General features: G+C 46.2%; 42 protein-coding genes and 1 pseudogene. 27 read left to right on the top strand and 16 right to left on the bottom strand.

The window, feature by feature from the left end; genetic code table 11:
* A pseudogene (locus QUB39_RS03485) lies at positions 1 to 999 on the bottom strand (alpha-mannosidase); the annotation flags it as partial.
* Between the two features lie 343 nt (positions 1,000 to 1,342).
* On the opposite strand from QUB39_RS03485, the gene QUB39_RS03480 reads away from it, so the two are divergent.
* The 4 genes from QUB39_RS03480 to QUB39_RS03465 all read left to right on the top strand — a co-directional run bounded on the left by QUB39_RS03480 (position 1,343) and on the right by QUB39_RS03465 (position 7,296).
* Entirely contained in the window at positions 1,343 to 3,325 is a 1,983-nt protein-coding gene (locus QUB39_RS03480) for a hypothetical protein (RefSeq protein ID WP_333209695.1), read from the top strand.
* Positions 3,326 to 3,403: 78 nt separating this feature from the next.
* Positions 3,404 to 3,520: a photosystem II reaction center protein I gene (locus QUB39_RS03475; RefSeq protein ID WP_039887172.1), complete on the top strand. Its 117-nt coding sequence runs from the start codon at positions 3,404 to 3,406 to the stop codon at positions 3,518 to 3,520.
* A gap of 443 nt (positions 3,521 to 3,963) precedes the next feature.
* On the top strand, positions 3,964 to 6,492 hold the full coding sequence (locus QUB39_RS03470) for a DUF3769 domain-containing protein (protein ID WP_333209693.1): 2,529 nt from the start codon (positions 3,964 to 3,966) through the stop codon (positions 6,490 to 6,492).
* 132 nt (positions 6,493 to 6,624) lie between these two features.
* The gene (locus tag QUB39_RS03465) at positions 6,625 to 7,296 is read left to right on the top strand and encodes a hypothetical protein (RefSeq protein WP_333209691.1); all 672 of its coding nucleotides are present in this window, start codon (positions 6,625 to 6,627) and stop codon (positions 7,294 to 7,296) included.
* Positions 7,297 to 7,321: 25 nt separating this feature from the next.
* Here the strand turns inward: QUB39_RS03465 and QUB39_RS03460 are convergent, their stop codons facing one another.
* Positions 7,322 to 7,837 (bottom strand): phycobiliprotein lyase, encoded by a 516-nt coding sequence (locus tag QUB39_RS03460; protein WP_333209689.1) that lies wholly within the window; start codon positions 7,835 to 7,837, stop codon positions 7,322 to 7,324.
* Positions 7,838 to 8,540: 703 nt separating this feature from the next.
* On the opposite strand from QUB39_RS03460, the gene QUB39_RS03455 reads away from it, so the two are divergent.
* Positions 8,541 to 10,769, top strand: a complete 2,229-nt coding sequence (locus QUB39_RS03455) for a hypothetical protein (RefSeq protein WP_333053084.1) — start codon at positions 8,541 to 8,543, stop codon at positions 10,767 to 10,769.
* Between the two features lie 77 nt (positions 10,770 to 10,846).
* Here the strand turns inward: QUB39_RS03455 and QUB39_RS03450 are convergent, their stop codons facing one another.
* The 3 genes from QUB39_RS03450 to QUB39_RS03440 all read right to left on the bottom strand — a co-directional run bounded on the left by QUB39_RS03450 (position 10,847) and on the right by QUB39_RS03440 (position 14,950).
* The gene (locus tag QUB39_RS03450; RefSeq protein ID WP_333053086.1) at positions 10,847 to 11,521 is read right to left on the bottom strand and encodes a Uma2 family endonuclease; all 675 of its coding nucleotides are present in this window, start codon (positions 11,519 to 11,521) and stop codon (positions 10,847 to 10,849) included.
* Between the two features lie 226 nt (positions 11,522 to 11,747).
* A complete protein-coding gene (locus QUB39_RS03445) occupies positions 11,748 to 13,157 on the bottom strand; it encodes a heterodisulfide reductase-related iron-sulfur binding cluster (RefSeq protein ID WP_333053088.1) in 1,410 nt (469 codons plus the stop codon).
* A gap of 356 nt (positions 13,158 to 13,513) precedes the next feature.
* Positions 13,514 to 14,950: an FAD-binding oxidoreductase gene (locus QUB39_RS03440; RefSeq protein ID WP_333053089.1), complete on the bottom strand. Its 1,437-nt coding sequence runs from the start codon at positions 14,948 to 14,950 to the stop codon at positions 13,514 to 13,516.
* 97 nt (positions 14,951 to 15,047) lie between these two features.
* Here QUB39_RS03440 and QUB39_RS03435 point away from each other — a divergent pair, with 97 nt between their 5' ends.
* From QUB39_RS03435 to QUB39_RS03420, 4 genes are all read left to right on the top strand, one after another.
* Entirely contained in the window at positions 15,048 to 16,511 is a 1,464-nt protein-coding gene (locus tag QUB39_RS03435; protein WP_333053090.1) for an ATPase domain-containing protein, read from the top strand.
* 415 nt (positions 16,512 to 16,926) lie between these two features.
* Complete coding sequence (locus QUB39_RS03430) at positions 16,927 to 17,298, top strand: response regulator (RefSeq protein WP_333053092.1); 372 nt, start codon at positions 16,927 to 16,929, stop codon at positions 17,296 to 17,298.
* A complete protein-coding gene (locus QUB39_RS03425) occupies positions 17,295 to 18,455 on the top strand; it encodes an ATP-binding protein (RefSeq protein ID WP_333053094.1) in 1,161 nt (386 codons plus the stop codon). The genes QUB39_RS03430 and QUB39_RS03425 overlap by 4 nt, the downstream gene beginning before the upstream one ends.
* A 19-nt stretch (positions 18,456 to 18,474) precedes the next feature.
* Positions 18,475 to 18,696 carry a DUF4079 domain-containing protein gene (locus QUB39_RS03420; protein ID WP_333053095.1) on the top strand — a complete coding sequence of 74 codons (222 nt, stop codon included), beginning with the start codon at positions 18,475 to 18,477 and terminating at the stop codon, positions 18,694 to 18,696.
* Between the two features lie 278 nt (positions 18,697 to 18,974).
* On the opposite strand, the gene QUB39_RS03415 is transcribed toward QUB39_RS03420, so the two are convergent.
* Complete coding sequence (locus QUB39_RS03415) at positions 18,975 to 20,057, bottom strand: DALR anticodon-binding domain-containing protein (RefSeq protein ID WP_333209684.1); 1,083 nt, start codon at positions 20,055 to 20,057, stop codon at positions 18,975 to 18,977.
* Positions 20,058 to 20,412: 355 nt separating this feature from the next.
* Here QUB39_RS03415 and QUB39_RS03410 point away from each other — a divergent pair, with 355 nt between their 5' ends.
* From QUB39_RS03410 to QUB39_RS03390, 5 genes are all read left to right on the top strand, one after another.
* Positions 20,413 to 21,240 (top strand): Crp/Fnr family transcriptional regulator, encoded by an 828-nt coding sequence (locus QUB39_RS03410; protein WP_333209682.1) that lies wholly within the window; start codon positions 20,413 to 20,415, stop codon positions 21,238 to 21,240.
* Positions 21,191 to 22,033: an HAD-IB family phosphatase gene (locus QUB39_RS03405; RefSeq protein ID WP_333240624.1), complete on the top strand. Its 843-nt coding sequence runs from the start codon at positions 21,191 to 21,193 to the stop codon at positions 22,031 to 22,033. Before QUB39_RS03410 ends, QUB39_RS03405 begins: the two co-directional genes overlap by 50 nt.
* A 244-nt stretch (positions 22,034 to 22,277) precedes the next feature.
* Positions 22,278 to 22,907 (top strand): methylthioribulose 1-phosphate dehydratase, encoded by a 630-nt coding sequence (mtnB, locus tag QUB39_RS03400; protein WP_333209678.1) that lies wholly within the window; start codon positions 22,278 to 22,280, stop codon positions 22,905 to 22,907.
* 84 nt (positions 22,908 to 22,991) lie between these two features.
* Complete coding sequence (locus tag QUB39_RS03395) at positions 22,992 to 24,041, top strand: patatin-like phospholipase family protein (protein ID WP_333053100.1); 1,050 nt, start codon at positions 22,992 to 22,994, stop codon at positions 24,039 to 24,041.
* A gap of 210 nt (positions 24,042 to 24,251) precedes the next feature.
* Positions 24,252 to 25,064 carry an MlaE family lipid ABC transporter permease subunit gene (locus tag QUB39_RS03390; protein ID WP_333053101.1) on the top strand — a complete coding sequence of 271 codons (813 nt, stop codon included), beginning with the start codon at positions 24,252 to 24,254 and terminating at the stop codon, positions 25,062 to 25,064.
* Positions 25,065 to 25,226: 162 nt separating this feature from the next.
* Here QUB39_RS03390 and QUB39_RS03385 read toward each other — a convergent pair whose 3' ends face one another.
* Positions 25,227 to 26,741 carry an SGNH/GDSL hydrolase family protein gene (locus QUB39_RS03385; RefSeq protein ID WP_333053103.1) on the bottom strand — a complete coding sequence of 505 codons (1,515 nt, stop codon included), beginning with the start codon at positions 26,739 to 26,741 and terminating at the stop codon, positions 25,227 to 25,229.
* A 208-nt stretch (positions 26,742 to 26,949) separates the two neighbouring features.
* Between QUB39_RS03385 and QUB39_RS03380 the strand changes: the two genes are divergently transcribed.
* The 3 genes from QUB39_RS03380 (at position 26,950) to QUB39_RS03370 (ending at position 28,809) form a co-directional block, all read left to right on the top strand.
* A complete protein-coding gene (locus QUB39_RS03380; RefSeq protein ID WP_333170930.1) occupies positions 26,950 to 27,294 on the top strand; it encodes a Dethiobiotin synthetase in 345 nt (114 codons plus the stop codon).
* Between the two features lie 160 nt (positions 27,295 to 27,454).
* The gene (locus QUB39_RS03375) at positions 27,455 to 27,703 is read left to right on the top strand and encodes a hypothetical protein (protein WP_333053105.1); all 249 of its coding nucleotides are present in this window, start codon (positions 27,455 to 27,457) and stop codon (positions 27,701 to 27,703) included.
* 716 nt (positions 27,704 to 28,419) lie between these two features.
* Positions 28,420 to 28,809 carry a hypothetical protein gene (locus tag QUB39_RS03370; RefSeq protein WP_333209675.1) on the top strand — a complete coding sequence of 130 codons (390 nt, stop codon included), beginning with the start codon at positions 28,420 to 28,422 and terminating at the stop codon, positions 28,807 to 28,809.
* Between the two features lie 321 nt (positions 28,810 to 29,130).
* On the opposite strand, the gene QUB39_RS03365 is transcribed toward QUB39_RS03370, so the two are convergent.
* A complete protein-coding gene (locus QUB39_RS03365; protein ID WP_333053109.1) occupies positions 29,131 to 30,417 on the bottom strand; it encodes a glycoside hydrolase family protein in 1,287 nt (428 codons plus the stop codon).
* A gap of 297 nt (positions 30,418 to 30,714) precedes the next feature.
* Positions 30,715 to 31,374: an NAD(P)H-binding protein gene (locus QUB39_RS03360; protein ID WP_333053110.1), complete on the bottom strand. Its 660-nt coding sequence runs from the start codon at positions 31,372 to 31,374 to the stop codon at positions 30,715 to 30,717.
* A gap of 117 nt (positions 31,375 to 31,491) precedes the next feature.
* Here QUB39_RS03360 and QUB39_RS03355 point away from each other — a divergent pair, with 117 nt between their 5' ends.
* The 4 genes from QUB39_RS03355 (at position 31,492) to QUB39_RS03340 (ending at position 36,151) form a co-directional block, all read left to right on the top strand.
* Positions 31,492 to 32,205: a DUF1997 domain-containing protein gene (locus tag QUB39_RS03355; protein WP_333053111.1), complete on the top strand. Its 714-nt coding sequence runs from the start codon at positions 31,492 to 31,494 to the stop codon at positions 32,203 to 32,205.
* 880 nt (positions 32,206 to 33,085) lie between these two features.
* Positions 33,086 to 35,299, top strand: a complete 2,214-nt coding sequence (locus tag QUB39_RS03350) for an ATP-binding protein (RefSeq protein ID WP_333053112.1) — start codon at positions 33,086 to 33,088, stop codon at positions 35,297 to 35,299.
* Positions 35,300 to 35,463: 164 nt separating this feature from the next.
* Positions 35,464 to 35,763, top strand: coding sequence for a type II toxin-antitoxin system HigB family toxin (locus tag QUB39_RS03345; RefSeq protein ID WP_333053113.1), 300 nt, complete (start codon positions 35,464 to 35,466; stop codon positions 35,761 to 35,763).
* Positions 35,747 to 36,151, top strand: coding sequence for a transcriptional regulator (locus QUB39_RS03340; RefSeq protein ID WP_333053114.1), 405 nt, complete (start codon positions 35,747 to 35,749; stop codon positions 36,149 to 36,151). Before QUB39_RS03345 ends, QUB39_RS03340 begins: the two co-directional genes overlap by 17 nt.
* A 108-nt stretch (positions 36,152 to 36,259) precedes the next feature.
* Here the strand turns inward: QUB39_RS03340 and QUB39_RS03335 are convergent, their stop codons facing one another.
* A complete protein-coding gene (locus QUB39_RS03335; RefSeq protein WP_332990123.1) occupies positions 36,260 to 36,490 on the bottom strand; it encodes a helix-turn-helix domain-containing protein in 231 nt (76 codons plus the stop codon).
* 178 nt (positions 36,491 to 36,668) lie between these two features.
* Between QUB39_RS03335 and QUB39_RS03330 the strand changes: the two genes are divergently transcribed.
* Positions 36,669 to 36,869: a hypothetical protein gene (locus tag QUB39_RS03330; protein WP_333146849.1), complete on the top strand. Its 201-nt coding sequence runs from the start codon at positions 36,669 to 36,671 to the stop codon at positions 36,867 to 36,869.
* Positions 36,870 to 37,465: 596 nt separating this feature from the next.
* A complete protein-coding gene (locus QUB39_RS03325) occupies positions 37,466 to 38,932 on the top strand; it encodes a response regulator (protein ID WP_333209668.1) in 1,467 nt (488 codons plus the stop codon).
* Between the two features lie 356 nt (positions 38,933 to 39,288).
* Here the strand turns inward: QUB39_RS03325 and hisG are convergent, their stop codons facing one another.
* Positions 39,289 to 39,933 carry an ATP phosphoribosyltransferase gene (gene hisG / locus QUB39_RS03320; protein WP_333053122.1) on the bottom strand — a complete coding sequence of 215 codons (645 nt, stop codon included), beginning with the start codon at positions 39,931 to 39,933 and terminating at the stop codon, positions 39,289 to 39,291.
* Between the two features lie 198 nt (positions 39,934 to 40,131).
* On the opposite strand from hisG, the gene QUB39_RS03315 reads away from it, so the two are divergent.
* The 3 genes from QUB39_RS03315 (at position 40,132) to rppA (ending at position 42,403) form a co-directional block, all read left to right on the top strand.
* Entirely contained in the window at positions 40,132 to 40,389 is a 258-nt protein-coding gene (locus tag QUB39_RS03315; RefSeq protein ID WP_333053123.1) for a hypothetical protein, read from the top strand.
* 631 nt (positions 40,390 to 41,020) lie between these two features.
* A complete protein-coding gene (locus QUB39_RS03310) occupies positions 41,021 to 41,671 on the top strand; it encodes a glutathione S-transferase family protein (protein WP_333053124.1) in 651 nt (216 codons plus the stop codon).
* Between the two features lie 45 nt (positions 41,672 to 41,716).
* Positions 41,717 to 42,403, top strand: a complete 687-nt coding sequence (gene rppA, locus QUB39_RS03305) for a two-component system response regulator RppA (RefSeq protein WP_333053126.1) — start codon at positions 41,717 to 41,719, stop codon at positions 42,401 to 42,403.
* A 178-nt stretch (positions 42,404 to 42,581) separates the two neighbouring features.
* Here rppA and QUB39_RS03300 read toward each other — a convergent pair whose 3' ends face one another.
* The 4 genes from QUB39_RS03300 to tmk form a co-directional block, all read right to left on the bottom strand.
* Positions 42,582 to 43,418, bottom strand: a complete 837-nt coding sequence (locus QUB39_RS03300; protein WP_333485006.1) for a metallophosphoesterase — start codon at positions 43,416 to 43,418, stop codon at positions 42,582 to 42,584.
* Between the two features lie 583 nt (positions 43,419 to 44,001).
* Complete coding sequence (msrA, locus tag QUB39_RS03295) at positions 44,002 to 44,487, bottom strand: peptide-methionine (S)-S-oxide reductase MsrA (RefSeq protein ID WP_445299481.1); 486 nt, start codon at positions 44,485 to 44,487, stop codon at positions 44,002 to 44,004.
* A gap of 27 nt (positions 44,488 to 44,514) precedes the next feature.
* Positions 44,515 to 45,477, bottom strand: coding sequence for a DNA polymerase III subunit delta' (locus tag QUB39_RS03290; RefSeq protein ID WP_333272289.1), 963 nt, complete (start codon positions 45,475 to 45,477; stop codon positions 44,515 to 44,517).
* A gap of 373 nt (positions 45,478 to 45,850) precedes the next feature.
* Positions 45,851 to 46,519, bottom strand: coding sequence for a dTMP kinase (gene tmk, locus QUB39_RS03285; protein WP_333053131.1), 669 nt, complete (start codon positions 46,517 to 46,519; stop codon positions 45,851 to 45,853).
* 105 nt (positions 46,520 to 46,624) lie between these two features.
* Here tmk and QUB39_RS03280 point away from each other — a divergent pair, with 105 nt between their 5' ends.
* The gene (locus QUB39_RS03280) at positions 46,625 to 46,972 is read left to right on the top strand and encodes a hypothetical protein (protein WP_190659999.1); all 348 of its coding nucleotides are present in this window, start codon (positions 46,625 to 46,627) and stop codon (positions 46,970 to 46,972) included.
* Between the two features lie 197 nt (positions 46,973 to 47,169).
* On the opposite strand, the gene QUB39_RS03275 is transcribed toward QUB39_RS03280, so the two are convergent.
* Positions 47,170 to 48,055: HAD-IC family P-type ATPase (locus tag QUB39_RS03275; RefSeq protein ID WP_333210478.1), on the bottom strand; the 886-nt coding region annotated here is incomplete at its 5' end.

Below are 48,055 nucleotides of genomic sequence, written 5' to 3'. Positions count from 1 at the left end.
TATATATATAGATGTAGCATCGCTATTGTCTCCAACCTGAGAAACCTCCTCCCTTCTTCCTCCCTCTGCGCCCTCTGCGCCCTCTGCGGTTCCCACATCTAAATTCCCAGAAAAAGATGTCAGCTCACCGCTTTCTCCTATATATATAGATGTAGCATCGCTATTGTCTCCAACCTGAGAAACCTCCTCCCTTCTTCCTCCCTCTGCGCCCTCTGTGTCCTCTGCGGTTCCATCATCTAAATCCCCCAAAAAAGCCCGCAGATATCCCAGTAAATTGTGCCGCAAAACAGACAGCGAGCGATCGAACTTATCGCGATCGCCCACCGCCGCCCAATCAATCAAACCCATAGCCAAATCAATCTCAGATTTCAGCATTTCCCCCTTGACAAACCTGGGGCGATTTGCTATTATTTCGGTGGGGAGGTATTGGGAATTTTTAATTTCTAAATTTCGACTAAGCGAATTTTGCAAAATCTCTAATTCGGCAGCCACAAAACCCGGATCGAAACAAGAAGAGTCAGCAGCTTCGTACAAACAAATCGATCGCACTAAAGCACCGCTATCGTGACCCGGACTTACCAACCGCAAAATTACTAAAAATTCATCTCCGGGATTGGCCGACGAACTCAACAAAACTCGATCGGCAAAATCAAATAAATCTCCCTGTCCGACCAACTCGCCGTTGACAAAAATTTGAGCATCTTCCGCCCACCAAGTCAAGCCCAGTAGCAACCGCAAACCAACCACAGGATAGCCGTGCAAATTGTCAGGAATTACAAATTGCTGACCCAAATACAAAACTTGCTTCCCCGACGGCCAAGTAATATGTCCTTTGCTGTTAAGTTCGACAACAGGACTGTTACAAATATTTACCGAAGAGACAGCAGAGTCAGAATCGCAGTACCTCCAACCAGACTGAACCTCCACTTGGCTGAGGCGGCGCAACTTTTCGACAGTGGCAGAAATATTGTTGCTAGCAGGTGACACAGAAGCGCTCATATTTCGCTAAAATAGGAATTGTGTATTAATCAAAAATCGGATTGAACTCACATCTTGCACTATTCTCAAGAACAGGCAAGATGCCTGTTCCACAAAGAGTGAATTTTCTTGTGGGGAGTAGGGGGTGGGCATCCTGCAGCCAGTAAAAGGCTTATTGACATGGGTGCAATATCTTATATCGAACCGCGAAGACGCGTTCGGCGAAGCCGTTCCCGAAGGGTAGGACGCGAAGAAATAAAGGTTTCAGAGGGTTTGAAGCTTCGATTAAGATATCGCTTTGATTTTACAGCAATATTCAGCAATTCCGGCGCGAATCAAAAATCTGAATTCAAGAATTAAACTTATGTCCAACGGTTACTACGGCCCATACCAAAGCCGACTATTAAATTTTATATCGAAACAGTCCCGCCAAGTCGCTGACAATTGCGATCGAACTTGGCGTCAAATTAAAGAAACAACTCTCACCGCCACCCAAATTCTGCTTTATCCAGCTTATTTGCTGGTGCAAAGTTCCCGAATGCTGGGCCGACAGTTGCGGGCATCAAGTCAAAAAATAGATTTACCGGAACTGCAAGAATTTGGCGGTGACGAAAATGCCGATTTGCCACAAAATTGGTATCAGGGGGAAGTTTCCGAAGAAAGTTCGATCGCCGAAATTTTGCACCTCGCCGAAAATTTACTAACCTCGTCGCAAACCGCGAAAACTTTAGCCAGCTTCCCGCTGTTAATAAATCAGGGAAATGCTGCTAGCGATTTACATCCGGCTATCAATTTTAGCGGACAAACCGCCAAGCATCAAACCACTTCCGTCTTAGAACACCCGCTGGCTAAAACTGAATTAAAACCCCAGCCGAAAGTTGAGGGAATTGCCAGTTTTATACCAGCCCGCACTTTAGTATTGGTGGGAAGAGAAAATCAGATATTAGATATTTTGACACCCGAACAGCAGGAAATGCTTGAAGGTTGCATAACTTGGGAAGTAGCCAACAGCGGGCCGGAACGACGGGAAATTACCCAAAAAGAATTAAAATTTAATCTCGGTTTGGAGTCAGCGGCGAAAAAAGCGCAGTTACCGCCGATGCGTCGTTTTTGGGAATTGATGGCCTGGCTTCAGACGAGTCCGGTTGCCCTCAAAAGAAATCAGTTTGGAGAATCAATCCTCGCAGTTAAAAAATCGATCGACCGCAATGCCATCCTAGTCCAAAAAGCCCGCGCGCAGATCGAAGCAAAAACCGCACAGCAGTCAATTGCGGCATCGAATTCGATCGACCACAATACCCCAAAACTAGAAACTAATTTTAACAGCAAGTTCGATCGACCCCCAACTCCTCTCTCCTTTGTTACATTACTCGATCGCGCCGCCGTCAACATCGAGGAATTAACCCTCCCGCCAGCGGCAAAAACAACCGCCGCACCCACGGAAGCCCCCGGAGTCAAAATTGACACATCCGGCACAGATGCCAATGTAGATTTTTCCGCCCGTGACATCCTCGAAAAATACGCTAGAAACATCGAACAAATGATTTGGTCGTCAGTAGACCACCTTTTGGGCAAAGAAACGGCAGCCAGTGATAATACGGAGAAATCAGTTGCAATTCAGTATTATTTGAAACAGCGAGAACAAGAAAATACCCAAAATAGCCCAGAGGTCGATCGACCGTGGCTCAACTGGCAAGACTTATTCGGAGAAGCAGCACCGCCGCATTTAATCGACGGCAGTTCCCAGCCAGAGGCAGTAGTTCAAACCCTAATATCACAAGCTAACCCAAAAGTCAAGCAGGAAATAGCAGAAGTAGGAGAATTGCCCGAAGGTCGATCGATCGCAGTCTCAATATCCCCTTACCCCGAAGCACTTCACCGCCTGCTAGGGCAGCTAAAACAGAGCTTGCTCACAAAAAGCCCAAATACTCAACCCCAAACAGCATCTGATTTATCAGATTTAGCAGTTACTCAAAAAAATAGCTCTGCACTCGCAGCAGAATCAACCCCAGGGCGCGCGCCGGAAACCCAAGTGCCAAAAAACACCAACCCGAACACCGCACAAAACAACAAATCCCCAGCAGCAATCACCCCGCAAACCAGCAGATACACCGCCCCAACCCGCGCTGCTGCTGAACCAAAAAATCCCAGCGCAGGCGTCCCACCAGAGGGCGAATACTTAGAAACAAAAGCAGAATCGATGGGATACATTAAGCACCCCCTAGAACAAGTGCTCGAATGGCTCGATCGAGTTATGCTGCGGCTAGAAAACATCGCCGAGCAACTCTGGAATTGGGCAAAAATCAACTTGCCAAAAATCCTCAAAAGCAAAGATAAAATTGACTAATCTTTAGCTTATGATAAAAAAGTTGCGGCAACAGCAGCAAATCAGCTCAGTATTAGGCCATCTTTGGAGACTCCCACAGTGCTAACCCTCAAAATCGTAGTTAATGTAGTTGTTTTATTTTTTGTTTCCCTGTTCATATTTGGATTTTTGTCCAATGACCCAGCCCGGAACCCCAACCGCAGAGACATGGAATAAACAACTTATCTCGCCCGCAGAGTAGGGGCGCGTCACCGCAGCCCCTGCAACAGCCGACAAACCCGCAAAAATTAGTCGGACAAAACTTGACAATCCAAGCATCCAGGATACAAGCCCCCTGATTCATCAGTCCAGAAATAAAAAACCTGTATCCGATAAAGGAGCCCCCGAATTGATCCGTGGGGTAAATGCTTCAAATCTAAAATCTAAAATCTAAAATCTAAAATCGATTGACCTCGCACCGCCAGCGAGGTTATCTTGTGGCGGAAGCAAGTTCTGAAAGCAGCCCTATTCCGGCGCGCCAAAGCCACTGCAAATTTTAGATGTCAGATTAATCTCTAAACAGTTACCTTTTAGATGCAAAATTTTCAATAAATTGCACCCTATAAAATCTAAAATCTAAAATCTAAAATCTAAAATCGGATGACTTACCTGTAGTAACTATGCCCTATCCGGTACCGCCGCCAGAACCCCCTGGCATCATCTACATCGCAAAGCCAAAAAAAGTCGCCCTCACTGTCGCGGCCGGCGATGGAGACACCCTCCGCAACCCCGCAGAAATACCGGAACCAAGCCCAGACATCGTTCAGCCAGAACCCACACCAGCCCCAGCAGAACCCGCAGCCACACTCCTCGGCACCACTGCAGCCACCGATGGGCCTCCAGAAATCGCCGACCCCCTAGCGGAAGTCGAAAGCGGCCACGCAGTGGTGGGATTTCAGCGTCAGGCCCCTGTGGAAGAACCCGAAACTGCGGAAACTCCGAAAGATTCCTCGTTTACAGCTTACCAATTGGGTTCGGTAGAAAATGCCATTGCCATTCGGAATCGGGAACGAACCGCAGAGGCGCAGAGAAAACAGGAGAGAAATCTTGCCGGAAAGCAGGAAAGTTGGTATCAGGCCCAAGGCCGACAGTTAGAAGATAACTCTCCCCAACCTGCTGAAATTCCCGTTCCAGAACCCGCCCTAGAACCAGAACCCAGCGGGCAACAGCAGTTCGACATTCCCGCACCAGCAACCACCCCCGCACCCAGAACACCCCCTGCGCCGACACCGAAACCTAAACCAGCCGCGCCGGGAGTCCGCACCGCCCCTTCTCAGCGGACGGTGCCTTTTCCGGTGACTCCGGCCGATATTATTGAAGTTAAGGCCGATAGCCAAGAATTCGACGACAAGCAGCAAATTGTGACGGCGGTTGGTAATGTCGTCGTGCGGTTCCGGCAAACTGTGATTGATGCCGATCGAGCGATTGTCAACTTAGTCACCCGCCAAGTGGTAGCATCCGGCAATGTCGCCTATACCCGCGGGCAACAAGTAGTGCGCGGCCAGCGGATGGAGTTCAATCTCGGCCTCAACAGCGGCGCAGTCGAACAAGCAAGAGGCGAAATATTCCTGCCCGCAGCAGGTAGCGAATTGACTCCCACACTGCCGACAGATATTAGTGCCGGGACGATTCTCGAACAGCCACTGAGCGATCGAATTACCAGCCAGCAGCCCCTGCGCGGAGTCAGATCCCCCGGCGCTGCTACAGTAACTCTCGGTGGGGGTGGACAGCTAGCAGCCCCCCAAGTGGTCGGCGCCGTCAACCGCATCCGCTTTGAAGCAGAACGCATCGAACTGCTGCCAGACGGCGCGAGGGTAGCAACCAACATTCGGCTTACTAACGACCCGTTTTCCCCCCCGGAATTTGAATACAGGGCCCGGACGGCGACGATTAGAAGGATTTCGCCCACGGCAGAGGAATTAGTCACAACGAAACCCCGCTTGGTGTTCGACAACCGAGTGAAAATACCCGTGTATCCCCGCAGGCAAGTGTTTGACAGCAGGCAGCAGAGCGGCCCGTGTTTGACCTTTGGCTACGACGGAGGCGAACGCGGCGGTTTGTATGCCGAGTGCGGTTTTGAGGTGTTGCAAAACGGGCCGGTGCGGCTGACTCTGACGCCCCAAATTTACCTGCAGCGTCTCGTGGCAGAGAACGGCGGCAATCCGTTTTCTCCCGACAGCTACGGGCTGAAAGCGAGGTTGGGCGCTAGTCTGGGCCCGCGTACCAGGCTGGACGGATCGGCAATATTTCTGAGTTTTGAAAATTTCCCGAACTTGCCGGAAGACAGCTTTCGGGGCAATTTGCGCCTGCGACAGTCGATCGGCACTCACACTCTGGCCGCAGAATACAGTTATCGCGATCGACTGTTTAACGGTTCTCTGGGCTTTCAAACCGTGCAGAGCAGCCTGGGGGCAGTCCTGACTTCCCCAGTCATCCCACTCGGAGGCACGGGCATCAATCTCAGCTACCAAGCTGGGTATCAATTTATCAATGCTGACACCGATCGACCAGACTTGCTCGAACCAGTGCGGGAAAACAACCGCATCGATCTGGGCCGTTCCCAAGTTAGCTTTGCCTTGAGTCGCGGCTTCAACCTGTGGGAGGGCGAACCGCTGCCCCGCACTCCCACCCAAGGTTTGAAGTACACGCGGACGCCGGTGGTTCCTTTCTTGCAACTAGCCTTGGGACTCCGGGGAGTTGGTACTTATTACAGCAGTGGCGATCGACAAAATTCCCTCGCCCCCAGCGTCGGCATTCAAGGGCAGTTCGGTCATTTCTCCCGCCCTTTCCTCGATTACACTGGGTTTAACGTGACTTATACCCAAGTGGGGCGCGACGGTGTATCGCCGTTTTTATTCGATCGCCTAGTAGATTTGAGAGTCCTGTCTTTTGGACTTGTCCAGCAAGTTTACGGAGGCTTTCGAGTTGGATTTCAAAGTGCTATTAATTTAGAAAGCGGGGAAACAATCAGTACGAATTACACTCTAGAATACAGCCGCCGCAGCTACGCAATCATTTTGCGTTTTAATCCTGAGCGTCAAGTCGGCAGCCTGACTTTTAGAATTAGCGACTTCAACTGGAATGGGACTCCCCAACCTTTTTCCGGGGACGCGCGAACTGTAGAAGGAGGAGTGCGTTTATCCGATTAATTCAATGGGCTAATTGGTAATTAGTGATTGGGAATTGGTCATTGGGAATTGGTCATTGGGAATTTTGAACCAACCGTCAACAGAAAACAGTCCACAGAAAACAGTCAACAGTCAACAGTCAACAGACAACACATGACAGAAGTGACCGCAATATCTGCACAAGCAGCGGCTCTGCTGGTTCACTACGGTTTTGACCTAGGTGGCAAAAAAGCCGAGAAATTGGCGGGTGAATGGCTGACCAAGTATCCCGGCTATTGGCTGCGTTTAGCAGTGGTTGAAGCGCTTTATCAAGGGCGCTACAAGGCTGTTTCTGTGGGACAGCTATTGAGTATGTGGCATCGGATAGGTCAACCTCTCTATCATTTCAATCGCGAGTTTGAACGCTTGGTATGCAATAATTTTCCTCAAAATTTAACGGGGGAAAGTGCTGCTCAACTGTCACCGGAAGATATACTTTTATCGCACCAGGAACCGGAAGTAAGTGCCGCAGAGTTAGATTTGCGTGGGCCGTCAGAGGCGCAACTGGATGTGGCGCTTCAAGCAGAAGTCCCAAACACAGAGGCCCAGGAAACAGGAAAATTACCTGCTGCCGACGATCGCACCAAAGAAAATACAGAATTTGTAGTATATGAAGATGTGGCTGTTACTGCCCTCGCCGATCGCGCCGAAGCCGAGCACAAATTAGCGGACAAACCTGTGGCAAAATCATTCCCAGTTGTCAAACACACTGATTTTCATACCAAGTTAAAAGCGATTGCCAGAGAAGGCCGAAGAAAGAAGGGAGAAAGCAGAAATAGAGTGTAAACTTTGGGAACTATATAGTTATTTTTCACTTTTCACTTGGGGCACTTACTCCCATCCGAATTTCCGAACAAAAAGAAGCTTGTTCCGTACCGTTAGCTTGCTTAACAACGCTAGTCCGCAGCCGCAAATTGGGCATGAGATACCACAGCCTTTCTTCCGCATGGAGGGTGTCTGATTCTGTAATCAATGTCAGCACGTCATCGCCCATCACGTAGCGACTGTTACCCTTGTCTTGCAACACTTTGCCAACGCTTGGATTGTCGGGATTAGGTACGATCGCTAGTATTGTAGAACCGATTTGTTTAGCTTGGTCGCGATCGGGAATACCGTCCCAACTAATCCGAACGCTAGTTAGCTTAGTTGAAGCCGGGTTAATCGAGTGTTGTTGGCAAAGTTTAACGACTGCTGCATCGCTAGCTGTCAGTATTTCTATTTTGAGGTCGGATTTACCTGCCTGCAATTCCCCAGAATGGAGATTGTGTACGGTACGCTGAGAAAACCATTTACCTGCACTTAACTCGAAAAACTCGATAACATCCATGAAATTTGTCTCTAAAGTCAATACTGCTTTATTTGCGATCGTGACTTGCGCGCTATGGAGTCAGAAACCCGGTTTCTTCCTACGTACCTAGCGGTCAAACCAATGATTTTGTCTAGAAACCCGGTTTAATAGTGCAAGTCCTTTTCTATATTTTAGAGGAAGGGGGCGCACCTGCAAAGCTTTCTGAGAGCTTTAGGTGAAACAGATTGCAGATGCCGCCCTGGTAGCAAACCCAACCAGGGGGACATCTGCCTCCCTGATGTGGCCGACTTGAGAGAAAATTAGAGCATCCGCCATCATGTTTCGTTATAAAAAGTCTTTTTCGCACTTTCAATAGGATTGCGATACCTGAAAATTTTTAGCTTGAGAGTGTTTATTGATCGACCATTGCCCAAAGAGCCGCTATGTTAAGAAAAACAAAGATATATGTCAGCTTTTGTCGCTCAATCGGTAAATTGGGCGTTGCTGAGTTGAATTATATTGGCCGCGATTTATTGTAATCGCACTGCTTGAAAATTCTCAAAGCAGACTTCGACTAAAAAACAAGCAATTCATCGAACCATCACCAAACCGAGGACAGCAAGCCTATAGCACATAGCATTCAAATATGTCATGCTAAGTCTAAGAGAAAAGATTCTCGATCGGCTTTTCGGTAGGGTGCAGCTAGCGATCGTATACATTTAAAGAACACATCCGTAAATTTATGACCGAGTTTAAACAAGGGCTGGATCAAATCCAGCCCGCAGAACAGACGAACTACCTGGGAATATTGCCCAGTCAGCTAGCAGCGACTTCAGACTCCGAAAAATTATACAGCTTACTAACAGATTACAATTTTATTAAAGCCAAGCTGTCAGCATCGGGAGTACAGGCGCTAATAGAAGATTACGATTTAGCAACAAGTCCCGATATTATTTCAGACCAAAAAGCCGAACGACTCAAATTAATCCAAGAAGCAATTCGGCTGTCAGCCCACATTCTAGCCGCAGATAAAAGCCAACTAGCCACCCAACTAATAGCCCGCTTGATGCGCTTTGAAAGTCCAGAAATTCAAGCCCTGCTAGCACAGGCAAAACATCAAACAACCCCCTGGCTGCGACCGCTAACGCCCAGCTTTACCCCTCCCGGCGGGAGATTGCTGCGTACCCTCACCGGACATACAGACTGGGTACAAGGTGTAGCAATCACCCCCGACGGCAAGCGGGCAATTTCTGCGTCCTCCGACCACACTCTTAAAATTTGGCACTTAGAAACAGGAGAAGAACTTGGCACCCTCAAAGGTCATCTTACCTACGTCAATGCTGTAGCTGTAACCCCCGACGGTACTAAAGTAATTTCCGGTTCTTGGGACAATACAATTAAAATTTGGGATTTAGAAACAGCGACAGAAATATTTACCTTTGCAGGCGATACTTTTGCCGTAGAAGCAGTAGCAGTAACTCCCGACGGCAAGCGAGTAATTTCAGGTTCTTGGGATGGCAGTATTAAAGTTTGGGATTTGACAAGCAGGGAAGTAATTTTTAACTTCAAAGGTCACAGCAGTTTTGTCCAGTCCGTAGCAGTAAGTCCTGATAGCAAACGGTTAATTTCCGGGTCGGGAGACAACAGCATGAAAGTCTGGAACATAGAAACCGGAAAAGAACTTTTTACTCTCACCGGTCATACAGACTGGGTAAAAAGTGTAGCCGTTACTCCCGACGGCGAAAAAATAATTTCCGGCAGCTACGACGAAACTGTTCAAGTCTGGAGTTTGTCAGAAAGAAAGCAACTTTTCACTTTAGGAAAACACAGCAGTTTCGTTCAAGCTGTGGCTGTTACCCCCGACGGCAAACGGGTAATTTCGGCTGCCGGCGACAAAACGCTGAAAGTTTGGAATCTCGAAACAAAAGAAGAACTTTTCACTTTTACCAATCACATAGCCCCAGTGAATGCTGTGGCCGTTACCCCGGACGGCAAGAGGATAGTTTCTGGTTCCTCTGACAAAACTCTCAAAGTTTGGCACTTAGAAACAGGCAAAGAAAATTTATCATTTGCAGGTCACGATGACTGGGTAAATGCCGTAGCAGTGACGGCGGACGGTACGAAAGCGATTTCCGGTTCAGGAGACAACAGCATTAAAGTCTGGAATCTCAAAAAGGGACAGGAAATTTTAACTATTTCGGGGCATCAAGATTGGGTAAAAGCGATCGCAATCACACCGGATAGCAAGCGAGTAGTTTCGGGTTCCGGCGACAAAACTGTGAAAGTTTGGGATATAGAAACCGGAAAAGAAATCTTTACTTTCACGGGTCACACAGACTGGGTAAATTCTGTGGCAGTGACGCCAGACGGAACGATGGCGATTTCCGGTTCTGGAGACAAAACTATTAAAGTTTGGAATCTAGAAACAGGAGAGGAAGTTTTTACTTTTTTAGGTCATGAGGACGGGATAAAAGCTGTGGCAGTTACTCCCGACAGCAAGCGGGTTATTTCGGCTTCCGGCGACCAAACTCTGAAAATTTGGAGTTTGGGTAAAGAAAAGAATATTTTGGCAAATTTCTGGAATTTAGCCGTCAAAAATCTACTTTTCACTCTCAAAGGTCATGAGAGTTTTGTGAATGCTGTGGCAGTTACGGCGGATGGCAAATGGGCGATTTCAGGAGGGCGGGAACAGAATTTGAAAGTTTGGGATTTGTCAAGTAGAAAAGAAGTTTTTACTTTGGCAGGTCATGCAGATGCGGTAACATCGGTGGCGACTATGGGAACAAAGGCAATTTCTGTTTCGGACGATAATACTCTCAAAGTTTGGGATTTGTTAAGTCGAGAAGTAATTGCTAGTTTCAGCGGAGATAGTGCTTTGAAAGCTTGCGCTATTGCACCGGATGGGGTGACAATCTTAGTGGCGGAAGCTTCGGGACAGGTGCATTTTTTGAGGTTAGAAGACGGGAAATAGTCATTAGTCATTAGTCATTATGCCGATCGCACTTTTGCTAAAATTTAAAAGTGCGATGGTCTTTTCCCCCATCTAGTTTACAATTGTTCCGGGTCAATTCCCATCGATCGCAGTCTTTCTGCTAGGACAGCAGCCCGCTGTTCAGCTTGTTCTGCCCGCAGTCGTTCTTGTTCCAAGCTGCGAGAAACATCCTCATAACTTGTAAACGGTTGGCCGTCAGGGCGATAAATTTGCAACTCTTCACCCGACAAATCAAAGCGAATTCCCAGTCGGGGACTGACCCAATTTTCGATCGCATCAATTACGTCCAAACGCCCCTGTGAACGCATCCAACCGCTGAAATCGTTGCGTTCCGGGTCGTACAGGTAATATTCCTCTACCCCGTGGCGATCGTAAAATACCTGTTTTTTATTCATTTCTGTTAGCCTGTTACCGGGAGAAAGAATTTCAAACACTACTTGTGGCGCGATATTTTCTTCTTCCCACTGCTTGTAAGAACCCCTATCTCCTTTCGGTCTGCCCAAGACTACCATCACATCCGGGCCGATAGAAGTTTTGTTATCTCCTTCAACAGGATACCACAGCAAATTTCCGGCGACAAATACATTCGGGTCATCCGCAAATAGCCACGCTAAATTTTGTTGAATGATGAGTATCCAGCGAAATTGTTTGGTATTGTCTGACATTGGTTCGCCGTCGCTGTCGGGGTAAATTACATCAGGTTTTTGAGGAGACTTAAGTTGAGTTACCATAACTGTTGTCCGGGGTTAGGGACTGTTTAATTTAATTTTAGCTTGTAGGAAGAGTGAAAAGTGCGATTAAGAGCGGGATAGCTAAGCCGCGCGTACTTTCTCAATACAATAACCTATTCATATTTCTCTCTCTTCTCTTCCTCTGCGCCCTCTGCGCCCTCTGCGGTTCATAAAAAAAATCTCACTCAGCATCGAAAATAGGGCAGACACCACCCGCCCTACAAAACTACTTCCTCAGCAACTTCACCCCGCGAATCGAATAATCCAAAAGCTCAATTGGGTGCATCAAAGTAACTGTTTTTCCCTGCAACTCCAAATGCTTCTTAATTTGCAAAGAACAACCCGGATTAGAAGAAGCAATCAACTCCGCCCCAGTATTCAGCAAATTCTCCACCTTTTGCACACCCAACTCATCAGCCACCTCCGGCTGAAGCATATTGTAAACCCCCGCACTCCCGCAGCACAAAGCCGCATCCACAGGTTCTTTTAACTTCACCCCAGGGATTTGTTGCAGCAACTGACGCGGCTGCAAACTAATCTTTTGCCCGTGCAACAAATGACAAGCATCCTGATATACAATTGTCAAATCTCCCTCAATCAAAGGATTGAGTTTCGCCGTAATTCCCGCACTTGCCAAAAACTCTTGCACGTCCTTAACATTAGCAGCAAATTTCTCAGCTTTCTCCCGATAATCAGGGTCATCCGCTAAAATGTGACCGTATTCTTTCAAAGTATGGCCGCACCCAGCAGCGTTGATAATCACAAAATCAACACCCGTATTTTCAAAGCTATCAATCATTTGTCTCGCCAAGGCTTTCGCCTGTTGGGCTTGGCCTTGGTGTTCCGGCAAAGCAGCACAGCATCCCTGACTTTTAGGAACCACAACCTCGCAACCGTTAGCCGTCAAAACACGCACAGTAGCCTCATTAACTGGCGAAAATAACAGCCGCTGCACGCAGCCTAAAATCACGCCGACTCGATAGCGTTTCTCCCCTTGTGCCGGAATTACCTCTGGTAAATTATCCCGGAAAGAATCGACAGTAACTTTCGGCAAAATTGATTCCATCGCCGCCAAGCGGGGAAAGACTTTTTTCAGCAAACCTGTTTTGCGGACAAGTTTTGGCAGTCCTAATTTTTGATAAATAAATAGCGGTACAAGCAAAGGCCGCAATCTGTGAGGATAAGGGAAGAGATTAAAAATCAGAGTGCGAATTACATTGTCGGAAAAAGTGCGTTCCTGATTTCTAGTAACTTGGTGGCGAGTAGCGGAAATTAACTTGTCGTATTGAACTCCAGACGGACAAGTTGTAACGCAGGCCAAACAGCCCAAACAAGTATCGAAATGCTGCGAGGTTGCTTCGTTTAAAGGTGCGTCGCCTTCGTTAATTGCATCCATTAAATAAATGCGGCCTCTGGGGGAATCCATTTCTTTGCCGAGTACGCGATAACTCGGACAAGTTGACAAACAAAAGCCGCAGTGTACGCAAGTGTCGATTAATTTCGGATCGGGCGGATTGTTCGCGTCGAAACCTGGGATTTCGAGGGTTTGTAAGTGGGGATTTTGTGCTAGAAAATTGCTTTCTTTTGCAGGTCTTAAATTGTCGCTGGGAAGTTGAGATTTTTCTGAAGTTTGCATATATGGGAGAAAGTTCGGCAACGAGCAATGTACGGGATGTAACGGATGTAACGGATGTCAGTCCGATGGAAGTCGGAAGAAGAAAGAAGGAATAAGAAAAAAAGTTTAGTTATCTAGGAGAGAAGTCAGAAGCAATCGATTGCTTATATTTCAGCAATTAAGAAAAGAACTTCCTAACAGTCAGGCGCGGTTGCTATGCTTAGCAAGCCTAAATCCATCAAGCAAACAAAACTTCTCTTCTTTTCTCTTTCTTCGCGGTCTTCGCGCCTTCGCGGTTCGTTAAAAAACAAATCTGGTTCACAAATGACATAGACCGGGATTCAAGAAATACCCAACTCCTGACTATAAACTTTAAACTAAATACCGCTGATAAAACGATCGGGACTCAAAAGATTTTCCGGGTCAAACTGCTGTTTTATCCGGCGCATTAAATCGATCGCACTTCCAGTATAGCCCCAAACATCTAACTGTTGCTTGATATCGGTCGGCGCTGCTAAAACAGTCAGAAAACCGCCTTTAGCTTCGCACCCTCTGCGTACCTGCAACAACGTATCCGCCGTCGCATTCTCAAACCGCAAAACCCCCAAACCGCTGCCTGCATGAATCCAAGCGTTCTGTATCGGCAATGTGTTAATTGCCGTTACAGCTTCCGACGGTCTGATTCCTATTTTGCAAATAATTGCCGACTTTGTGCCAGAATCCCACATTGTTTCTGGCAATCTTTGCCATAACTGATTCTCATCATTTTCGCCGTAGCTAGTGCCTTGCAAACCCAACTTTTCGCCAACTTCCAGCAAGCGGGCTGATTGTTGTTTAACACTTGGGGCGATACTTTGAAATCTGACGATTAATCCCGTGCCCTTTCCTAAGCCTAATTTTGCGACTAATTCAGGTGACAGCAAATCAACGGCACTTGGTGTCAAAGCAGAGGATAATAAGATTTGAGCCGTTTGGGACAAAGCATTAATTTCCCCTGTCAGCACTACGGTTCCCGATGATTCAGGCAGCGGATAAACTCGGAAAGTTACTTGACTTATGACGCCCAATGTGCCGTAAGCACCAGTAAACAGTTTCATCAAGTCGTAACCGGCGACATTTTTAACAACTCGACCCCCGGCTACGGCAATTTTACCGTCCGATCGCACAAAGGTAATTCCCAATAGCAAATCTCTCACCCCCCGATAGCGATGCCGCAAGGAACCCGCATCAGCAGTAGCGACAATGCCGCCCAAAGTTGCCTGTTGCGGATATGCTGGATCGATCGGCAAAAATTGACCTGCTGCAGCTAAAATTTGTTGCAAATCCGCAAACTTCATCCCCGCTTCCGCAGTCACCGTTAAATCGCCCACAGCGTGTTCTACAAGCCGATTGAGGCGCGAAGTGCTGACAGCCACAAGCCCCGCTGCATCAGGAGATACCCTTAAATCCCCCTTAAAAAGACCCACTTTGACAACATCTTGCTCCCCCCTTTGTAGGGGCGGTGCCCCCGTGCCCGCCCTGGGCCGGGGGGGATCGGAGTCTAATTTAACTAAACCGCCCCAATCAAGTTTGCTGCCACTGCCACAAGGCAAGACTGCACAGCGATGTTGCTGTGCCCAAGCAATGACGGCCGCCAGTTCTTCCTGAGTATTGGGGTAAACAGTACAATCCATTTTCGTGTCGGGGGCAACTGCTTTTTCTACCCGTTCTTGCCAAAATGGCTCTGTATCTTGCCAGCGACAGATGCCAGCAGCCCCGACAATACTTTCTAATTCTTGTATGCTTACGTAATTTTCGGTAGAAAAAGATTTCATGAAGGTTATCAGACGCCCGGTAAAAAAAATTATCAAAACACTGCCTAAAACCATTAAATATTAATACGGGCCCGATATTCAAAACATGAAGAAACAAATGTCTCAAAACCGAATTTCTGTGGGAATTACCGGTCTCAACGAAGTGATTGGCGGCGGCCTGATTCCTCAACGCTCTTATCTGGTGCGCGGCGGCCCGGGTACTGGCAAGACTACACTGGGCTTTCACTTTTTGGCAGCAGGTGTGGCTCTGGGAGAAACGCCCCTGTTTATTACTTTAGGAGAACCGGAAGCGCAATTGCGGGCCAATGCCACAAGTCTCGGTTTTGATATGGAAGCGATGGCGTTCCTCGATTTGAGCCCATCCTCAGAATTTTTTACAGAAGTTCAGACTTATGATATTTTCTCCCCCTCCGAGGTGGAGCGAGAACCGACTACACAAAAGATTATCGAGCGAGTCCAAGCTGTCAAGCCACAACGGGTGTTTTTGGACGCAATCACTCAATTTCGCTACTTAGCTGCGGATGAGTTTCAGTTTCGCAAGCAAGTTTTGTCTTTTCTGCGGTTTTTAGTCGAAGGGGGGGCGACGGTGGTGTTTACCTCCGAAGGCACTTCAAGTGCTCCCGATGACGATTTGCAATTCATCAGCGACGGGGTAATTTATTTAGAACTGCGCCCTGAAGGACGCGCCCTGACTGTCACCAAGCTGCGAGGCTCTAACTTCCGCAGCGGCCGCCATTCGCTGCGCCTGACTCAGGCTGGTATGGAGGTATTTCCGCGACTGCTTCCAGACAACTTTCAACAGGATTTTGTTGCTGAAGCAATTTCTTCTGGGGTTCCAGAAATTGACGAACTGCTGCACGGGGGACTGGAACGGGGGACTGTGACGGTGATTAGCGGGCCTAGCGGCGTGGGTAAAACGACGGTGGGGATTCAGTTTATGAAGGAAGCTGCAGGAAGGGGGGAGCGATCGGTAGTTTACATTTTTGAGGAGTCAAGTTCTACTCTGCTGCGCCGCTGCGAATCAGTTAACATCCCGGTTGGGGCGATGATTGGACAAGGAAGTCTTTCGGTGATACCCGTGGAACCTTTGCTGTACTCGCCGGATCAGTTTGCCTGTATGGTACGGCAGGAGGTGGAGCAGGAAAAGACGCGGATTGTGATGATTGACAGTATTTCTGGCTATCAGCTTTCGATGCAGGGGCAAGATTTGGTGAACAATTTGCACGCTTTGTGCAAGTATCTGAAGAATATGGGAGTCACCGTTATCTTGATTAATGAGGTAGAAGCCATTAGCGGAGATTTTCGGCTGACCGAGATCGGAATTAGCTATTTGGCGGATAATCTTCTGTTTATACGCTATCTGGAACGCCAATTGCATAATAGGACAGAAATCCGCAAGGCGATCGGAGTAATTAAAAAACGAGTCAGCAATTTCGAGAGAACTCTGCGAGAACTCGAGATTACTCGCTACGGAATCAAAGTCAGCAAACCGATAGCGGGGCTGCGCGGCATTTTGAGTTCGGCGCCGGTGTGGATTGAGGGGGGAGCGGATGAAGATTGAATCGGGGTTTGTCCTGCTGTTTCTGGGCAAGTGCAGCTAATTTCGCAGTCGTGAATCTACTAATGAGTAGGGGGCGCACCGCGCACCTCACCACTAGCCTAAGTCCTGGAAAACTTAAATATATTGGTAAATTTGTGTATTTTTCGACTTTTATCGTAGTGTAGTTTTTAATTCTATGAAATACAGTAGGGGTACAGGGTACGCGGCAGTGTCCTGTACCCCAGCATCTGTACTTCACTCAACTGAAAACCTATGTAATAGTTCGCCGACAAGTAAGCTAATTCCAGATAGAAAAAGAATCCAACTTTATGCCACATCCCAACCCATATATAATCACTCACTCTCCAATCTAAAATCTAAAATCTAAAATCTAAAATCTAAAATGGTATAACCCGTATTCACAGGAACCTGATAAATGACTGGCAAATCAATAATTTTAGCCGTAGATCGCAATCATCGAAACTTGGAACTATTAGCACAATTTCTTAACAAAGAAGGATACCAGATGATCGCGGCTTATAACTTTGAAGATGTTGCACAAGCTATCAGTCAGCCTGCTAGGATCGGGATGGCTTTAGTAGATATTTCTGGTTTCGATCGCCGGATTTGGGACTGCTGCGAACAACTGCGAAATCACCAAATCCCTTTTCTGATACTCTCGCCCAAACAAAGCGCTGCTATTGGGCACGAAAGCCTCTGCCACGGGGCTCGGAATATGTTGGTAAAACCTTTGATCGTTAGAGATTTGCTATCCATTGTGCACAGCTTGCTAGGAGAATCTGCGTGAGTCAAATTTTATTGCTTGTCGAACAGAAAGAAAATCGCCGCCTGTTATTAGAATGGCTAGCTGTTTACTATGAGGTATTGCTGCCAAACTCCACAGATAATAGTGAGGATTTTTTACCATTTAATCAATCTTTTGACCTGGGGATAATTGACGGTATTTCCCTGAAACGCCACTGGCAATGGGTGGCAGCCCAAAAACAGGCAGAACACCCGGTATGCTTGCCTTTTCTTTTGATTACATCCCGCTCGGATGTAGGGATGGCAACGCAATTTATTTGGCAAAGTATTGATGATTTGATTATCGCTCCGATCGAGAAGATTGAATTGCAAGCGCGGGTGGAGATTTTGCTGCGATCGCGCCAGTTGTCTTTAACTCTCAAATTGTCTCACGACCAACTCGATCGCACTCTGCAAACAGCCCAAGAACTCAATGAGATGAAAACATCTTTGCTGTACATGATTGCCCACGACGTTCGCAATCCTTTGAATTTCATCATCGGCACTACACAACTTCTTAGCAAGTACAAGTTGACATTAACAGATGAGAAAACACAAGAACTTCTAGACAAAACTCAAGCAGCCGCCAAAGGTATAGATTTGTTATTAGATGATGTTCTGCTGCTGGGGCGTGTTGAGTCAGGACAAGCCGGGTTTTGCTTGCTACCGCTAGACTTAGCAAAGTTTTGTAATGAGTTGGTAGGCGAATTTCAGAGCAGCCTGAAGCTGAAACCTGAAAATGATCGGGTGACGCTGATTTTTGTGAATCACCATCAATCGGCTATGGCGTGTTTGGAGGTAAGCTTGCTCCGGCGAATTCTGGGCAATTTGCTGTCCAATGCTATTAAGTATTCTGCCCCCAATACCGAAGTAATTTTTGAATTAAAAGTTACTGAAACCGAGGCTATTTTTTCGGTACAGGATGCAGGAATTGGCATACCTTTAGCAGACCAAGGACGGCTTTTTGATTCATTTTACCGGGCTAAAAATGTCGGTCGAATTCCCGGTACTGGACTGGGGCTGAGCATTGTTAAAAAATGCGTGGACTTGCACGGTGGCGAAATTACGTTGAGCAGTGAAGAATGTGTGGGCAGTACATTTACAGTAACACTGCCGATCGCAAAACCAGGAAAAAAGCAAATCTCGCCTGCAACGCCTTAAACTAGATGCAGGCTTTTTCTTGGGATTTCAAGACGGGATTTTTCACAGGGATAATGTATGGCTGGTTTCTCATTTTTATTACGGACTCGATGGGACGCTTTTGATGGCTTTTTCGTGGGGAATTGCAGCGGAAATTAATCAGGAGCGATCGCACCGCTGGCGGAAAATTCACACTGGTTTAAACTGCATAGCGCTGCTGCTATTTCTCTGTCAAAGAGTAATATCATGTCCGATCGATTGACCATAATATCCCGGCCGGGGCGGGTTTTTGAGATTGTCAATTATTGGCAGATATTGTTGGTGAACCCGCCCCTACATGATTTTGGGCGAAGCGAAGCGGAGGGAATCGACCGGACATAATATAACGGGTTATCGCACTTTTTTGGAAATTCGTTTAAGCGGGCAAAAATAACTCATTTATCGCTGCGATTTCAAAAATTAAACTTGTCCGAAACCAGCGCCAAAATACAGTAAAATACTTTTTTTTATGCTACTTGTTACTTTTTTATACGGACTAATTCAAAGTTCTAAAGGAGCAATAGCGTTCAAGAAATTTTCTAGGATAAATCGCAGCAAAGATTGAGTTGCTAATATTAAACCTAATCGAGCTTGGGCGAGTTGTGGCTGTTCTATTTTAACTTCTCCCCAAATTCGGCACTGGCTGTAAAAAATCTGAAATGCTTCGCTCAAACTATTGGCTAATTTGAAATAATTGACAGGTTGTTCGCGTTTTTTTACCTCAAAATTAGGATATAAATTGTCTAGCACTGTTAACAGTTGGGATATTAAACGGCGTTCTGCTGGATGCACTAACCGCAGTCGATCGCCCTCGTCGATCCAAGGGATAGGATTTGGACTCTCCAGCGACCAAATTTCCGGCGCTGTAGCGACATCTGGCTGGGCGATCGCAATTATCCGATCGCGGTGGGCCATTCGCAGCAGGGAACAGCAGCGCGCGTGGCTGTACTGAATCGGAAACAGTCGATCGGCACACACAACAGGAGATAATATTCGAGATTCTGGAAGTGGGAGGTTCGTTTGAGCTAAACGCTGCAACCAGACGGCTAAACCTGCATCAGTCAACTCCAACTCAATAATTCCAGCCCGTGCGACTTTAACGGCGAAATCTGGGTAGCACAGCGGTTGGAGAGTTTCGGCCAACTCGGCGGCGATTGTCTGCGGTGTCTGCTGCCAACTTTTAGCCAATTTCAGGGCGATCGCAGACAGGTACAGCACCCGCGCGCTATCTTTACTCCGATTTAACGGAATTATTGCACCATTCTCAATAAGCTTTTTATGGGCGGGCAGGATGCCCACCCCACAATCAAATTCACTCTTTGTGGAACAGGCATCTTGGGCGGGCAGGATGCCCACCCCACAACCAAATTCACTTGTTGTGGAACAGGCATCTTGCCTGTTCTTGAGAACAAATTCATCTCTTGTGGAATGGGCATCTTGCCCGTTCTTGAGAATGGTGCCACCTATGAGATTTAATGGAATTTTCCCTAGTGCCTCTTGCTGGCCGATCGCCCTTTGGAACCTGGAAAGCAAGAAACACTTCACTGTAACTTCCGGGCACTGCTCCATATTTGCTGTATCCATATCGGCTCATCCTACCGTAAGAGCAACGATCGACTGTTACCGCTTGCACTTTTCTTGTACGTTAAACTGCTGATCTCAGAGATAGTCGATCGGCTCCCCCGGACGAGGCTACATCGAATTAATCGGCTTTATAGCGATTTTTTTGCTAAATATACAATAATTTACGACAAATTTTTTGCTGAACTATACCATTTTGATGTATTTTTTGCTACATTAAATATTTCGGTAAAACTAAGAAAAGTCAGCACAGTTAAGAAGCGTGCAAGCTCGATCGGGGGTTGGTTGTCTCACTTGGTATCGCACTGCTGGCAGAAGCTGTTTTTCTCACTCTTAAATATATCCCAGAGCCTCACTTATGCAATCAACTTCCACATCTGTAGAGACTATCGATCGACCGTTTATCGCTTGGCAGCGAATTATCGACTGGGCCCAGGAACACTACCGCTGCCGGACTTTTAGCAAAGACGAGCGGATTCCCGCAAGACCCGGACTGCTGTATTTAGTCCAGAAAGGTTCTGTGCGGCTCGTAGGCAGTGCTCAAGTTAGCGCTGCTGCGGGGAAGTCGAAATCCGCTGACAAAACTACAGAAGAAGCTTTTTTGGGCTTCGTTGGCGCCGGTCAGCCCTTTGAACTGGTTGCTCAGTCTCCGTTTACTCTCCAAGCTTACGCCCACGCCGATCAAACTCACGTAGTGTGGATGTATTGGCACGACTTGGATAATTGGCCTCACTTTCGTAGGGAAATTTTGGATGCGTTTCGCTACCAACACCAGCGGAAACTTCTCTGGCTGAGCACTTTGGGACAGCGCCGGACGATCGACCGACTGCTGGGATTTCTCACTTTGTTGATCGAAGAGTTCGGCGAACCTTACATAGGTGACGGCGAACCGGATGTGGTTCGGGGCTACCGACTGCCTTGGACATTGACTCACGCTCAAATTGGCAGCGCAATTGGCTCAACGCGGGTGACGGTGACGCGCTTGATGGGTAAGTTGCGATCGAAAGGTTTGATTAATACTGAGGATGATAATTTAATCTGTTTGCCTGCTAAGTCTAACCCCCAAAAGACAAAAAACCAAAAGCAGGAGGTAGAAGATTCCTTGGATGATTCCCTGGATGATGAAGATTCCCTGGATGATGAAGATTCCCTGGATGATGAAGATTCTCTCGAAGAATCTGCATAAAATCCTGCGGGAAATTGCCAACAAACAGCACGTCACTATTAGTTTTGGGCAGTCGCGCTCGATGGCTCGACAGTGTAGGATAAATTGTGTAAACTTTTCCTGTTCTCGAAAGGTGCGACTGACAATGACCGATGACAAGCCAAAATCTTCAATCCCGAACAATCAGCAACGGGTGGTATTCTGCGACTTTGACGGCACGATAACTGTTGAAGAAACTTTTGTGGCAATGCTCAAGCATTTCGCACCGGAACTGTCGTCTCAACTGATGCCAGAAATATACGCTAGAAGGCTGAGTTTGCGATCGGGAGTGCGGCAGTTACTAGAGTCTATTCCCTCGGAACGTTACGGGGAAATTGTGGAATTTTCTAGGGGAAAGCTGATGCGGCCGGGATTGGTGGAATTGCTGGATTTTTTGGACAAAAAAAAGGTAGATTTTGCGATCGTTTCCGGCGGTCTTCGGATTATGGTAGAGACGGTAATGGGCGATTTGGTACACCGGGCGAGGGTTATTTACGCTGTGGATGTGGACGCTAGTGGCCCTCGCTTGCAAGTCAATTCTGAGTTTGAAGGAGATGAGGAATTGGTGTCTAAGGTGCGGGTGATGGGCCAGCACCCGGCCGAGGAACAGGTGGCGATCGGAGATTCGCTAACGGATTTTAATATGGCTTTGCAGGCTTCGTCGGTGTTTGCGCGCGATCGGCTTGCCCAGTATCTAGACGAACAGCAAAAGCCTTATACTAAATGGGATAATTTTTTTGATGTGTTGGAAAATTTGTCCCAAAAATGGAATTGAAACTATCGCCTTTCTCAGGTAATATAAATTCCGTTTGCATCGGTATTGTATGATGTTAAATTTTGTAGGGGCGGGTTCACAAACAATAATTGCCCATAATAGACAATATAATAAACCCGCCCCCGTGCATATAAGTCCGATGCTACCGGATTTGATATAAGGTACGCAGTGCACTACGTTTAGATAAACCAGCGCAATTCCTATTAACGTAAAAAGTAGATTAAAAACTGAGGATTTGTCAAGAATGAGTGGTGATTTGAGATCGGATTTAATTGCAGCAGCCAAACATTTTTACGATCGCGGTTGGATGGTTGGGACTGCTGGGAATCTTTCAGCCCGCTTACCAGATGGCACTTTCTGGATTACTGCTAGTGGCCGCGCGAAAGGGCAGTTAACTGAACAAGATTTTATCAGAATGAACTTAGACGGCGCAATTGTCGAGCAACCTGTTGCTGACAGCCGCCCTTCCGCCGAAACCAGCATTCATTTAGCCGTTTACAATTGTTTTCCAGACGCGAAAGCTTGCTATCACGTCCACTCCATCGAGGCAAATTTAGTTTCTCGGCTAACCGCAGGAGATGCAGTGCCTTTACCGGCGATCGAAATGCTGAAAGGTTTGGGAATGTGGGAGGAAAACCCGCAAGTGTCGATACCCCTCTTTACAAATTATTTAGAAGTCCCTAAGATAGCCAAGGAAATTTGCGAATTTTTTGCCATTTCTGCGCCCTCTGTACCCGCTTTGTTAATTCGCGATCACGGCATTACAGTCTGGGCAGAGTCGCCAGCCGCCGCCTACAATTACGTAGAAATTGTAGAATACATTTTTCGCTATACGATCGCAGCCCGCCAATTAAATTTAGATTTGAAATTTTAGATTTTAGATTAAGCGGTGCATGGATTCGGAGGCTTGGGGATTTGAGATTAGCAAACGAGAAAATATTCAGAATAGGCAACAATTATGGCGAAATATACCAGAATTTTATCCATAGATGGAGGCGGAATTAGAGGAATTATTCCAGCGCAAATTTTAGTTAGCGTTGAGTCAAAGCTGCAACAAAAAAGTGGCAACCCTGATGCGAGAATAGCTGACTATTTTGATTTAATCGCCGGCACGAGTGCAGGAGGAATTTTAACTTGCATCTATTTGTGTCCCGATGCCGAAAATCCCACCAGACCTCGGTGGGCAGCCCAAGACGCTGTTAATTTTTCGATTGAGAGTGGCCGCGACGTTTTTCAGACTTCATTGTGGCAAAAAGTCAGATCTCTAAATGGTGTGAGAGATGAGAAATATCCCAGCGAGCCCTTAGAAAAATTATTTTGGGAAAATTTTAGAGATTGCAAACTCAGCGAACTGCTAAAACCTTGTTTAATTTCCAGTTACGACATCGAAAGGAGAAAAGCTCACTTTTTCGATCAAATAGATGCTAAAGAATATCCAGCCGAAGACTATTTTATTAGAGATATCGCCAGAGCCACATCGGCAGCTCCCTCTTATTTTGAGGCTTCTAAAATCTATTCTTTTAGCAATGAATGCTACGCTTTAATTGACGGGGGAGTATTCGCCAACAATCCCGCACTTTGTGCTTATGCAGAAGTTAGAAATAAATTCAGAATTCCTGACAATGACTCCTACCGAGGCCCGAAAGCAAAAGATATGGTAATTTTATCCTTGGGAACCGGAGAAGCTCAGAAAAAATACCCCTACGAAAAAGTAAAAAATTGGGGTCAAATTGAGTGGGTAGAGCCTTTGATTAATATCATGATGACGGGAGTTGCTGAAACTGTAAATTATCAACTAATTCAAATTTATGATGCGGTTGAAAGACCGAATCAATATTTGAGAATTACTCCCGATTTGAGCCACGAACAACCGCTGCCGATTGATGATGCCTCGGAAGAGAAGATATCGGCACTGCTGAGAATTGGCAAGGATCAAGCCGAAAAGAATAATGAACAGTTAGATAAGTTTATCGACTTGTTACTTGCTCCCGTAGTCCTAGGATTTTAGATTTTAGTCATATTGTAGGGTGGGTTGGGCGCGGCGATTAAGTTAAGTCACCAATAAATAAATCTTAAACCGCGCCTAACCCACCAACCGCAGGGCCCAGAGACAAAAAATATATGTTGACAAATCGTGCAATAATTGCTGTAGGATTGCCGAAAATCTCTATTTAGCAGTGCTTCGCCCTGTTTGCAATTAATCGCGAGCCCTCCGTCAGTGGTTAAGAAATACCAAGAAAAGCGCGATCGACATTTAGATGAAACCTTCAATAACAGGTGGTTTCAGCGGTTTTTTTTGACGTTGTTCCTGGGGGGCCAAGTGCTGCTACGCATACTCCAAGGCAAAATTGACCGTCGCAAAATCATGGAACATTTAGTAACAGTAGGCCTGGATTCTTTCCGATCCGTGCTGCTAATAGCCTTTTTTGGCGGCATGATTTTTACATTTCAATCCGCCAGAGAATTGGTTCGCTTTGGGGCGGTTGGGGCGATGGGAGGTGCGTTTGCTGTGGCATTTTGTGGCGAATTAGCACCACTTTTAACGGCGGGCGTGGTGGCGGGACAAGTAGGTTCGGCCTTTGCGGCGGAGATAGGAGAAATGCAGGTGACGGAACAAATAGACGCCCTGTATATGTTAAGAACAAATCCGGTTGATTATTTAGTAGTGCCGAGGGTGATAGCTTGCTGCATCATGCTGCCGATTTTAACAATTTTTGCGGTAGCGGTGGGAATTTTGGGCGGGCTATTTGTAGCGGTTCATTTTTATAATTTGGAACCGTCGGTATTTTTGGAATCGGTGCGGACTTTTTTGGGGCCTGGGGATTTAGTAACTGTGGTGATTAAAAGTTTTATTTTTGGGTTGATAATTGCCCTTGTCGGTTGCGGTTGGGGATTGACGACGGTGGGCGGAGGGAAAGGAGTAGGCCAAGCTGCAACGGCGGCGGTGGTAACTTCTTGGGTGTTGATTTTTGTAGCAGATTTCTTTTTATCGTTGTTGATATTTCACGAGTTGAGGATGCTCAAAGGTTGATAATCTTGGCGATTATAGCAGGATTCAGGAGTCAAGACGCTTAAATATTAAGGGTTTGAACAATCATCAACCCGAATGCCACCAGGATTTCTATAAAATAACATGAATATTTTTTTAACCGCAGATGAACGCAAATAAACGCCGATAAAATTGCATCAGCGTTCATCCGTGTTCATCCGCTGATATCTGCGGTTTAAAACTCTCAACTTCAGATGGTAGATTGGAGAAGGAGAAAGGAGGGCGATACACTCGAATTGCCTGGATTGGAACTTTCCCATCTGTTTCGGGGACGATTTCGAGGGTGTGTTTGGAGTTGCTCAAATTCTGAGCCAATGTTGTAGAATACTCGCGGCTTGAATCTGTAATTTGTGGAGGAACGTATGAATCAACAAACATTGGTCGCACTTGCCAGGAAATTTCAAAGCCTTTAGGCGTCGGTTTTTTAGACTCTTCATAAGAATTTTTCAGCCACCAGTTTCTCGGTTCAATCACGACGCGGCCAGAGTTTGAGACAAACATTTCGTCGTTTGTACCGCTGCCGTCGTAACCTGTTTTAGAACCTACAACGTCAAATTTAAACTTGCTGGCGTCGCTGTTAATCTCAGTAATCACGGCTTTCCAATCTTCGACGATTAGCGGTTTTTGACTGGATATTTGGATGATTGCTGGCAAACCGACGCCAAGAGTAACGCTAGGTCTGGTGATGCTGTAAAGTTCAGGAAATTCTGAGGGTTTTTTGCCGTCGATCGCAATTCTAGCAGAAATTGCTTTGCCGTTGAAGGTTTTATCGGCGATCGCATCTATTCTATTTCCTTCAAATTCTAAAACCAACTTGCCATCTTGCCATTTAACATCGGTGCCAACTGTATAGGTTTTCACTAAATCCTGCGGCGGTTGAGGAGAATTTGGCTTGTATCGCAGATGCGGTTTTATCAGGGCCGCTAGGAGAAAGTTTCCCCAATCGTTGAGGTGAATGCTGTCGCTCAATAGCTGTTGTGGCTGCAAGCGATTGTCTTTCAAATACCTGCGCCAAGGTTCACGAATTTCGGCTATTTCGCAGCCGTATTTATCGGCCAACTCCGGCAGCCATTTAGTAGAATGAGTGTTGTGCCATTCGTATCTTTTGACTGAATTTGGATCGTCGCTGTTGCCTGTAGGCATCCAGTCAAGATGGTCTGAATGCAAGAGTATTTCGCTAGCAGTGCGGCTGCGGACATTGGCAATTATGGCTTCGTAATCTTCACCGCCTCCGTAGACGTGAAAAATTAGCAAGTCTGGATAAAAAGGATACAAATCGTGTTCGCTGGGACGGATTAAAATCGGGGCGGCAAATCCTCCGATCGCCCGATTTTCCACAATCAAATCTGCATTGGGAAATCGCTGTCTTAAATCCTTCACTACATCTTTCCACCAATCTTGTTCTGTGATGGATTGACCGTAGAATAGAATACGCACTTGGCGACGGTCTGTTGGAGTGCTAGCAGCAAGTAGCCCCATCGTCCTTTGAATCCTTGCTCCAAAACTAGCATTATTTTCAATAGGAGCGGGTGGGGGAAATGGCGTAGAGGCAACTATTTTTTTGATGAGCGGAACTAACAGAAAGCTCAGACACAAAAAAAGCAGCCACAAGTAGCGATAAATCTTGGATTTTCTGCTATTTCTTTGGTGTTTTGCCATTGTTTTATTTTTCCCTGTCCGTTTCACTTTGCTCCAGGCGACTGTGGGATGAATGCTACGTGTCTAATCAGTAGCTGTAGCGTGCTTATGGGCGCACCTCACCAGTAGCTGTAGTGTAGCCTGTATGGAAATATATTACCAAATTGAGCGAGCCAAAAAGTGATATAATGCCTGCTAATTAATTGCACTCCGATCGATCGCACGTCAAATGGATTACAAAACCGCCCGCAGTTTTCTGATCGACCAAGGAACCGCCCTGGAAACCAAGAAAAATCCCGACGCCTTCCTGATGCGTCTCAAACAAGGTCAACCGCCCGTACCCGGACAGGTGACATCGATTTTATTAGCTTTAAAAATATTGTTTGAGAGTCTGCAAGAATCTCCAATGCTCGATCGACAATTGATATCGGCACTGCATTTACTGTCAGTAGAAGGTTTGCAGCAATTTGAAGCTGGACTCCGCAGAGGAGTTTCTTGGCCGCCGCTGCTGAAGGAAGACTTAAATCGAATTGCGATCGCCGTCAAGAATATCTTTTCCGGCGTCTGGCAATAATTAGCTCAGCAACCACCGATCCCGATACCCACCGCCAGCCAACTCAATTTTTTTTATACAATTATTTGTAAAATTTTATGTTAATCTTGCTACATTTACCCTCGAATTGTGGCATCTTAATATAAGAATCACTTCAAACAAACAATTGGAGATACTACTCATGAACGCTGAAGAAAAAGCTAGACAACTAATTGCACGAGAAAGGCAGCATAGCGAACACTTGCACGAAGCTATGCTCAATCGTTCCTCCCACGAGCTAGAAACACATGGGGAGGGAATTGCTGAAGAAAAAGCCAGAGAATTAATGGCTCAAGAAAGGCAGCACAGCGAACACCTGCACGACTCTATGTTAAGCCGTTCCTCCCAAGAGGTAGAGGCATCGATCGCACCCGATGACACTGACAAATAAATTTTGTAAACACAAGACTTACGGACACATACCAATAAACCTGGTTTTTATACCATTTTTCATACCATAACAAAGGGCTGTAAAAATGTTTTTGTATAAACAACCAGGTTTCTGAGTCTTGCAATAGTTCAGCACAGCAAAACTCTACTCAAATCGAGGAGGATTTTAGGTGCAATCAAAACAGCCCCTGCTCGGTTGGCCGCCGCTATCACAAGCATCCACGCGCCATATATAGCAATAGAAAATGCCAGGTTCTACTCCTCGCGAAAGCTTTCCAGGGATGCCAAAAGAGCTGGCAGTCCCGCTAGCGCAGCCGACACCAGAGCCTCATCTTTGTAAACTCGAGATAGCCGAATACGGGTACTTTTAGACGCAGAGGTGAAAGAGCCTCGCCGTTGGGAATTTCCGGTTTCAACCCGCCCTAAATTTTGTGTTTCTCGCGTCACGCCAAACATAGCAGTATCCTCGCAGTATCGTCAATTAATCCCTAAATATGCGCCCGTAAATTTTCTCACGGCTTGCTGTATGTTTCTATTATTACTCAGATAGGTAACAGAGATGAAAGCATGAAATAATTATTCACGATAGATAGGGATCAACTTAAACTGCTTAAGGGCTTTTATTAATTTGTTACACGGCGGGTTTGTTTCAGCCGCCCACGACGACTCAGACACCAGCAACCAAAATCACCGATTTCACAGGAGGAATGCGGATCGATGATGCTAACTCTTAGTGCAGCAACAGTGATAAGTCAAATCAAGCCGACTGTCGAAAGCTTGGGCGACGGAGACTACCGCTACCGAGACTCCTTTGCGCTCGATCGACCTTTTCGAGAAATTCAATTTCGCAAACAAGACAGATACATCACCGGCAGCGATTCCGACAAACGCACGGGCAAAAGTTACTGCTTCCGGGGCATCCCCCAGCACAACAACATTATTAACATCACGGTAGCGATCGAAATTTCCCCAAAAACAGCACAGAAAACCGAGTGGAAATTAGCACCGGGAAACCCCATTAATTTCGACAGGCTTTATCCCCTGCAAGCAGGGCCGGGATTAGAATTGTACAAATGTTTGACAGCATTTTTACCAAAATTGAAGTAATTATATCAAATATGGTGGATTGCACCGGATATCTCTAGGACACGGCTTGGCCCATAGGTGTCAACTTAAGCTTTTAGTCCATCAATATTCCCGCCTACCCGTCAGTCCGCCAGGGGTTGAAACCCCTGTCTAATACCTAAAGTCCTCGCTATGAGGACTAATGAGTTTAAAAAATTTTATTCTCAGTCCTCATAGCGAGGACTTTAGCTTTGAGGCAGGGAATTCATTCCCTGTCGGACTGTCGGACAGTCGGACTGTTTAACGTTAAGTTGACACCAATGGAGACTGCCGTGTCCCTACCCTTCTTTGTGTTAATTTAACCTAAGAACCAGCATTTTCCAATTCTTCCCGCAGCATTTCCCGGTAGACTTTCGGCAAACGAGAACTCATAGAATTGGTTTCAATTCCATATCCCAAACTCGTCCAAGTTCCCGAAAGCATCCGCAACACGTCAGTTAATCTTTCCTGTCGCAACATCTCAGAAATATCAGCTTTCCAAAACTTGCGATCGCTCAACCAAGCATAAACCACAGCATCCTGATCTTCTGGTTCAAAACTGTAATCTTCCCAGAATAAAAAATTAGCACGACGCGCCTGATAGCGCTTAGCCTTCTCCTTCCAAGTCGTAGTCAGAAATTGATACCTGCCCGCAGCGGTAGTACACCTGCCTCGATTCGGGCCATTAACAATCTTCACGCACCAGTCAGGATGGCGGCTCAAATCTAATATGTATTTGCCACCGTAAACAACGTGATAAGGGCGAGCAACATTCGACTCGCTAGCAGAAATAGTACGCATCAGCGCCCGAATATAAGGATCGCCCGTTTTAATAGCCAGCGGCGGGAATTTTCCCCGCCCGCTTACCGACTGCGACAACTGCTGATTTCCCCGCAAACTGTCAACCAAAAAAACACCGCCGCCAATCACAGCGCCGATTAAAAGTATAAATCCGAGGATTTGAATCTCTGCTCGCCTCAGCAAACCTCTTTTGCGACGGCTCAATTTCTCAGCTTCTAGCCAACTCATTTCCATTTCCGAAATTTCCGCCAATTTTCGAGCCGCCCGCATCCGGCGCACCCGAAAATCGTATTGATATAGCGGCGCGGCTACCAGCGTTAGACTCGATAAAACCCCCGCCAATTTAATCATCCAGAAATCTAATTCACCGGCTATGGCAACATTTGTCAGAGTAGATATTCCTGTTAGTAATTGAGCCGGATCGATCGATCGCGCGGGCCAATAAAAAATCGCAAGTTGCACCAACAGCGACAGATTAAAGGCAAAAAAAATCACTACAACAGCATTCAAGCCTTCTCGCAAGTGCGATCGAATACCCGTATGCCGACGCTTGAACTTGCGCGCAACGCGAAAGCGCCCCGGCAGCATAATTAGTAAGGGATTTAAGATTTTGACTGCTAAAAAGTGACAAACAAAGAACACAGGCAACTGAATCAGCCAAGCCGCCAGCAGTAGACTCAGAAAGCCGATATTGTCGCTGACAAAAGGAATGCCCCTGCGAAGGACAAAACTAAAACTCTGAGCGAGAGCAAATGCCCTTAACCACGAAATCGGATAGGGGAACCAAGCTGGCCACTTGAGAGTTTTCATGCTGGGAGAACGAAAGTTTAAGGGCGAATGGTAAAACTATTAAGATTTTGCCAGATTTGGCGATCGGAAAACTGGCAATTCCCCTGCGGTTTGTACTGATGGGACTTGCGCGCTGATGCCCAGAAACCGGGTTTTTTAACCAAAAACTTGCCTAAAACCCTCAATCTCGGTAAAAAAACCCGGTTTCTTTGTTCGCTACCTGGGCCTAAAGAAACCGGGTTTTTTACCTTTGTGCTGGCTGCAACGGGTATTTTCGTGAAAAACCCGGTTTCTGGGCACCCGTGCGTCCTAATTCAATCAAATCACACTGGCAAACAACTCCTCAAAACTCTTTTGCGGAGCCTCCGACTTCGCCACAATTTCCACAACCTTGTTGCGAGAAGTCGGCTGAAACAGCGCCTCCACGCACACTTGGGCTACCTTGGTGCGGGGAATGCTGCTCTCAAACATTTTGTCCGCACCAGTCATGACGATCGCATCTGAATTATCCTCATTTTTGAGGCCGCCCGGACGGACGATCGTATAAGTTAGGCCGCTTTTTTGCAAATACTCCTCGGCTTGTTTTTTCCAAACCAAAATCAGCCAGAACAAATTCAGCGGGTGAAAAAACTGAGAGACGCACAGAGAAGTCACCAGCACAAAATGCTCAATTCCCTTAGCCTTAGCTGCATCCACCAAATTTTTAGTACCTTCAAAATCCACCTTGTAAGGCGCTGTCGGGTCAAAACCAGGGGCCGCCCCTGTCGCACACAGCAATACCGTACTATCGCCGATGGCATCGCCTAGGGAAGTTGCATTTAATACATCCCCAGTCACTAACTCAGCCTCCGGTGGTAAAATTTGCCTCGCTGTGTCTAGATTTCGGACTAAGGCGCGCACGGGAATACCTCGCTTGACCAATTCTGCGACGATGCGGCGGCCAGTCTGACCTGTGGCTCCTGCTACAAATGCTTTCATATGTCGAGTTATGCTGAACTAGGGTAAGTTTTGTTGCTATCAATTTCTCAATTGTAGGGAGGAAACTCCCTTAACACATCCCCAACCCGACCGGTGCGTATTACAGGAGAGTATAGAATGAAGCAAGATTCCGCTGAATATCAAACTTTTGAAGCTTCTGACGAAAATTACTACCCAGATGCGAGTTTCCGACAGCCCGAAAGTGGAAGCGCGGATGCACCAGAGGAAGTTGAGCCGATTTGGTTTCACACGCATTTTGAAGACAGCATGGAGATGTACGCCGATGCGGAGACGGTGGCGAAGCATTTGAACAACCACAAGAGTTGGTTTTGCCAGTGCGCTTCGCCGATGAAGGCCCAGCCGATCGGCGAAAACGGCTATGATTTATTAATCGGGCGTTTTGGGGCTTTCGGCTACCGTGTTGAAGCGAGAATTGGTTTAGAGTTGCTGCCGCCGGATGCTGAAGGCTGCTATTTGATTAAGACTATTCCGGTTCCGAATTATACCTCGCCTGGGTATGAAGTGGATTTTCGATCGGCAATGAAGCTAGGGGAGATACCGTCTCAGGAGTTTGCCGCCGATTGGCCGAGCTCGGAACGTGCTAAGCTGCCGCCTGTGATTACCATTACTAGCTGGAAGCTGGATTTGGCTGTGGGAGTTTGCTTTCCCAAGTTTATTCGATCGATGTCTCAACCTTTAATAGAAAAAACCGGCGATGCGCTTTTGGAAAAAATCATCAAACAAGTTAACCGGCGCTTGACTTATAAAACTCAGGTTGTTTTTCACGAAAGTTTGGGCATTCCTTTTCCGAAAAATCCTAAGAAATATTAAGCATACTTACGCTTTAACCTGTACAGCATTTAAATTGTATGTTAAGTGTGGGATCTCCTGCCCAACCCCTACTCCCCACAAGAGTAAAGATTTATTTGACTCTGCAATTTAAATGCGGATTAGCTTAACTCGCATTTGTAGGGTGTGCACTGCACACCTTACTCATAAGTGCGATCGTCATAACTCATACCCTCGTAGATTTTCGACTTCGGCGTGAGCGCTCAGTCGCACAATTTTAGATTAAATTATGGGGAATAACTGATTGTGTATGGGTTGGGATCGCGAGCCTAAAGTTGCTTTTTTGAAACTGATATCACTTTCTCCGGGTGCTTAGAGCGAGCCTTATGCCTAGGTTTTTGAATCCAACACTTGCTTTACCAGTTAATCCAAATCATCAAGTTATTGCTAATAAAATTTAAGGGTAAAGTCATGATTGCATTTTGACATATAGCAATTCTTGCAAAAGTCGTATTTTTTTTACCCCACGCCAACCCTCCCCGAACGCGCTGGGAGTCCGTAAGAAATTCACAAATGATGCGAGGATTGCTAGATGCTGATTTCTTATCAGTGGAATTAGTTTTTATTATTATGGGTCAATTTAGCACAGGGTTGGACACAATAGTTTCAAGTCAGATGCCCTCAATTTCGACAGTATTGTTATTAAAAGATTCTGCTTCTGTCATTATGCTTTCCCTCCTTATTGCCTCATGATTAAGCAATGTAGGCGACGCAGTTCAAAGCGGGATCCGATCGCCCTCGTAAACTAGCAAGTGTCTCAGATCACAAGGCAGATCGATCGCCCTCACTGCCAAAAAACGTAAAGTTATGTCAGATTAAGTAAGGGGTTATACAATAACTCTTGCCATATCCCTAGAAAGTTATGACAACGAAACTAAGAGCTACACACACAGAGAAAATGGAGAGAGACTTGCACCAGTTGAGGGCAGACCAAGAACTGATTCTCAATCAAGTAGACAATGCGATCGCTCTGTTCGACTCGTCTGATTGCTTAGTTTTGTTTAACAAAAAATTGGCGGGAATCTGGGAACTGTCCCCAGAATGGCTGGAAACAAAGCCGAAGTGCCACTTGCTGTTTGCGGAAATTGTCGATCGGGGTTACTTGTCCCTTCAGCAGTGGCAAGAGTTTCAGCAAGCACTCGAAAAATCTCAGGATGAAAGTTTATCATTTTATTTCGAGCAATCCAATGCGGTTTGTTTGGAGGTGTGCGCCACGATTACCAACAGCGGCGGACGGCTATTTACCTTTCGAGACGTTACGGTATACCGAAACTCCCAAGCTAGCTTGAACGCAGAAGTCAGGCGGCTTAGCTTTCTTTTAGGTTTAACTGAACGCCTGCAAAAGTCTGACAGTTTGCAAGAAATAGGTCAGTTTGCCCTCACCTATTTAGTAGAGGCAATGAATGCAGCTTTCGGAGATGTCAAGGTGATTAACGGCAAGGGAAACGATCGGCAAGCGTCGGGGATTTGCAACCAAGTTTCTAGTCAATTTTTGGCTACTTACGGGGAACCAGTAGTCGCAGGAATGCAAGAATTGCTCGACCAAGGCATTCCCTACGGCATCGGTTTACTGTGGGAAGTGGTGAAAACTGGTAAACCTGTGTTTGTCGAGGATTATGCCCAACATCCCAATGCCGTGCCGGAATTTCGGCATCCGGGAATCGGACAACTGGGTATTTTTCCGATCGCAGCTACCAACGGCACAATCATCGGAGTGCTGACGCTGGAGTCCCGCAACATCAAAAAACTGCAAGCCGCCGTCCACCAAGACGTACTCGAAGCTGCTTGCCGGACTCTGGGGGCGGCGATCGAGCGGGCTCAGACACAAGAGAACTTGCGCCAAGTTAATGAAGAATTAGAGTATTCTTCTCAGTTGAAATCCGAGTTTTTAGCCTCAATGTCCCACGAATTGCGGACGCCTCTCAACAGCATTCTCGGCTTTTCTGACTTGCTGCTGCGGCAAACGGCCGGACAGTTGAGCGATCGACAAATCAACTATGTAGAACTGATCGAAAAAAGCGGTCAGCACTTGTTGCAGCTAATCAACGATATTCTCGATCTTTCTAAAATTGAAGCCGGGAAAGTAGAACTCAACTTACAGCCTGTTCGCGTTCAAGAACTGGCGACAGACTGTATGAAAATGATGCAGCCACGGGCAGACAAAAAGCGGATCGGTTTGTCTTTAGAACTCGACAACCGTATTACTAAAGTTTGGCTCGACGAACGGCGAGTGCGACAAATTGTGATTAATTTACTTTCCAATGCCATCAAATTTACCCCCGAACAGGGACAAGTTAAACTCAGCGGGCGTCTGGCCTACGGCAGTGAAATAGACGGCGACTACCGACCGGATTGTTCTCCTATAAATGCCAGCACTCCTTATTTTTGTTTTGAGGTAAAAGACTCCGGCATCGGCATTCCTCAAGACCGCTGGCACTTGCTATTTCGACCTTTTCAACAGGTGGATTCTTCCCTGACTCGGAGGCACGAAGGTACAGGTTTGGGTTTGGCTTTGACTAAGCGTTTGGCAGAATTGCACGGGGGAACTGTTTCTTTTCAATCTGTTTGCGATCGGGGAAGTCTTTTCCGCGTTTGGCTGCCGTTGACGGAGATGCGTCAACAGTTGGGAAACTTTGCTTCTTGTGCTTTGGATACCAAGTTAGTTCCTGCTTCTGCGATCGCTTTACCAATTGCCAGCAAGCGAATTTTGGTTGTTGAAGACCAGCTTTTTAACCAAATGTTAATTTCTGAGGTGATGGAATTGGAGGGGTACGGGGTAGAGATACTCGCGGATGGGAAGGCGATGGCCGATCGTATTCTCGCAGCCTCTGCAGCCCCGGAGTTGCTGCCGGATTTGATTTTGATGGACATTCAGTTGCCGGATGTTGACGGCTTTGAGTTGATGCGCCGAGTTAAAGCAGATCCTGTCTGGGATTCGGTACCGATGATTGCGGTGACGGCGATGGCTATGCCCGGTGACAGTGAGCGATGTTTGGAAGCAGGCGCTTCTGGTTATTTGAGCAAGCCGCTGGATTTGAATTTGACGATCGCTACTATCCGTTCTTTTCTCACTTAAACAGCATTTATACAAAGCTTGTCAAAGTAACTGTTAGCTTGCACGGGATGAGAAAAGCTTGTCCATCAAAGTGCCAATAAAAATTTGCTTGAAATGATTTAGACGCGCTATATAATAGATGATGACGGGATTCAGACATCTAGAAAATATCATAATGATAGCTAATGCACGTTATCAGTCGGAAAAAATTAAGAGACTACTGCCAAAGTCACGCTGATTCCTGCGAAGCGCTCGATGACTGGTATAAAATTGCCAGTAAAGCAGCCTGGACTAATCTTGTTGAAGTTCAAGCTGTTTATCTCAAAGCTGAAGCAGTTGGAAATTTTACAGTTTTTAATATCAAAGGAAATAAATATCGCTTAATCGCGAGTATTAACTATGAGAAGCAAATTATTTATATAAAATACGTTTTCACTCACGCCGAGTATGACAAGGAAACCTGGAAAAATGACTATTACTTTTGATCTAAAAATTTACAGTAGCTTGCTCTCTCAATATCAGCCTCGAATTATCAAAACTGAAGAGGAAAACGAGATATTTTTGAAAATTGTTGAAGAATTACTCTCACGTCCAAATCAGACTCCAGAAGAAGATGCGCTGTTGGAATTGCTGGTAAAACTGATTGAGGATTTTGAAGATCGGCACTATCAACTTAATACATCAACGCCCAAGTCAAGGTTGCTGCATTTAATGGATGCTCGGAGTCTAGAAGCAGAGGATTTAGTAGAAATTATGGGTTCAAGTGAGGCGGTAGTTGAGGTAATTAACGATCGGCTAGAAATCAGCAAGAAACAAGCTGAGGCTTTGGGGAGGTTTTTTCACGTCGATCCGGGGTTGTTTTTGTTCAATTAAGCGATCGCACTCTGTAATGTCTCGGAGGGCGATCGCATCCAAGTGGATTGATTTGATGAGGGTGGGGGCGATCGCACCCCTCCTATAAAAATGAACAAGCGATCGCACTCACTCCTCAAAAGAACCATCCCCAAGCAATTCCAACAACTCATCCCAAGAACAGCCAAATGTTTCCTTAATACGGCTAACTGGGTCTATTTCTATCTTCGCCATTGGCTGCATTGCATAACGGCGAACGGTAGTGTATGTGACACCAGAACGTCTGCTTAGTTCGTTAAGGCTCCAGTTCCGCTCTTCGCAAAGCTCTTTGACTCTAACTTTTACTCGATACATACCCATTAGCTTATGAGTATTTCAGTGTCAGAACTAGAACTTTCACACCTACGTATTTAAGCATACGCATTGACGTATATGCGCTAGCGCTATAAAATGAATAATCAAGTCAAAAGCCAGCGCCTCTACCTACCAAGTGTCCGCGCTGGCTCTGGCTCCCTTTTGCAATGGAGATAAACCAATTATGACCTATAAAGAGTGCCTCAAGCCTTGGGCGGTTGCCCGTTTGCTTCCCAATTTGCAATGGGCGATTGTCGGGCGATACCGCAATCGATCGGACGCTGACGGACATCTTCAGTTGTGTCGCCAGCGAGTCCCCGATATCCGATTGAAAGTTGTGTTTGCTTTGCCCGATCGCACTGATTTGACACCTCATGGCCGATAACCGATCGTAGGAATCGGTTTTTTAGACAGAACTTACGCCAGGGCCGACAAAGAAACCGGGTTTTTTACCTAATCTGCGGACTACAGCAGAGGATTTTCGTAAAAAAACCCGGTTTCTGGCCACCCGTGCGTCCAAGACTATTAGGGAAAAAGAAAACAGCCCCACGTGAGGCTGTCTTCGATCGCACTATTGTATTTGCCACTGCTGGGCCTCCGACTTTTCCAACTGCCACTAATGCTGGGTTCACTGCCACAGAGGTGTAATTTATTACATTTCATGATGCGAAACGCTAAACTCAATAGTAGATAAATTTTAGATTGAATGTAAAATCAACTTATATTAACCTAACTCAACTATTTCGGCGATCGATCGGGGACATCTCTTTTCAGAAACGAGGGGAAAGACTAAAGAACACAACACAATCAGTTCTGGACGCTATTAGACTAAAGAAACCGGGTTTTTTACCCCGATTAAAAGTCTGTATGCAGTATTTTCGGAAAAAATCCGATTTCTAGGCGATCGTGCGTCAATCCTAGCTAAATACCTAAATCCTTTGTCCTTGCCGATCGGTGGCCAAACTTTACCTATCATATTCCATGTCAAACAAGTCGCCCTGCATCATGTTGGTTGATGACGAGCCAGCTAATCTTATTTTACTGGAAGAGTTATTGCACCTAAAAGGATACGCTACAGTATCAGCGCTATCTGGCCATGAAGCGCTCTCGCTTGCCCGCGCCTCTCGACCCGATTTAATTTTACTAGATATTATGATGCCGGAGATGGACGGTTTTGATGTGTGCGATATCCTACGGAAGGATACGGAATTGCAAACTGTACCGGTGATTTTTTTAACTGCCCTCGATGACGATATATCTCGCATCAAAGGGTTAGAAATGATGGCAGATGATTATTTGACAAAGCCTTTTAACAGTCGCTTGTTGCTGGCGAAAGTGGAAAATATTTTGCAGTTGAGTCAAATGCGATCGCAAGCAGTATCTTCCCAATTCCACCAGCAGGTAAAAGAGCAAAGCAAACGCCAAATCGCCGCAGCTTGGGAAGCCAACGAATATCTGTCAGAAAAATTTCAGCTATTTGTGCCAGAGCAACTTCTCGAACGAATTGCGCCGCAAGGAATAGAATCTATTCAGTTGGGCAATGCCACAGAAGAAGAGCTGACTGTTTTATTTTGCGACATTCGCGGGTTTACTGCGATCGCCGAATCTCAACAAGCTCGCGAGACTTTTGAATGGTTGAACGCTTTTTTTACTAAAATGAACGAGTGCATCACGTCTCACGGCGGGTTTATTGACAAATACCTAGGCGATGCAATCATGGCAGTATTTGACCAGCCAAATTCTCACGCCATGAATGCGATCGAAGCCGCAGTAGCAATGCAAGAAACCTTGCAAGAATTTAATGCCAGTCGCCACCAATACAATTTAGAATCTCCCGTCAATATTGGTACGGGAATTAACACAGGTATCGGCATGATCGGCACTTTAGGTTCCGATCGCCGCATGGACTCTACAGTCATCGGCGATGTGGTAAATACAGCTTCTCGGTTAGAAAATTTAACTAAAATATACGGCTGCCAAATTATTGTTAGCGAAAATGCCATTGTTCATGCGAGAGAATTTCTAAATGGCATAAGTTCCAACTCCCACTCAAAAGAAAGTCTATTATTAAAGTGCGACTTAGAAATGGAAACACAGGAGAGTATTATTTCTACTTCTGGGGCGACTGCTGCTGACAGCCATTTGCCCAGCAACAATTATTACTATCGCTGGATCGATCGAGTAACGCCGCGCGGCAAACAGCAAGCTATTGAAATCTACGAAATCTGGGCAGCCTCTTGTCCCGACTCTGAGGCAAAGCAGCTTACCCAGGGTTTATTTGACAAAGGAATTCAAGGATGGCAATCCGAAAGATTTGTCGCAGCCTTGGGATATTTTCAGCAACTAATCGAACAAAACCCTGCTGATACAGTCGTCAGTTTTTATATCAATCGCTGCCAGGAAAAACTAGGTTTTATACCTGTAAGTAAGCGCTCAGAAATCAACTAAATAGAACCAGTTCGTACTGAGGATTTCAGTCCTATTTCTTACGGCAAATACTAGCTCATAAAGATTTAACTTTTAGGGCGGGCGAGAAGCCCAACCCATACTTCCCACAAGAGTTTAGAACTCTGGAAAAAGTCGCTAACTATCGTGAATTAAATAACTTACAAATTTAATTGTTATTGTGGGATGGGCTCTTATAGCCCATCCAAAAAGGACGGGCTATAAGAGCCCATCCCACTTTCAAGAGTGGAAGTTATTTAATTCTCATTCCTAACTATCGTGAATTGTATCTGCGTTGCGTCTGTGATTTCCCTATTACTGAAAGATTTATGCCATAAGTCTACTCTAATTTTAGACCATCAAACAGCGGTCAAAACTTGCTCTCTCAACTTTCCGATCAACTCATTCACCCCCCCCGCATTCAAACGGTAACTCAGAGGATGACCGATTAAATAAGCCGAACTTTCAAACAAAACATCAATTTCCACCAAACCATTTTCTCGCAAAGTTTTGCCAGTCGAAACCAAATCCACAATTGCCTCCGACATACCCGTAATAGGCCCCAATTCCACAGAACCGTAAAGCGGCACAATTTCCACCGGCAAATTCAAATTGTGAAAATATTCCCTTGCACAGTGTACGAACTTAGAAGCAACTCTCCCGTGAGGAGGCAAATCCACCGTTCGTCGATAAGAACTAGATTCCTTCACCGCCACAGACAGCCGACACTTGCCAAAATTTAAATCAATTAAATTGGCAACTTTCGGCTTTTTTTCCCGCAAAACATCATAGCCAGCAATCCCCAAATCCGCTTGACCGTATTCCACATAAACAGGTACGTCGTGCGTCCTTACTAGCAAAGCTTTGGCAGTGCCCGTCGGGTCATAAATTTGAAGTTGTCGGTTCGAGGAATCGAGAAAAGCACTGAAGTCTAATCCAACCGATTTAAACAGCCGAATGCTATCTCCTAACAGTCCGCCTTTGGGAAGTGCAACAGTAATCATGTCAATTTTTAGAGGGTAAATTTCTTAATTTGGGAAGGGGGCGATCGCGGTCTAAGCAGAAACAGCTTTTACCAAACTCAGAATAACACATAGAGTTCATAGCAAAAAATAAATTTCGGGTATTGCTCGATCCTTGATTTGAGGATATATTATATTTAGTAATTTTTTATTTAGTCACTTTTTTCAATGGCGGTCGGTATGGAAAATAATCAAGAATTTGAAGAAAATTTTCACAGTGTAGACCAGGATTCCCTGAAAAAGATTACAGTAGATGAAATCCTCTCAGGCGGTGGTGTAGAGAGGGAGGAAATGGACTATACAGTAGCTGTACCTAGCGCTAACCAGGCAAGGGTTCCCAGGGACAGAGGCTTCTCCTCTCATGTGAAATCAAGCGTTTTCGATCGCGCCCCCCGATCGAAGTTTGCAGAAAAACGCGGAACGCTGGGAGGCTGTTAATTTGACAACTCTGGGCCCTAGAAGGGCAGAGATTCTTGTATCATTCAGTCCACTTAGGATCGCGAATTAAATAACTTACAATTTTAATTGTTATTGTGGGATGGGCGTCCCGCCCGTCCGTTTTGGACGGGCGGGACGCCCATCCCACTTTCAAGAGTGGAAGTTATTTAATTCTCATTCCTTAATAAGTACAGCTTCCTGTACTTACCGCAAGATGGTTCTGTCCTCAAGCTTCCGACTCATTGCAGAGTCTTGTTCCCGTGTGCCCCACGGTACAATTCAAAACCCAAAATACTGGTTTCTAGGCGTACTTGTTGCTCGAAGTTTTTACCCGCGCCAGCTTTTCTGCGCTCAAGCCCATAACTTCAGTTTTCAAGGTGCGTTGCCTTCAGGCGACTGGGTTTTTAATGTGGTTGAATACCCTAGCCACATTACAATATTATCATGACCAAGAATAAAAAGTCGTCCTAGAAGGACGGGGCTTTAGACCCAATTTTTTGGTAAAATGCTTGCAGAGGCTGGTGCAGAAAACGGGCCGATCGCCCGATCGCCATTGTGTCTCACGGCTTTGTATATTCAACTCTAAAACTTAAAATTGCACGGACGATCGGAAATAGCTGACAGCTACATTATGACCAAATTGACTCTGGTAATCGGCAACAAAAATTATTCCTCTTGGTCGCTGCGCGCTTGGCTGGCGATGAAACAAGCTGGACTGGAATTTGCCGAGGTGAGAATCCCCTTAGACTGGCCGACAACCCATGAGGAAATTCGGCGCTATTCTCCTTCGGGAAAAGTGCCAGTTTTAATCGACGGCGACTTGAAAGTGTGGGAATCTTTAGCAATTTGCGAATACGTTGCAGAACGCTTTGCAAATGATTTGTGGCCGACAGATGTAGCCCAACGGGCGATCGCCCGTTCCATCTGCGCCGAAATGCACGCGGGTTTCCAAAATTTGCGCGACAATATGCCGATGGACTGCCGCAACCGCTATCCGGGAGAAGGGAGGACTCCCGGTGTAGAAGCAGAGATCGATCGCATCTTTGCCATTTGGCGCGAATGCCGTCAAAAATTCGGAACAGGTGGCAATATGCTATTCGGAAAATTCACAATTGTTGACGCTATGTTTGCCCCCGTTGTGATGCGTTTTGTCACCTACGGAGTCAAATTAGATTCAGTAACAAAAGCTTATGCGGATGCGATTTTGGCCTTGCCTGCCATCCAGGAATGGGTAGCAGCAGCTTACAGCGAAACGGAAAGTATTCCACACATGAAAATCTAGGAAAAATCAGTTTACTTAAACTCAAATCTCAAATTTGAAATCAGGATGCGGATTCTTTTAGTTGATGATGAAGTTGAGTTGACTGACCCTTTGAGTCGAGTTTTAACGCGCGAAGGTTATACAGTTGATGTGGCATTTGACGGGGCAAGTGGCATCAATTTAGCAATGCAGGGCAATTACGATTTGCTAATTTTGGATTGGATGCTACCGAGACAAACCGGACTGGCAATTTGCCAGAAATTGCGATCGCAAGGACGGAATACGCCAGTGCTATTTCTCACCGCCAAAGATACCGTAGACGATCGCGTACAAGGACTCGACGCCGGTGCAGACGACTATTTAGTCAAACCTTTTGAACTGCGAGAATTGCTAGCCAGAGTCCGCGCCTTGCTGCGGCGGCCTCCTACTTTTGATGCCGAGGTTGCTGTCGGGCGGCTGCAAGTTGCAGATTTACAGCTAGACTACGACAATCAATTAGCTTATCGGGGCGATCGTACAATTGACTTATCAGAAAAAGAATGTCAGTTATTAGAATACTTAATGCGCCATACCGGTCAATTGCTAACACACGAACAAATCCACCAGTATTTGTGGAGTGAAACAGAAAAACCCAGCAGCAATGTATTAGCCGCTCAAATTCGCCTCCTGCGCCGCAAAATAGAAGCCCCGGGCGAATCTGTCCTAATTCACACAGTCTATGGCAGAGGCTATCGCTTTGGAGAAGCCAATTAAAAATCATAGAAATTGTACAAAAATCATTTTTACTTCTTCCCTCTTCCCTCTTCCCTCGGACTGACATCCATTACATCCGTTACATCCGTTACATCCGTTACATAATCCGTTGCCGAACTTCCTTTTTCCTGGGGCTATATTATCTATTATCGGGAAAGTGTGCACCCTAAACCAGCCTTTACGTATCTTGACAAACCAAAGTAATTACTGTCACCTCCGGGGGACAAAATAGTCTTCCCGGCGCATAAGTTCCCAAACCGCGATTCACGTACAGCAAATTACTCCCAACCCGATGCAAACCGCTAGCCCATTCCCAGTGAGTAACTACTCGATCCCAAGCCGACAGAAAAGGAATGAACTTTCGGATTCGTTTAGGAATAAAATAGCCAATTTTTCTGACCCAAGCGTACAAAGGGCCGATACCAGGAATAACGATTTGACCGCCGTGAGTGTGCCCAGAAAACTGCAAATCAATCCGCCAATTTTGCAGATTTTCAGCAGTATCAGGATTGTGAGACAAGACAATCCGAGGAATTGCGGGATTTATGGATGCCATTACAGGTTTAGGCGCAAAATCGCCCGACCAAAAATCTGCTAACCCAACTAAAGCCAATTCAGACCCCAAAGGATAGATTGCTTCGTTGTACAAAACCCGAATTCCGACGCTATTTAAAGCATTAGTAACCTCGGTTTTTGCCCTTGGCCAATAGTGGTCGTGATTGCCCAAAACCGCGTAAATTCCTACCCGACTTTGCAAGTTTTTCAATCGCTGCACTAAGCCGTAAATAGGTGCGGGGTCGTAGCTAATAAAGTCACCGGTTAAAAAAATTAGGTCTGGTTCAGCTTCATTTGCCGCAGCAATCGCCTCTTCTAGCAACCATTCCGACAGCCGCACCCCGTCATAGTGAAAGTCCGTAAGCTGTACAATTTTAGTACCGGATAGATTTGCTGGAAGATTGGCGATTGGTATTGTTAAATGCTCTACTCGCAGTTTCCCAGTTAATAACCTGTGCATAAATCTAAAGTTTATTGATGACAGAGCGCCACCTCTAGCTTAGCAAATAAACAAGCAAGACTGCCAAACTAGATATTCTTCCCTTTTCCTTATATTCTCTGACTAATTACTACATTCAGGGACGCAAAAAGTCGGATTTACTCAAGAAAATTGAAAAAGAAATGCCCAATCTTCAGTTAGGCTTTCTTGCAAAATTGTTTGGGTTTTACGCCCCCAACTACTACAGCATTTTTATAAAAAAATGACAAGCGAAATCCCCATCGCATCGGCTTACCACGCGGGGATTGCCCCTACCAAACACTATCTCATCACTAATGATTTATTACTAAGGATCGCGAATTAAATAACTTACAATTTTAATTGTTATTGTGGGATGGGCGTCCCGCCCGTCCACTCATGACGGGCGGGACGCCCATCCCACTTTCAAGAGTGGAAGTTATTTAATTCTCATTCCTAAGTAAATGGAAATAAACATGGCGTAGGGGAGGCAGAGTTTTGCATTAATAATAAACTGGTGGCTAGTATAGATCATTGCCTTACCCGCCCCTAATATTTTTTATTGTTTGTCGAGTCTGCCTACTTCTTAACTAATAACTTTTGACGAAAGTCGCTTCTTCTCAATATATTGCTGGTGGTAATCCTCTGCCATATAAAATTCCCCAGCAGGTTTGATTTCCGTGGCAATATCTTTGTCGTATTTACCGGAAAGTTGTAATTTTTGTTTGGAGGCGCGAGCGGCTTTTTCTTGTTCGGAATTGTGATAAAAAATCACCGACCTGTACTGTTCGCCTCTGTCGGGGCCTTGGCGATTGATTTGGGTAGGATCGTGACAATTCCAGAATACATCTAGCAGTGCTTCGTAACTCACCTGCGATCGATCGTACTCTATCAGCACAGATTCAGCGTGACCGGTGACTCTGGCGCAAACATCCAGGTAGCAGGGATTCGGCCAGTGGCCTCCTGTGTAGCCCGCAGCAGTCGAGACGACACCCGCAACGGCGCGAAACTTGTGTTCAACTCCCCAAAAACAACCGGCGGCAAATGTGGCTTTTTCCATCGTGTTACTCATCGTATTGAGATAAAACTTGGCACTAAATTATGGTTGACATATTCCCATAAGTGTGCATTCCCAAACTAATCGCGGCTGTACGTAGTTTAACAAATATTGTCGTGCTTTCTCCAAGGGCTCTAGGGGCGATCGACTAATTCCCCCTGCCAAAAATTGCTGCCAGTAACAGTGTTGTAAATAATCGATTAACCACAACTGAGATTCAGTATCTAAAGTTTTATCAATTTCCTTTGCCAATTCCAAAGCAGACCGCAGATTTTGAGGCAACTGCTTCACCTTTTGCAGCAAATCATCGGGTATTGATTGCAGTTGCTGCCAAATAGAAATCGCCTCCCCAGGACTGCCCTGAGCCATCCCCAGTACCTCGGAATGATTCAAAATCTCCGCGAATCCCGCTTGCTGCAAAACTTGTGCCATTGCTTCGGGATTCAGCCGAGAAAACGAAATTTTTTGACAACGCGAAATTAAAGTTGGCAGCAAAAGTTCCACTGTCGGAGCAATTAAAATTAGGGCTGCTTTTCCCGGTTCTTCCAATGTCTTCAATAAGCCGTTAGCGGCTCCCTCAGCCATTGTTTCTGCTTGTTCCAACACTACGACTGAACGTGCTGCTTCTAGCGGCGGTCTGCTGAGAAAATTACTGATTTCTCGAACTTGTTCTAAACGAATTTGTGGTGGTGCTTTCCGCTTTAAACCGGCTTCCTCTGCTTCCTTTGGCGTAAGCCGTTTGCCTTGGTTCATATAAGTTGGTTCTACCCAAAGTAAGTCTGGATGATTTCGCTGTCGCACGCGATTTTGCACGGAGGCTATTAGTCTGGTTTCGGGAATATTGGCTGAGAATAAAAGCTCGATGAAACACTGAGCGGCTAAACTTTTGCCGATGCCGTTAGAGCCGACAAATAAATAACCAGGAGCAATTCGGTTTCGCTCGACTGCTTGAGTTAGCAATTCTACTGCTCGCTCTTGTCCGATTAATGATGTAAAATAATTCATGTGACAGTATTCAGTTGACAGTATTCAGTTGACAGTTGACAGAAGGAAGTGGACAGAAGGAAGTTATGGTAGGGTGCGTCAGGGGCGCTGAATGTAATGACTACCTCTTCAAGAATTTTGCCCCGCTACCCTATGATGAGTTAGTTACAACTGAAATCTTGCACCATTCTCAACAAGCTGTAGGGGCGGGTTCACTCTTGAGCCTCGGAAAGTAGCAGACAGGTTAAAAAACCCGCCCCCACCCCACCCAAAAGCCCCAATTGACATTGCTGCAAGATGTCAGTTACAACGAAGAAACCGGGTTTTTCCTCTACCTTGAGGATTTTTAGCAAATATTTCGTAAAAAACCCGGTTTCTGGCTATCTATGTAAGCTTACTTTTCAGAATTGGTATTATTTAAATATCCCCAACCTTCTAACCGGCGAGTTACAATAGCTTGAATTTCCTGAGCGACTTCATATTCAGGCCGATCGGCATTTATGCGAACAATTCGAGATTTATTTGCCTCGGCTAACTCCGAAAAACCTTGCTGCACAAGGCGGTGAAACTTCAAATCCGCTTGCTCGATCCGATCGCACCCTCCGCGAGCCCTTACCCTCGCCAAACCCTCCTCCACATCAATATCCAGCCACAAAGTCAGATCGCTTTCCAAGCCGCCGGTGGCAATGTCATTCAACTGCTTAATTAAATTTAAATTAAGACCGCGGCCGTAGCCCTGATAAGCGATCGTAGAGTCAGTAAAGCGATCGCATAAAACAATCGTTCCCTTAGATAACTCGGGTTTGAGAAAAGTTTCGACGTGTTGAGCGCGATCGGCCGCGTACATGAGTAATTCTGCTCGATCGGATACAGATTCGCCCCCATCTTGTTTCAGCAGCAAATGTCGCAGTCCCCTTCCCAGCTCAGTACCCCCCGGTTCGCGAGTAGCCACCAAGCGGACTCTCAGAAAGCAACTTACTTGCAGGAACTGTATCAAGCGCTGCATTTGCGTAGTTTTACCCGCACCTTCAACCCCCTCAAACACGATAAGTTTGCCTTTCATTGCCCTAACTTTCCACCTGAATAAAATAAATCCATATTGTTCTGTGCATCTGTTCTAGGTTCGGTATGATAATAAAGTCTAAATGCCTCACGGCTGGAGTTGTCTATGGCTCGCTATACTGGTTTTTTTATCGTTGCCGTTCCGATCGACCGTCTCCGTCAATCCCTGATTGAAATTTTAGAGTCATGCAATCTTGATATTATCTACAATACAGGAGATTCCGTCATGGCTCGCGAGCTTCCCGGTCAAGTTTCCATTGCCAAACTTGTCACCGCAGAAGTCCTAATTGAGAAAAACACGGCCAGCGACTCAGAGGTTCGCATGAACTTCGTGATTAAAAACGAAGAACTGCCCCTGCAAACCAACAACCACTGCCGTCAAATGTTCGAGCTAGTGAGTCGTTCAATTATGAACAACAATAACTGGCGACTTTTGGAAAGTATGGCACTCTAGCCATCAGTCAGTCGAGTTTACATTTTAGATTTTAGAGTGACTCCACAGATAAATCTGGGGCCTCGAACTAACGTCGAAACTTCTTTGGTCTCGACTCCTGGTGTGGGGGGCTTGTATCCGTCTTGGTATGAGGCCATTAGTCATTAGTTTCTAGCTAATGACCGATGGCCTCCGACTTTTATATGCAATCCCTAAACTTAAGCTCGAAATCCCCGGCGCAAAAACAAAGAATTTGTCACCACGCTAACAGAACTAAACGCCATAAATGCTCCAGCCGCCGCAGGACTGAGTAGAATTCCGGTTGCAGGCAGCAAGATACCTGCGGCTACCGGAATTCCCAGAGTATTGTAACCAAAAGCCCAAAATAAATTTTGGCGAATCTTATTAAAAGTAGCGCGCCCCAGCTCGATCGACTCAACAACATCCATCAAAGCATTTCGCATCAGCACAATTTGAGCAGTTTCAACTGCCACATCAGTGCCGCAGTGCAAACCGATACCGACATCAGCTTGAGCCAAAGCCGGCGCATCATTGATACCATCCCCCACCACAGCCACTTTACAGCCTTGGGCTTGCAAAGTCGCGATCGCCCTCGCCTTCCCCTCCGGCCGCACCCCGGCCAAAACATCAGCCGCCGCCAAACCTAGCTGCTGCGCCGTCACCGCCGCCGCAGACGGCGTATCCCCCGTCAGCATCATCACCCGCAATCCCATGCCCCGCAAACGTTCCACCGTCGCCTTAGCATCCGGCCTCAGAGTATCTTTTAGGCCGATTACCCCCAGCAAAACGCCCCCAGAAGCCACGTAAACCGCCGTTTTGCCTTGCAAAGACCCCGACAATTCCGTCGCCACAGCGACCCCCTGCTCCTTCATCCACTCAGCATTCCCCGCGAACACCCGCCGGCCCTCCACCAAAGCCGAAACCCCCAAGCCCGGTTCCGTGCAGAAATCCTCAGCAGCTAGCAGCGGCAAACCTTGCTGTTGAGCTTCCAGCAAAATCGCTGCCGCGATGGGATGAGAAGCGCCCCTTTCCACCGCCGCCGCAATTTGCAGCAGTTTTGAGTCAATTGTGGAACAGGCATCT

This window comes from Microcoleus sp. AT8-B5 (genome assembly GCF_036705565.1).
Lineage (GTDB): Bacteria > Cyanobacteriota > Cyanobacteriia > Cyanobacteriales > Microcoleaceae > Microcoleus.
Note: the sequence above shows the minus strand (reverse complement) of the source record. Positions and strands in the feature narration are given on the sequence as shown.

Excerpts from the sequence above, each read along its gene's own strand:
- QUB39_RS03480 (WP_333209695.1), top strand. The coding sequence starts at position 1,343 with ATGTCCAACGGTTACTACGGCCCATACCAAAGCCGACTATTAAATTTT.
- QUB39_RS03470 (WP_333209693.1), top strand. The coding sequence starts at position 3,964 with ATGCCCTATCCGGTACCGCCGCCAGAACCCCCTGGCATCATCTACATC.
- QUB39_RS03465 (WP_333209691.1), top strand. The coding sequence starts at position 6,625 with ATGACAGAAGTGACCGCAATATCTGCACAAGCAGCGGCTCTGCTGGTT.
- QUB39_RS03460 (WP_333209689.1), bottom strand. The coding sequence starts at position 7,837 with ATGGATGTTATCGAGTTTTTCGAGTTAAGTGCAGGTAAATGGTTTTCT.
- QUB39_RS03455 (WP_333053084.1), top strand. The coding sequence starts at position 8,541 with ATGACCGAGTTTAAACAAGGGCTGGATCAAATCCAGCCCGCAGAACAG.
- QUB39_RS03450 (WP_333053086.1), bottom strand. The coding sequence starts at position 11,521 with ATGGTAACTCAACTTAAGTCTCCTCAAAAACCTGATGTAATTTACCCC.
- QUB39_RS03445 (WP_333053088.1), bottom strand. The coding sequence starts at position 13,157 with ATGCAAACTTCAGAAAAATCTCAACTTCCCAGCGACAATTTAAGACCT.
- QUB39_RS03440 (WP_333053089.1), bottom strand. The coding sequence starts at position 14,950 with ATGAAATCTTTTTCTACCGAAAATTACGTAAGCATACAAGAATTAGAA.
- QUB39_RS03435 (WP_333053090.1), top strand. The coding sequence starts at position 15,048 with ATGTCTCAAAACCGAATTTCTGTGGGAATTACCGGTCTCAACGAAGTG.
- QUB39_RS03430 (WP_333053092.1), top strand. The coding sequence starts at position 16,927 with ATGACTGGCAAATCAATAATTTTAGCCGTAGATCGCAATCATCGAAAC.
- QUB39_RS03415 (WP_333209684.1), bottom strand. The coding sequence starts at position 20,057 with ATGGATACAGCAAATATGGAGCAGTGCCCGGAAGTTACAGTGAAGTGT.
- QUB39_RS03410 (WP_333209682.1), top strand. The coding sequence starts at position 20,413 with ATGCAATCAACTTCCACATCTGTAGAGACTATCGATCGACCGTTTATC.
- QUB39_RS03405 (WP_333240624.1), top strand. The coding sequence starts at position 21,191 with ATGATGAAGATTCCCTGGATGATGAAGATTCTCTCGAAGAATCTGCAT.
- mtnB (WP_333209678.1), top strand. The coding sequence starts at position 22,278 with ATGAGTGGTGATTTGAGATCGGATTTAATTGCAGCAGCCAAACATTTT.
- QUB39_RS03395 (WP_333053100.1), top strand. The coding sequence starts at position 22,992 with ATGGCGAAATATACCAGAATTTTATCCATAGATGGAGGCGGAATTAGA.
- QUB39_RS03385 (WP_333053103.1), bottom strand. The coding sequence starts at position 26,741 with ATGGCAAAACACCAAAGAAATAGCAGAAAATCCAAGATTTATCGCTAC.
- QUB39_RS03380 (WP_333170930.1), top strand. The coding sequence starts at position 26,950 with ATGGATTACAAAACCGCCCGCAGTTTTCTGATCGACCAAGGAACCGCC.
- QUB39_RS03375 (WP_333053105.1), top strand. The coding sequence starts at position 27,455 with ATGAACGCTGAAGAAAAAGCTAGACAACTAATTGCACGAGAAAGGCAG.
- QUB39_RS03370 (WP_333209675.1), top strand. The coding sequence starts at position 28,420 with ATGATGCTAACTCTTAGTGCAGCAACAGTGATAAGTCAAATCAAGCCG.
- QUB39_RS03365 (WP_333053109.1), bottom strand. The coding sequence starts at position 30,417 with ATGAAAACTCTCAAGTGGCCAGCTTGGTTCCCCTATCCGATTTCGTGG.
- QUB39_RS03360 (WP_333053110.1), bottom strand. The coding sequence starts at position 31,374 with ATGAAAGCATTTGTAGCAGGAGCCACAGGTCAGACTGGCCGCCGCATC.
- QUB39_RS03355 (WP_333053111.1), top strand. The coding sequence starts at position 31,492 with ATGAAGCAAGATTCCGCTGAATATCAAACTTTTGAAGCTTCTGACGAA.
- QUB39_RS03350 (WP_333053112.1), top strand. The coding sequence starts at position 33,086 with ATGACAACGAAACTAAGAGCTACACACACAGAGAAAATGGAGAGAGAC.
- QUB39_RS03345 (WP_333053113.1), top strand. The coding sequence starts at position 35,464 with ATGCACGTTATCAGTCGGAAAAAATTAAGAGACTACTGCCAAAGTCAC.
- QUB39_RS03340 (WP_333053114.1), top strand. The coding sequence starts at position 35,747 with ATGACTATTACTTTTGATCTAAAAATTTACAGTAGCTTGCTCTCTCAA.
- QUB39_RS03335 (WP_332990123.1), bottom strand. The coding sequence starts at position 36,490 with ATGGGTATGTATCGAGTAAAAGTTAGAGTCAAAGAGCTTTGCGAAGAG.
- QUB39_RS03330 (WP_333146849.1), top strand. The coding sequence starts at position 36,669 with ATGACCTATAAAGAGTGCCTCAAGCCTTGGGCGGTTGCCCGTTTGCTT.
- QUB39_RS03325 (WP_333209668.1), top strand. The coding sequence starts at position 37,466 with ATGTCAAACAAGTCGCCCTGCATCATGTTGGTTGATGACGAGCCAGCT.
- hisG (WP_333053122.1), bottom strand. The coding sequence starts at position 39,933 with ATGATTACTGTTGCACTTCCCAAAGGCGGACTGTTAGGAGATAGCATT.
- QUB39_RS03315 (WP_333053123.1), top strand. The coding sequence starts at position 40,132 with ATGGAAAATAATCAAGAATTTGAAGAAAATTTTCACAGTGTAGACCAG.
- QUB39_RS03310 (WP_333053124.1), top strand. The coding sequence starts at position 41,021 with ATGACCAAATTGACTCTGGTAATCGGCAACAAAAATTATTCCTCTTGG.
- rppA (WP_333053126.1), top strand. The coding sequence starts at position 41,717 with ATGCGGATTCTTTTAGTTGATGATGAAGTTGAGTTGACTGACCCTTTG.
- QUB39_RS03300 (WP_333485006.1), bottom strand. The coding sequence starts at position 43,418 with ATGCACAGGTTATTAACTGGGAAACTGCGAGTAGAGCATTTAACAATA.
- msrA (WP_445299481.1), bottom strand. The coding sequence starts at position 44,487 with ATGAGTAACACGATGGAAAAAGCCACATTTGCCGCCGGTTGTTTTTGG.
- QUB39_RS03290 (WP_333272289.1), bottom strand. The coding sequence starts at position 45,477 with ATGAATTATTTTACATCATTAATCGGACAAGAGCGAGCAGTAGAATTG.
- tmk (WP_333053131.1), bottom strand. The coding sequence starts at position 46,519 with ATGAAAGGCAAACTTATCGTGTTTGAGGGGGTTGAAGGTGCGGGTAAA.
- QUB39_RS03280 (WP_190659999.1), top strand. The coding sequence starts at position 46,625 with ATGGCTCGCTATACTGGTTTTTTTATCGTTGCCGTTCCGATCGACCGT.